49 protein-coding genes and 1 tRNA gene (1 of these 50 running past the window's edge) are annotated in these 56,627 nt (G+C 68.2%); 15 read left to right on the top strand and 35 right to left on the bottom strand.

What is annotated here, in order from left to right; all coding sequences use genetic code 11:
- The 11 genes from ACVOMC_RS11940 to ACVOMC_RS11890 form a co-directional block, all read right to left on the bottom strand.
- A protein-coding gene (locus ACVOMC_RS11940) for a TonB-dependent receptor (RefSeq protein WP_481524120.1) crosses the window boundary here: on the bottom strand, window positions 1-518 show its start. 2,128 nt of this gene lie to the left of the window's left edge; the window shows 518 of its 2,646 coding nt (coding positions 1-518); it begins with the start codon at window positions 516-518; its stop codon lies off the left edge, out of view.
- Between the two features lie 62 nt (window positions 519-580).
- Window positions 581-2,155, bottom strand: coding sequence for an alkaline phosphatase D family protein (locus tag ACVOMC_RS11935; protein WP_481524119.1), 1,575 nt, complete (start codon window positions 2,153-2,155; stop codon window positions 581-583).
- A gap of 276 nt (window positions 2,156-2,431) precedes the next feature.
- Window positions 2,432-3,730 carry a DUF58 domain-containing protein gene (locus ACVOMC_RS11930; protein WP_481524118.1) on the bottom strand — a complete coding sequence of 433 codons (1,299 nt, stop codon included), beginning with the start codon at window positions 3,728-3,730 and terminating at the stop codon, window positions 2,432-2,434.
- Window positions 3,727-4,695, bottom strand: coding sequence for an AAA family ATPase (locus tag ACVOMC_RS11925; protein ID WP_481524205.1), 969 nt, complete (start codon window positions 4,693-4,695; stop codon window positions 3,727-3,729). Before ACVOMC_RS11925 ends, ACVOMC_RS11930 begins: the two co-directional genes overlap by 4 nt.
- Window positions 4,696-4,778: 83 nt before the next feature.
- Complete coding sequence (locus ACVOMC_RS11920; RefSeq protein ID WP_481524117.1) at window positions 4,779-5,924, bottom strand: DUF4350 domain-containing protein; 1,146 nt, start codon at window positions 5,922-5,924, stop codon at window positions 4,779-4,781.
- Window positions 5,921-7,489 (bottom strand): DUF4129 domain-containing protein, encoded by a 1,569-nt coding sequence (locus ACVOMC_RS11915; protein WP_481524116.1) that lies wholly within the window; start codon window positions 7,487-7,489, stop codon window positions 5,921-5,923. Before ACVOMC_RS11915 ends, ACVOMC_RS11920 begins: the two co-directional genes overlap by 4 nt.
- On the bottom strand, window positions 7,479-8,471 hold the full coding sequence (locus ACVOMC_RS11910; RefSeq protein ID WP_481524115.1) for a stage II sporulation protein M: 993 nt from the start codon (window positions 8,469-8,471) through the stop codon (window positions 7,479-7,481). Before ACVOMC_RS11910 ends, ACVOMC_RS11915 begins: the two co-directional genes overlap by 11 nt.
- Window positions 8,468-9,145 (bottom strand): RDD family protein, encoded by a 678-nt coding sequence (locus tag ACVOMC_RS11905; RefSeq protein ID WP_481524204.1) that lies wholly within the window; start codon window positions 9,143-9,145, stop codon window positions 8,468-8,470. Before ACVOMC_RS11905 ends, ACVOMC_RS11910 begins: the two co-directional genes overlap by 4 nt.
- Before the next feature lie 195 nt (window positions 9,146-9,340).
- Entirely contained in the window at window positions 9,341-9,880 is a 540-nt protein-coding gene (locus tag ACVOMC_RS11900; protein WP_057506316.1) for a gamma carbonic anhydrase family protein, read from the bottom strand.
- Between the two features lie 171 nt (window positions 9,881-10,051).
- The gene (mnmG, locus tag ACVOMC_RS11895; RefSeq protein ID WP_481524114.1) at window positions 10,052-11,941 is read right to left on the bottom strand and encodes a tRNA uridine-5-carboxymethylaminomethyl(34) synthesis enzyme MnmG; all 1,890 of its coding nucleotides are present in this window, start codon (window positions 11,939-11,941) and stop codon (window positions 10,052-10,054) included.
- A 490-nt stretch (window positions 11,942-12,431) separates the two neighbouring features.
- Window positions 12,432-12,983, bottom strand: a complete 552-nt coding sequence (locus tag ACVOMC_RS11890; protein WP_481524113.1) for a hypothetical protein — start codon at window positions 12,981-12,983, stop codon at window positions 12,432-12,434.
- Window positions 12,984-13,125: 142 nt separating this feature from the next.
- Here ACVOMC_RS11890 and ACVOMC_RS11885 point away from each other — a divergent pair, with 142 nt between their 5' ends.
- Window positions 13,126-14,082: a pyridoxal-phosphate dependent enzyme gene (locus ACVOMC_RS11885; RefSeq protein ID WP_481524112.1), complete on the top strand. Its 957-nt coding sequence runs from the start codon at window positions 13,126-13,128 to the stop codon at window positions 14,080-14,082.
- Window positions 14,079-14,687, top strand: coding sequence for a YdcF family protein (locus tag ACVOMC_RS11880; RefSeq protein ID WP_054660954.1), 609 nt, complete (start codon window positions 14,079-14,081; stop codon window positions 14,685-14,687). The genes ACVOMC_RS11885 and ACVOMC_RS11880 overlap by 4 nt, the downstream gene beginning before the upstream one ends.
- A gap of 165 nt (window positions 14,688-14,852) precedes the next feature.
- Here ACVOMC_RS11880 and bioC read toward each other — a convergent pair whose 3' ends face one another.
- From bioC to bioB, 4 genes are all read right to left on the bottom strand, one after another.
- Window positions 14,853-15,740, bottom strand: coding sequence for a malonyl-ACP O-methyltransferase BioC (gene bioC / locus ACVOMC_RS11875; RefSeq protein WP_481524111.1), 888 nt, complete (start codon window positions 15,738-15,740; stop codon window positions 14,853-14,855).
- A 128-nt stretch (window positions 15,741-15,868) separates the two neighbouring features.
- The gene (gene bioH, locus ACVOMC_RS11870; RefSeq protein ID WP_481524110.1) at window positions 15,869-16,636 is read right to left on the bottom strand and encodes a pimeloyl-ACP methyl ester esterase BioH; all 768 of its coding nucleotides are present in this window, start codon (window positions 16,634-16,636) and stop codon (window positions 15,869-15,871) included.
- 16 nt (window positions 16,637-16,652) lie between these two features.
- Entirely contained in the window at window positions 16,653-17,864 is a 1,212-nt protein-coding gene (gene bioF, locus ACVOMC_RS11865) for an 8-amino-7-oxononanoate synthase (RefSeq protein ID WP_057506310.1), read from the bottom strand.
- Window positions 17,865-17,954: 90 nt separating this feature from the next.
- Window positions 17,955-18,983 (bottom strand): biotin synthase BioB, encoded by a 1,029-nt coding sequence (gene bioB / locus ACVOMC_RS11860; protein WP_481524109.1) that lies wholly within the window; start codon window positions 18,981-18,983, stop codon window positions 17,955-17,957.
- 49 nt (window positions 18,984-19,032) lie between these two features.
- On the opposite strand from bioB, the gene ACVOMC_RS11855 reads away from it, so the two are divergent.
- Both ACVOMC_RS11855 and ACVOMC_RS11850 read left to right on the top strand, forming a co-directional pair.
- The gene (locus ACVOMC_RS11855; protein ID WP_481524108.1) at window positions 19,033-19,761 is read left to right on the top strand and encodes a double zinc ribbon domain-containing protein; all 729 of its coding nucleotides are present in this window, start codon (window positions 19,033-19,035) and stop codon (window positions 19,759-19,761) included.
- Between the two features lie 72 nt (window positions 19,762-19,833).
- A complete protein-coding gene (locus tag ACVOMC_RS11850; protein WP_481524107.1) occupies window positions 19,834-20,379 on the top strand; it encodes an HdeD family acid-resistance protein in 546 nt (181 codons plus the stop codon).
- A 78-nt stretch (window positions 20,380-20,457) separates the two neighbouring features.
- Here the strand turns inward: ACVOMC_RS11850 and ubiA are convergent, their stop codons facing one another.
- On the bottom strand, window positions 20,458-21,357 hold the full coding sequence (ubiA, locus tag ACVOMC_RS11845; protein ID WP_481524106.1) for a 4-hydroxybenzoate octaprenyltransferase: 900 nt from the start codon (window positions 21,355-21,357) through the stop codon (window positions 20,458-20,460).
- Between the two features lie 165 nt (window positions 21,358-21,522).
- On the opposite strand from ubiA, the gene ACVOMC_RS11840 reads away from it, so the two are divergent.
- Window positions 21,523-21,599: transfer RNA gene (locus ACVOMC_RS11840), tRNA-Arg, on the top strand.
- Between the two features lie 363 nt (window positions 21,600-21,962).
- The gene (locus tag ACVOMC_RS11835; RefSeq protein WP_054657784.1) at window positions 21,963-22,733 is read left to right on the top strand and encodes a bestrophin-like domain; all 771 of its coding nucleotides are present in this window, start codon (window positions 21,963-21,965) and stop codon (window positions 22,731-22,733) included.
- A gap of 30 nt (window positions 22,734-22,763) precedes the next feature.
- Here the strand turns inward: ACVOMC_RS11835 and ACVOMC_RS11830 are convergent, their stop codons facing one another.
- The 3 genes from ACVOMC_RS11830 to ubiK form a co-directional block, all read right to left on the bottom strand.
- Window positions 22,764-24,290, bottom strand: a complete 1,527-nt coding sequence (locus ACVOMC_RS11830) for an esterase/lipase family protein (protein WP_481524105.1) — start codon at window positions 24,288-24,290, stop codon at window positions 22,764-22,766.
- Between the two features lie 79 nt (window positions 24,291-24,369).
- Complete coding sequence (locus ACVOMC_RS11825) at window positions 24,370-25,878, bottom strand: YifB family Mg chelatase-like AAA ATPase (protein WP_481524104.1); 1,509 nt, start codon at window positions 25,876-25,878, stop codon at window positions 24,370-24,372.
- Between the two features lie 8 nt (window positions 25,879-25,886).
- Complete coding sequence (gene ubiK, locus ACVOMC_RS11820; protein WP_481524103.1) at window positions 25,887-26,141, bottom strand: ubiquinone biosynthesis accessory factor UbiK; 255 nt, start codon at window positions 26,139-26,141, stop codon at window positions 25,887-25,889.
- Between the two features lie 177 nt (window positions 26,142-26,318).
- Between ubiK and ACVOMC_RS11815 the strand changes: the two genes are divergently transcribed.
- Entirely contained in the window at window positions 26,319-26,657 is a 339-nt protein-coding gene (locus tag ACVOMC_RS11815; RefSeq protein WP_054659346.1) for a P-II family nitrogen regulator, read from the top strand.
- Window positions 26,658-26,674: 17 nt separating this feature from the next.
- Here ACVOMC_RS11815 and ACVOMC_RS11810 read toward each other — a convergent pair whose 3' ends face one another.
- Together ACVOMC_RS11810 and speE are read right to left on the bottom strand one after the other, a co-directional pair.
- A complete protein-coding gene (locus ACVOMC_RS11810; protein ID WP_481524102.1) occupies window positions 26,675-27,334 on the bottom strand; it encodes an RIO1 family regulatory kinase/ATPase domain-containing protein in 660 nt (219 codons plus the stop codon).
- 262 nt (window positions 27,335-27,596) lie between these two features.
- Complete coding sequence (gene speE / locus ACVOMC_RS11805) at window positions 27,597-28,454, bottom strand: polyamine aminopropyltransferase (protein ID WP_481524101.1); 858 nt, start codon at window positions 28,452-28,454, stop codon at window positions 27,597-27,599.
- A gap of 216 nt (window positions 28,455-28,670) precedes the next feature.
- On the opposite strand from speE, the gene speA reads away from it, so the two are divergent.
- Window positions 28,671-30,575 carry an arginine decarboxylase gene (gene speA, locus ACVOMC_RS11800; RefSeq protein ID WP_481524100.1) on the top strand — a complete coding sequence of 635 codons (1,905 nt, stop codon included), beginning with the start codon at window positions 28,671-28,673 and terminating at the stop codon, window positions 30,573-30,575.
- Between the two features lie 437 nt (window positions 30,576-31,012).
- Here the strand turns inward: speA and ACVOMC_RS11795 are convergent, their stop codons facing one another.
- From ACVOMC_RS11795 to radC, 4 genes are all read right to left on the bottom strand, one after another.
- The gene (locus ACVOMC_RS11795; RefSeq protein ID WP_481524099.1) at window positions 31,013-31,768 is read right to left on the bottom strand and encodes an SDR family NAD(P)-dependent oxidoreductase; all 756 of its coding nucleotides are present in this window, start codon (window positions 31,766-31,768) and stop codon (window positions 31,013-31,015) included.
- A gap of 444 nt (window positions 31,769-32,212) precedes the next feature.
- A complete protein-coding gene (locus tag ACVOMC_RS11790; RefSeq protein ID WP_481524098.1) occupies window positions 32,213-33,085 on the bottom strand; it encodes an SPOR domain-containing protein in 873 nt (290 codons plus the stop codon).
- A gap of 20 nt (window positions 33,086-33,105) precedes the next feature.
- Entirely contained in the window at window positions 33,106-34,794 is a 1,689-nt protein-coding gene (gene argS, locus ACVOMC_RS11785; RefSeq protein ID WP_481524097.1) for an arginine--tRNA ligase, read from the bottom strand.
- Window positions 34,795-34,907: 113 nt separating this feature from the next.
- Window positions 34,908-35,582, bottom strand: a complete 675-nt coding sequence (radC, locus tag ACVOMC_RS11780) for a RadC family protein (RefSeq protein ID WP_054660085.1) — start codon at window positions 35,580-35,582, stop codon at window positions 34,908-34,910.
- 95 nt (window positions 35,583-35,677) lie between these two features.
- Between radC and coaBC the strand changes: the two genes are divergently transcribed.
- From coaBC to ACVOMC_RS11765, 3 genes are read left to right on the top strand one after another with little or no spacing between them, the layout of a single operon-like run.
- Entirely contained in the window at window positions 35,678-36,931 is a 1,254-nt protein-coding gene (gene coaBC, locus ACVOMC_RS11775; RefSeq protein ID WP_096144940.1) for a bifunctional phosphopantothenoylcysteine decarboxylase/phosphopantothenate--cysteine ligase CoaBC, read from the top strand.
- On the top strand, window positions 36,928-37,401 hold the full coding sequence (gene dut, locus ACVOMC_RS11770) for a dUTP diphosphatase (protein WP_054660926.1): 474 nt from the start codon (window positions 36,928-36,930) through the stop codon (window positions 37,399-37,401). Before coaBC ends, dut begins: the two co-directional genes overlap by 4 nt.
- Before the next feature lie 16 nt (window positions 37,402-37,417).
- Window positions 37,418-39,778: a phosphomannomutase/phosphoglucomutase gene (locus ACVOMC_RS11765; RefSeq protein ID WP_481524096.1), complete on the top strand. Its 2,361-nt coding sequence runs from the start codon at window positions 37,418-37,420 to the stop codon at window positions 39,776-39,778.
- A gap of 54 nt (window positions 39,779-39,832) precedes the next feature.
- Here ACVOMC_RS11765 and ACVOMC_RS11760 read toward each other — a convergent pair whose 3' ends face one another.
- The 8 genes from ACVOMC_RS11760 to pyrE all read right to left on the bottom strand — a co-directional run bounded on the left by ACVOMC_RS11760 (window position 39,833) and on the right by pyrE (window position 49,405).
- Entirely contained in the window at window positions 39,833-40,540 is a 708-nt protein-coding gene (locus ACVOMC_RS11760) for a response regulator transcription factor (RefSeq protein WP_481524095.1), read from the bottom strand.
- Entirely contained in the window at window positions 40,533-43,193 is a 2,661-nt protein-coding gene (locus tag ACVOMC_RS11755; RefSeq protein ID WP_481524094.1) for an ATP-binding protein, read from the bottom strand. The genes ACVOMC_RS11760 and ACVOMC_RS11755 overlap by 8 nt, the downstream gene beginning before the upstream one ends.
- Before the next feature lie 36 nt (window positions 43,194-43,229).
- The gene (gene kdpC, locus ACVOMC_RS11750) at window positions 43,230-43,838 is read right to left on the bottom strand and encodes a potassium-transporting ATPase subunit KdpC (protein WP_481524093.1); all 609 of its coding nucleotides are present in this window, start codon (window positions 43,836-43,838) and stop codon (window positions 43,230-43,232) included.
- Complete coding sequence (gene kdpB, locus ACVOMC_RS11745; RefSeq protein WP_481524092.1) at window positions 43,835-45,898, bottom strand: potassium-transporting ATPase subunit KdpB; 2,064 nt, start codon at window positions 45,896-45,898, stop codon at window positions 43,835-43,837. The genes kdpC and kdpB overlap by 4 nt, the downstream gene beginning before the upstream one ends.
- Window positions 45,899-45,906: 8 nt before the next feature.
- A complete protein-coding gene (gene kdpA, locus ACVOMC_RS11740) occupies window positions 45,907-47,625 on the bottom strand; it encodes a potassium-transporting ATPase subunit KdpA (protein ID WP_481524091.1) in 1,719 nt (572 codons plus the stop codon).
- 11 nt (window positions 47,626-47,636) lie between these two features.
- Window positions 47,637-47,729: a potassium-transporting ATPase subunit F gene (locus ACVOMC_RS11735; RefSeq protein ID WP_481524090.1), complete on the bottom strand. Its 93-nt coding sequence runs from the start codon at window positions 47,727-47,729 to the stop codon at window positions 47,637-47,639.
- Between the two features lie 293 nt (window positions 47,730-48,022).
- A complete protein-coding gene (locus tag ACVOMC_RS11730) occupies window positions 48,023-48,730 on the bottom strand; it encodes a hypothetical protein (protein ID WP_481524089.1) in 708 nt (235 codons plus the stop codon).
- A gap of 15 nt (window positions 48,731-48,745) precedes the next feature.
- Window positions 48,746-49,405, bottom strand: coding sequence for an orotate phosphoribosyltransferase (gene pyrE / locus ACVOMC_RS11725; RefSeq protein WP_054660344.1), 660 nt, complete (start codon window positions 49,403-49,405; stop codon window positions 48,746-48,748).
- A 113-nt stretch (window positions 49,406-49,518) separates the two neighbouring features.
- On the opposite strand from pyrE, the gene ACVOMC_RS11720 reads away from it, so the two are divergent.
- The 3 genes from ACVOMC_RS11720 to ACVOMC_RS11710 all read left to right on the top strand — a co-directional run bounded on the left by ACVOMC_RS11720 (window position 49,519) and on the right by ACVOMC_RS11710 (window position 52,163).
- Window positions 49,519-50,319 (top strand): exodeoxyribonuclease III, encoded by an 801-nt coding sequence (locus tag ACVOMC_RS11720; protein WP_481524088.1) that lies wholly within the window; start codon window positions 49,519-49,521, stop codon window positions 50,317-50,319.
- On the top strand, window positions 50,316-51,845 hold the full coding sequence (locus ACVOMC_RS11715) for an AmpG family muropeptide MFS transporter (protein WP_481524087.1): 1,530 nt from the start codon (window positions 50,316-50,318) through the stop codon (window positions 51,843-51,845). The genes ACVOMC_RS11720 and ACVOMC_RS11715 overlap by 4 nt, the downstream gene beginning before the upstream one ends.
- Window positions 51,846-51,935: 90 nt before the next feature.
- A complete protein-coding gene (locus ACVOMC_RS11710) occupies window positions 51,936-52,163 on the top strand; it encodes a hypothetical protein (protein WP_054660813.1) in 228 nt (75 codons plus the stop codon).
- A 7-nt stretch (window positions 52,164-52,170) separates the two neighbouring features.
- Here ACVOMC_RS11710 and ACVOMC_RS11705 read toward each other — a convergent pair whose 3' ends face one another.
- Both ACVOMC_RS11705 and ACVOMC_RS11700 read right to left on the bottom strand, forming a co-directional pair.
- Window positions 52,171-53,295 (bottom strand): anhydro-N-acetylmuramic acid kinase, encoded by a 1,125-nt coding sequence (locus tag ACVOMC_RS11705; RefSeq protein ID WP_057506149.1) that lies wholly within the window; start codon window positions 53,293-53,295, stop codon window positions 52,171-52,173.
- Window positions 53,296-53,368: 73 nt separating this feature from the next.
- The gene (locus ACVOMC_RS11700) at window positions 53,369-54,829 is read right to left on the bottom strand and encodes a peptidoglycan DD-metalloendopeptidase family protein (protein ID WP_481524086.1); all 1,461 of its coding nucleotides are present in this window, start codon (window positions 54,827-54,829) and stop codon (window positions 53,369-53,371) included.
- A 166-nt stretch (window positions 54,830-54,995) separates the two neighbouring features.
- On the opposite strand from ACVOMC_RS11700, the gene tyrS reads away from it, so the two are divergent.
- Window positions 54,996-56,210, top strand: coding sequence for a tyrosine--tRNA ligase (gene tyrS, locus ACVOMC_RS11695; RefSeq protein WP_481524085.1), 1,215 nt, complete (start codon window positions 54,996-54,998; stop codon window positions 56,208-56,210).
- Window positions 56,211-56,627: the final 417 nt, after the last annotated feature.

The raw sequence follows: 56,627 nt of genomic DNA, 5'->3' as shown, positions 1-56,627 counted from the left end.
ACCAGGTTCACCACGCCACCGACCGAGCCCGATTCCAGGTCGGCGGTAAAGGTCTTGTAGATGTCGGTGCGGCGTGCCACCTGGCTGGGGATCATGCCCATGTCGACGCGGCGGGTGCCATCGCCCGAATCGCCCACCGAGATCATGGTGATGCCGTCGATCATGGTGTGGTTGAGATCCGGGGTGATGCCGCGAATGGTGATGAATTGGCCTTCGTCGTCACGGTACAGCGTGCCGACCCCGGGCACGCGGCGCAGCGCCTCGGTGATGTTCTGATCGGGCAGATCGCCGGTATCGTCCTGCACCAGGCTGTCGACGATGCCGTCGGTGTTGCGGCGGATCTCGATCTGTTCCTGGCCTTGCTGGATGGAGCCGGCCACCACCTGCACGGCATCGAGCTGGGTGGCGTCGGGGGCGGCTTGTGGTAGGGCGGCGAAGGCCGGGGCGGACAGGACAAGCGCCAGCGAGATGCTGGCGGGCAGCAGCGCGGTGCGCTGCAGGCGCGGAGATACGGTCATGGGCGTGGCTTTCCAATCGGGGAGAAAACGGCGAGGGTGCACGGCGCGCGCCGGCAATTCGGTCAGATGCGTTCGGGCTGCGGCCGGTCGGGGCTGAGCTGGAAGCGGGCGACGGTGGACAGCTGTCCGCCCGGGCGTTCGACGCGGTCCACTACCTTCAGCTCGGTGCTCCAGCGGTCGGCGCGGATATCGAAGATCTGGTAACCGCGCTGCGCGTTGTTGAAGCTGATGTGCGGGTTTTGTGCCAGGTAGTGTTCCTGGCCTTTGCGCAGTAGGCCGCCATCGCCGTTGGAGCTGATCGAGGTGCAGACGAACTCGCTGGCAACCGCGGCGCTGGCCAAGTCCTGCGGATTGGAGGGCAGGTGGCCGACGTAGTGCTGGTGCACATCGCCGGTGGCGATCACCACGTTGCGCAGGCCGCGCTGCTGGATGGTCTGGATCAGGCGCGCGCGCGAACGCGGGTAGCCGTCCCAGCCATCGTCGCTGAGTGCGGGCTCGGTGGCATCCGGGCGACGGCGGTCCAGCGGCATGCACACCACCTGCTGGGCGATCAGGTTCCAGCGTGCGTCGTTGTCCAGACCCTGCTGCAGCCACTGCTGCTGTGCATCGCCGAGCATGCTGTCCTCACCATCCACATCGGTGCGGCAATGCGGCTCCTCGGGCTTGCCACAGAACTGGTCGCTGCGATGGCTGCGCGTATCCAGCACGTGCATGCGCAGCAATTGTCCGTAGTCGAGCCGACGGTGCATGCTCAGGCCATGCGGGCGCGCCAGCTGTGCGCGGCGTACCGGCATGTTTTCGTACCAGGCCTGCAGTGCCGCAGCGCGGCGCAGCAGGAAAGCTTCGGGCGGCGTACCGTCCTGATCGAACTCGCCGGCCCAGTTGTTGTCTACCTCGTGGTCGTCGAACGAGGGGATGAAAGCGACCGCCGCGTGTGCGGCCTGCAGATCGGTGTCGCTCTTGTACTGGGCGTAGCGGCGACGGTAGTCGGCCAGATCGTAGATTTCCTCCCCCAGGTGCTCGCGCACCATGATCTTGCGACCGTCCAGGGTCACGCCTTTGCCGGCTTTTCCTTCATAGATGTAGTCGCCGTAGTGGAACAGTGCGTCCAGCTCGCCATCATTGGCCAGGTACTGATAGGCGGAGAAGTGGCCGGCTTCGTAATGCTGGCAACCGGCCACGGCGATGCGCAGTGCATCCGGCGTGCTGCCAGCGGCTGGTGCGGTGCGGACACGACCGATGCTGCTGCTGGCATCGTCCAGGTGGAAGCGGTACCAGTACGGTCGTTGTGCGGCCAGCCCCGCCACTTCGACATGCACGCTGTGGCCCAGCTCGGGGCGTGCGATATGCGCACCGCGCTGCACGACACGCGAGAAATGCTCATCCTCTGCAATTTCCCACTGCACCTGCATCGGGGTCATCGGCATGCCACCGTGTTGCTGCAGGGGCTCCGGCGCCAGGCGGGTCCAGATGACAAAGCCATCGGGCAATGGATCACCGGCGGCAACGCCCAAGGTGAAAGGGTTCGCGTTGAGTCTGGGAGCTGCAAGCAGGCTGCGCGGCGCCATGCCGGCCAGCAGGGCAAGACCACCTGCGCCGAGCAGTAGCTGGCGGCGGGTGACGAGACGAGCGTTCATCGAGCAGAGAATTTCCGTACAGCGGTAGGCGGGGCGGATTCTCTTGTCCGAGCATTACATGGTGGTTACCACGGTGTGTCGGTGATCATGTGGGTATGCATGCGGTGATGCAGGGCGTCTTGCGCTGCAACGACATCGCAGCGGAAACATGCAAAATCCTGCGATAGAAGATGCGTGCGCAATGGAGTGCGATGGCCGCTTTGGCGCAGGCCATGCTCCGCTCAGGCAATGCCTGGCTTGGCCCGGCACTACAGCTTTCGCTGTCTACATCGCTGCTTACAGCAGGCCGTCGCGCTTCACGGCCAGGTAGCGTTCCACCAGCGCCGCCGGCAACTCCTCGGCGGTGACATCCAGCACCATCACCCGGTGGCTGCGCAGCGCTTCGTGCGCATCGCTGCGTTTTTGCAGGTAGCGGGCGATCGCGCCGGCCTGCACCGCGTCGGCCAGGGTGTCGACTTCGCGGGTCAGTGCCTCATCCAGCGCCCGTTCGCGCAGGCTGGCCACGCACACCAGGTGACGCTTCTGCAGCAGCCGCACCGCGGCCAGCAGATCCTCGATGTCCTCGTCGCGCACATTGGTGACCAGCATCACCAGGGCACGGCGCGACTGGCGCAGCGACAGTTCGGTGGCGGCGGCCAGATAGTCGGTGGCCACCGGCTGCGGCTGCAGGTCGTAGCTGGCGCGCAGCAGCGCATCGATCCCCCCCATGCCACGTTGCGGTGCCACCCAGCGGGTCTGCCCGCCGCTGGCGAACAGGCCCACGCCATCGCCTTGGCGCAGGGCCAGATACGACACCACCAGCGCGGCATTGAGCACATGATCGAAGTGCGACAGCCCGCCGTCGTCGGCCATCATGCGGCGGCCGGTATCGATCAGCATCAGCAGCTGCTGGTTCTTCTCGTCCTGGTACTCGCGCGAGATCAGCTTGCGTGCGCGTGCGGTGGCCTTCCAGTCGATCTGGCGCAGGCTGTCGCCGACCCGGTATTCGCGCATCTGGTGGAAATCGGTGCCTTCGCCACGGCGGCGCTTGAGGTGGGCGCCGACCAGGCGCGAGGCCATTTCCGCGCTGAGCAGCGCAAAGCGGGTGAGCGGGGCGAAGTTGGGATACACGCGCACGGTCTGCGGCGTGCCGGCCAGGCGTAGCTGGCGCCACAACCGCAAGGGCGAATGCAGCCGCAGGTGCACGCCATCGAACACGAAGGTGCCGCGGCTGGCCGGGGTGAAGCGGTAGCTGAAACGGGTTTCACTGGCGCGCGCCAGCGTCAGCCGGCGCGGCAGGCCCTGGCTGTTCCAGCCATCGGGCAGAAGGTCGAACACGTCCACGCGCTGGCGGCCGAAGGCATCCAGCTGCAGCCAGGTTTCGCGTTCCACGCCCAGCGCCAGTGAATCGGGCAGCTCGCGTCGCACCTGCGGGGTGGGCCGGCGCCACAGCAGCAGTCCATCCAGCAGCGCAAGCAGGGCGATCACGCCCGCCACCGCCTGCCACAGTGGCAACGGCAGGTAATGCAGCGCCGCCGGCACGCCCAGCAGTCCCCACAGCACCAGCAGCGCGAGCAGCAGCGGGGCGGGCCTCACTTGCGCGGTGCCTCCACCTTGGCCAGCAGCGCGGTGAGCACATCGTCGGTGGACTGGCCTTCGATCTGCAGTTCCGGTGCCAGGGTGATGCGATGGCGCAGCACCGGCCGGGCGATCTCGCGCACGTCATCCGGGGTGACGAAATCCCGCCCGGCCAGCACCGCCTGCGCGCGTGCGGCGCGCACCAGACCGATGCTGCCGCGTGGACCGGCGCCCAGCGCGATGCCCGGCCACTTGCGCGTGGCGGCCACGATGCGCACCGCGTAGTCCACCACCTGCGGATCGACGGTGATCGCGGCCACCGCCTTCTGCAGCGCCACCACATCGGCGCCACTGAGCACGCGCGGCACCTGCGCCAGGTTGAAGTCGCTGGCGGTACGGCCGGTGGTGATGGCCTGCACCATCTGCTTCTCGTCCTCCAGCTGCGGGTAGTCGATCAGCACCTTGAGCAGGAAACGGTCCAGCTGCGCTTCGGGCAACGGGTAGGTGCCCTCCTGCTCGACCGGGTTCTGCGTGGCCAGGGTCAAAAACGGCGGGCTCAGCGCGAAGCCCCGGCCTTCGATCGTCACCTGGCCTTCCTGCATCACTTCCAGCAGCGCCGACTGGGTCTTGGCCGGGGCGCGGTTGATCTCGTCGGCCAGCAGCAGGTTGGTGAACACCGGGCCGCGGCGGATCTTGAAGCTTTCGGTCTTCGGGTCGTAGACCGCGTGGCCGCTGACGTCGCTGGGCATCAGGTCCGGGGTGAACTGCACGCGGGCGTAGTCCAGCTCCAGCGCCTGCGCCAGGGCGCGTACCAGCAGCGTCTTGCCCAGTCCCGGCACGCCTTCGATCAGCACATGGCCGCCGGCCAGCAGCGCGATCAGGATCTGGTCGAGCACATCGGCCTGGCCGATGAAGGCCTGCCCGACCGCCTCGCGGATGCGTTCGACGCGCTCGATCAGCCCGGCGTGGCCCGTCGCCGGCATGGCCGGGGCGGCAAGCGGTGCCAGCGGCGCGGGGGAGACGGCGGGCGCGTCACCGGGAAGGGCGGGGGGAGTCGGCAGATCGGTCATAGCTGGTTTCTCATCTGGATCAGCAGTCGGATGCGCTCGCGCAGGGCGGTGTCGTCCTGTGAAGCGGGCAGTTGCAGGGCACTCTGCACGCGGGCCAGCGGCCACTGCAGATGCTCGGCGATGGCGTGGGCCTGGGCATCGCCGGTCAAGGCCGCGGCCAGCGGCGCGCGCCGGCGCAGACGCGCCAGGAAGGCCTGACGCACGGCGTCGTACAGCAGCGGCGTCTTGCCGTAGCGGTGCAGGTGTTCGCCGCTGGCGCGGACATGTTCCAGCAGTGAGCGCCGTTCCTCGCGCGGCGAGGGCAGCAGCGCACCAAAGCGCTGACTGCGCGCCCACAGCCAGGCCAGCATCGCCAGCAGCAGTGGCAGCCATACCGGCCAGCCGCGCTGCAACACCATCTTCCACAGCGAGGGCGCCTGCACCGCGTAGACCAGGTGGACCGTGCCCTTGCCATAGTTCGGGGCCAGCAGCAGGCGGGCCAGATCGCGATGCGGGATATCGCGCAGGCCGCCCTTCGCGCCGTTGCCATTGCGCAGGAAGTCCATGTCGGCCAGTACGTCCACGCGGCCGATACCGTAGCGCAGGCGCGCATAGGCCAGGGTGTCGTCTAAGCCATCGCCCCAGTGCAGCTCGATACGTCGGCTGCCGGCGAGATTGAAGCGGGTGCCCGAACAGAACTCCTGATGCCGCTCCTGGGCGGCGACCTGCCAGGGCTGGCAGCGCGCCGGGACCTCGCTGGGGAGAATGCCCAGGCGGCTCAGCAGTGTGGCGGGGTTGTCGGGGCGGTCATCCCCGGCCGCAGGCACCTGCAGCAGCAGATGGCCGCCGCCCTGCACCCAGTCCAGCAGCGCGTCCACCTGCGGCCGCGTCAGCTGGCGCGGATCCTCCAGCATCAGCACGGTGTCGTGTGGCTGCAGCGCCATTGCCGGCAGGTCCAGCTGGCGCCGCGACTGCGCGCTCACGCCCTCCTTGCGCAGGGCCTCGCGCAGCGCGAACAGCGGGTTGTAGGTGGGTTCGCCATAGGCCGGCAGGGTGATCTGCTCGGGCACGCGTTCGAAGCTGCGCAGGAACCAGACCACCGCCGCGGCGCCCACGGCCAAGGCCAGCAGGAGCAGTGCCGCGTTGCGCCAGCGCGGACTCATGCGGGCCACCCGTAGTGGCGCTGCAGATCCTCAAGCAAGGCGTCGAACTCGTCGGCGCTGGGCAGGCGGCCGGCATAGGCGGCGTACTGCCAGGTGCGCACCATGCGCGCGAACAGCTGGCGGTCGGCGTCCACCGGCATGCGTCGCGACGCGCGCAGGCACTGGGCTTCGGTGGCACCGGGCGGCAGCACCACATCGGCGCGCTGGCCCAGCTCCTCCACCGCGGCGCGGTACAGCAAGGCCAGTGCATGACGCGGCTTGCCCTCGCGCCACAGCCGGCGCGCGCTGCCGGGGATATCCGGCGGCAGGCTGTCGGGCAGTTGCAGCGCTTCCTGGGTGACCGGGGACTGTACGGTGCGTTTGCGCCGGCCACTGCCACGCAGCCACGGCAGCCACCAGCGGGCGGTGAGCAGCAGCGCGATCAGCAATGCGCCAACCAGGATCCACAGAAAGCTCTCGCTGACCAGCGCCAGGAGGGTGCGGATGCCGTCCAGGTCCGGCGCCCACTTGTCGCCCGGGGTGTCCCGTTCCTGCTGCGTGGCATCTTGCGTGCGCTTCCAGCGGCTGACGTTGCGCTGGGCGCCCAGCTGCGGGTCTTCGTAGGCGCGTGCGGCCGCCTGGCGGAAGCTGGCGGTATCGGCGTGCGTGGGGCCGAACACGGTCGCTGGCGTTGCGCCGCTCGCCGCATGTGCCGCCAGGTGCTTGTGATTGGCGTGTTGCTTCTGCAGGTCTGCAGCGCCGTCCTGGGCCTGGGCGGAATCACCGGGCAGGGCGATGGCCAGCACCAGCAGCAGGAGCGGGGCCAGCCGCGCCAGGCGGTCGCGCATCCGGCGGAAGGCGATTTCCACATCCCAGGCCTCCAGCTGGGTGCGGCGGTTGAGGTACAGGCCGAAGCCGGCCCCGCTGTAGAACGGGCCGACCAGTGTCAGTGCCGCCCACGCCAGCAGGTTGAAGCCGATCCACGCCCACGCCGGGGTGTCCTCGCCGATCAGCGACCACGCCGCGCGCAGCGATTCGGACAGCAGCTCCAGCGGCACGAACATGAACACCAGCGCGATCCCGGCCAGCTGCAACACCCACTCGAAATGCCAGCACACCAATGTCAGCAGGCTGGCATGGCCATAGCTGGCACCGCCCAGCACCCGCCGCCGTTGCCGGCGCTGCGCCGCGTCGCCGCCTTCGAGCAGATCCACCGGCATCATCAGCGACCGCGCTGGACTGAGCCGCCGCCACAGCAGATACGGCCACAGACCGCGCCAGCCCCAGCTGCGCTGCGCGCGCAGCGTCTCGCCGGTGCCCGGGGTGGCACCGAAGGCGCCGCGCGAGATCACGTACAGCGGGATGCGCTCGAACACCGGCTTGAGCCACCACAGCGCGAACGCCGCCAGCCAGAAATTGTCCAGCCACCAGCCGGCCAGGTTCAGCAGCGCGAACAGCGGCAGTGTCAGCAGCAGCCACGGCTTCCAGATCGCGCCGGCGTGGCGGCGCACCAGCGCGGTGCCCAGTTCCATCGCCTCCCACGGCGAGCGCGCGCGCAGCACCACGTCGAGCTGGTCAATCCGCATCCGCCGCTCCCCGCCCGCCGCGCCACAGCCAGAAGGCCACCAGCGCCCACAGCACCCCGGAGACGCTGAACTTGCCCCACGCCGGCACAGCCGCGGTGGAGGACCAGAACGCCTCGATGAAGGCGGCCACCAGCAGCATGAAGGCCACGCCCAGGCACAGCCGCGCGCCGATCACGCCGCCTTCGACCAGCGCGTCGATCCGGCGCTTGCGTCCGGGCGCCAGCAGCCTCAGTCCGAGCTGCAGGCCGGCGCCGCCGGCGATGACGATGGCGGTCAGCTCGAACGGCGCATGGCCGACCACGAAACGCCAGAACGGATCGCCGAAGCCGACCTGCTGCAGGTGCCCGGCCACCGCGCCGATGGTGATGCCGTTGAACAGCAGCACCAGCACCGTGCCGATCCCGGCCAGTAGGCCGCTGGCGAACGTGCGCAGGCCGATGCTGATGTTGTTCATGATGTAGTGGCCGAACATCGCCCAGTCGGTGCCGCTGTCGCGGCCCAGGCGGTCGGCGGCCGGGTCGTACATCTTTTCCATCTGCGCGATCTGGCGCGGGTCCAGCAGCAGGTGGATCAGCTCGGGCTGGTATTGCAGCAGCACGAAGATGCCGACCAGTGGCAGCACGAACAGTGCGCACGCCACCGCCATCGCGGCGGCCTGGCTGCGCACCAGCTGCGGGAAATCGGCAACGAGGAATTCCACCGCGCGCTGCCAGCGCGGGGCCGGGGTGCGGTACAGCAGGCTGTGGCCACGCTGCATCAGCTGCTGCAGGCGCTCGACCAGCTGCGGGCTGTACCCGCGGCGGCGCGCCAGTGCCAGTTGCTGGCACAGTCGCCGGTAACGTTCCGGGATGGTTTCATCGCCGGGCAGGTCCGGGTCCCGCGTGCCGCGCGCCTTGCGCGGGTTCTGGCCACGGCGTTGCAGCCAGTGCTCGAACTGCTGCCATTCGTGCTGGTAGCGGGCGACGAACTGTTCCTGTCTCATCGCCGCCCCAGCAGCCAGTTGGCCATCGCATACAGGCGCAGCACGCCGGCCTGGCCACGCGCCTCGCTCAGTACCGAGGCGATATCGCCCAGCTCCTGCTGCCGCGCCGGAGATAGCGCCGGGGCACGTTCGGCGAAGGCCATCACCGCCCTCTGTTCACCGGGCTGCAGTGGCAGCGGCGGGGCCAGTGCCGCGTCGGTGCGGGCCGGCACCGACACAGTACGCGGCGGCAGATGCACCACCAGCGTGCCGGCGACCAGATCGCCCAGGCGGCGGCCGTACGGGTCGTACAGGCAGCAGATCAATCCCAGTGCGTAGCCGAACGGGAGCATGTCCACGGTGCGCAGCAGGTTGCGCACGATCGCCGCCATCCAGCCCAGCGGCGCGCCGTCGCGGGCGATCACGCGCAGTCCCACGGCCTTCTTGCCCAGGGTCTGTCCCAGCCAGACCTCGAGGATGATCGGATAGGCCCAGAACATCAGGAACATCAGTCCCAGATACAGGCCCTGGCCCAGCCCGCCGAGCAGCGCCAGCAGCGGGCTCATCAGCGTCAGCACGCCAACGCGAACCATCAGATCGATCAGCCAGGCCAGCGCCCGCGGCACTGGTCCGGCGGCGGGCAGCTGCAGGGGCACGCCCTCAGGCGTGATCACTTCGCGGTAGGTGTCCAGCATCGCTGGCGCCGGTGTCACGGCACCACCGCGGCGATGTTGAGGTAGGCCCGGCAGCGCGGGAAAGTCCGGTTTCCAGCCCGGACAGGTGCCAGGGGCATGCGGGTCTCGATGGCGTCCTTGATCAGCGGCGACTTTAACCGCGGTCCTGTGGAAAGCCCAGCCCACCGTCGCCTGCGCCTGCAGCCACCGCCGGGATCAGCCGGGCATCGAGCGGTACTGGTCCTTGACCTTGACGTAGTGGTCGGCCGAATAGCGCAGGCCTTCGATGTCCTTGTCGCTGAGCTGGCGCATCAGCCGCGCCGGGTTGCCGGCCCACAGCTCGCCGCTGCGCACCACCTTGCCCGGGCCGACCACCGCACCGGCGGCGATGAAGGCGTTGGCCTCGATCACCGCGCCATCGAGGATGCACGCGCCCATGCCGATCAGGCAGTAGTCGCCAATTGTGCAGGCGTGGAGGATGCAGCCGTGGCCGACGGTGACGCCCTCGCCGATCAGGGTCGGAAAACCGCCCTTGTTGTACGGACTGTCGTGGCTGACGTGGATGATGGTGCCGTCCTGCACATTGCTGCGCGCGCCGATGCGGATGTGGTTCACATCGCCACGGATCACCGTGCCCGGCCAGATCGAGGCGTCATCGCCGATCCGCACATCACCGATGATCGTGCACGCCGGGTCCACGTACACGCGTTCGCCCACAACGGGCATCTTGTCCAGGAAGGGGCGCAGCGAAGTCATGGCGGAATTCATCGGTGGGATTGCAGTCACGATGATACGCAGTGGCGCCACCGCGTCCCAGCGCGCTGCGGCGCTGGCGCGGCATGCAATGCCTGCACCGGCCCGACGCACAGGGAGCAGCAAGCTTCCACGCCATGGCGGTTACTCGCCGCAGCGATGCCGCGTGCTACTTCAGGCCACCTTGCCGCGGCGCGCGCGCTCCAGATGCACCAGCAGCAGCGAGATCGCCGCCGGGGTCATGCCCGGAATGCGCTGGGCCTGGCCGATGGTCTGCGGGCGCACCCGCTCGAACTTCTGCAGCGCCTCGGCCGAGAGGCCATGCACGGCGGCAAAGTCGAAGCCCTCGGCGATCACGGTGTTCTCGTGGCGCTGCTGGCGTTCGATCTCCACCCGCTGGCGATCCAGGTAGCCGGCGTACTTGACGCTGATCTCCACCTGTTCGGCCACGCGCGGATCGTCCACCCCCGGGCCCAGCGACGGCACCTGCATCAATTTGGCGTAGTCCAGCTCCGGGCGCTTGATCAGGTCCAGCACACTGGTCTCGCGGGTCACCGCCACGCTGGTGGCCTCGGCCACTTCGCGGCCCAGCGCGTTGGCCGGGGTAGCCCAGAGGCCGCGCAGACGCGCGCTTTCGTTGGCCACCGCCGCCTGCTTGGTTTCGAACGCGGCCCACCGCCGGTCATCGACCAGGCCCAGCTCGCGCCCGGTCGGCGTCAGCCGCGTATCGGCGTTGTCCTCGCGCAGCTGCAGCCGGTACTCGGCGCGGCTGGTGAACATGCGGTACGGCTCGCTGGTGCCGTGTGTGATCAGGTCATCGACCAGCACACCGATATAGGCCTCGTCGCGGCGCGGGCTCCAGCCGTCCTTGCCCTGCACGAACAGCGCAGCGTTGATGCCGGCCAGCAGGCCCTGCGCGCCGGCTTCCTCGTAACCGGTGGTGCCGTTGATCTGCCCGGCGAAGAACAGCCCGCACACCTGGCGGGTCTCCAGCGTGTTCTTCAGTCCGCGCGGATCGAAGAAGTCGTATTCGATGGCGTAGCCGGGACGAGTGATGTGCGCGTTTTCCATGCCGCGGATCGAACGCACCAGTTCCAGCTGCACGTCGAACGGCAGCGAGGTGGAGATGCCGTTGGGGTAGACCTCCACCACGTCCAGGCCTTCGGGCTCGACAAAAATCTGGTGGCTGGCCTTCTCGGCAAAGCGCACCACCTTGTCCTCGATGGACGGGCAGTAACGCGGGCCGATGCCTTCGATCTGGCCGCTGTACAGCGGCGAACGGTGCAGCGCGCCGCGGATGATGTCGTGGGTGCGCTCGCTGGTGTGGGTGATCCAGCAGCTCACCTGCCGCGGGTGCTCGGCCACATTGCCCAGGTAGGACATCACCGGCAGCGGATCGTCGCCGGGCTGTTCGTCCATCACGCGGTAGTCCAGCGAGCGGCCGTCGATGCGCGGCGGGGTGCCGGTCTTGAGCCGGTCGATCACGAACGGCCGCTCGCGCAAACGCGCGGCCAACGTGGTCGCCGGCGGGTCGCCCATGCGCCCGGCGGTGTACTGGGTTTCACCGATATGGATCTTGCCGGCCAGGAATGTGCCGGCGGTCAGCACCACGGCCGGTGCATGGAAGGTCAGTCCGGTCTGGGTGATGGCGCCACGCACGGCGTCGCCCTCGATCACCAGATCGTCCACCGCCGCCTGGAACACGGTCAGGTTGGGCTGCGACTCGACGATGCGGCGGATCGCCATGCGGTACAGGTTGCGGTCGGCCTGGCAGCGGGTGGCGCGTACCGCCGGGCCCTTGGAGGCGTTGAGCGTGCGCCACTGGATGCCGGCCAGGTCGGCGGCGTGCGCCATCGCGCCGCCGAGGGCGTCGATCTCCTTGACCAGATGCCCCTTGCCGATGCCGCCGATGGCCGGGTTGCAGCTCATCGCGCCGACGGTTTCGACGTTGTGGGTCAGCAGCAGCGTGCGCGCGCCACCACGGGCGGCCGCAAGGGCGGCCTCGGTGCCGGCATGGCCGCCGCCGATGACGATGACGTCGTAGTGGGAGAAGGAGTCGCTCATGGCGTGGGATCGGAGTCGGAAGTGTGAGGTCTGTCGGCAAGACTGAATGGGCGCGCCAGCCGACGGGGTGTCGATTTTACCGCCAATGGTCGCGCGGCTGCGCCGGACCTAAAGTTGGCATGCAACCTGCTGTTACCCCTTGCACCCAGCGTGGCATGCGACACAGGCGCAGCAAGGTCGGAATTGGAACAGGGGCCGACCGGAGCGCACGCTGGGGTAGCACAGGGGCCGGTAGTCGGGGGACTGCCGGCCCCGTTCTTTATCCAGGCGGTACCGCGGTAAAAGCAGGAAAAACAAAGCCCCGGGAGACCGGGGCTTTGTTCTTTATTAAGGCGCCGATGTCCGACAGGGCCGGAACAGGGGGGATCCAGAGTTCCTGACGGACATCGACATGGATAGGTCCGGATGAAGCCGGTTTGGGTCAGTTTGCGACGCAGCCGGTCACCACGTGCCGCCAAGATTGCCCAAGTCTTCGCCGATTGCAACCCTTTTAGCGTTCCTGGATGCGGGCTTCCTGCCGTTCACGGTTATGTGACGGCTGTCGGGCAGGTGCCGCCGGTCGCGGCTGCATCGCCGGACGCGGCGCAACCGCCTGGGGCCTGGGCATCGCGCGCTGCACCGGCTGGACCGCGGCCGATCGCGGTTGCTGCGGGCGCTGCAGCCGGTCCAGGTCCCGCCACGGTGACTTGCCACCGCCGCCGTTGACCGGCGGGGTCGGGCGCGGCGGCCGTGGACCATGACCGTTTCCATTGCCATTGCCCGGACGCGGGCCATGGCCCTGCTGCGGCGGGCGCGCTGGCGGACGGTGGTTGTGCGGTGGGCGATAGATCGGATAACGCCCGCCGTAACCGCCATACCCGTAGTAGCCGCTGCCGTAGCCGTAATAACCGTCATAGCGGCCATAGGGATAGCCATACGGGTAGCTGTACTGCACCGAGGGCGAGCCGTGGTAGTAGCCGCCTGCGCCGCCGCCGACATAGTCGTAGGTTGCGCAAGCGGACAGACCAAGCAGCAGCCCGGCGGCAATGATCAAGCGCTTCATGATGCGTGTCCCCCCGTGGGTGTGGTGCCAGCTTCGGCGGACCGCGTTGAATCGGTCCTTAACTCCGTCCGGCGGAACTGAATGATGGCCATCGCAACCACCGATATGGTCCGATGCTTGGGGCCTACGTTAACCTTTCTGCATGAAAGAACTTTCCCTGCCCGGAGTGGCCGATGTGCTGGCAGCGGCGGCACGCATCGCACCCCATGCCAGCGTGACCCCGGTGCTGCGCTCGCAGGTGCTGGATACGCTGAGCGGCGCGCGCCTGCACTTCAAGGCCGAGCATCTGCAGCGCAGCGGTGCGTTCAAGTTCCGTGGTGCCTGCAACGCGGTATGGGCGCTGACGCCGGAACAGGCCGCGCGCGGGGTGGTGACCCATTCCTCCGGCAACCATGGCGCGGCGCTGGCGCTGGCGGCCCAGTCGCGCCGCATCCCGTGCCATGTGGTGGTTCCCGAGGGCGCGGTGGCGGCCAAGCTGGCCAATATCGTCCGCCATGGCGCGGTGCTGTGGCGGTGTGCGTCCACCCAGGCCGCGCGGGAGGCCGAATGCGCGCGGGTGCAGGCCGAGACCGGCGCCATGCTGGTGCATCCCTATGCCGATGCGAAGGTGATCGCCGGGCAGGGCACCGCGGCGCTGGAGCTGCTGCAGCAGTGCGATACGCCGCTGGATGTCCTGATGGTGCCGGTGGGCGGTGGTGGCTTGGCCGCGGGCACGCTGCTGGCACTGCAGCAGGCGGCCACACGGTGCGAGCTGGTGCTGGCCGAACCGGCCGGCGCCGACGACACCTCGCGGTCGTTGGCCAGCGGCCAGCCCGATTTCGTTCCCGCCACCGTGTGCGATGGTCTGCGCGGCGCGCTGGGCGCGCCCAATTTCGCCCTGCTGCACGGCCGGGCCAGCGTGATCACCGTGGACGATGACGCTACCGTGGCGGCGATGCGCCGGCTGTGGCAGGTGCTCAAGCAGACCGTGGAGCCGTCCTCGGCGATCGCGCTGGCCGCCATTCTGGCCGACCCGGCACGGTTTGCCGGGCGCAACGTCGGGGTGATCCTGTCCGGCGGCAATGTCGATCTGGACGCCCTGCCGTGGAGTCGCCCATGAGTGCCCGGCAACGGTCGCCGGGCCTGCTCGGATGGCTGTGGCGCCTGGGAGTGCTGCTGCTGTTGTGGCTGCTGGGGGTGGCGGCCTGGATCATCTGGGTCGGCGATCGCGACCAGGCCGCGCCGGCCGACGCGATCATCGTGCTGGGGGCGGCGGCGTATGACGCCCGCCCCTCGCCGGTATTCGAGGAACGCATCCGCCATGGGCTGGACCTGTATCAGCAGGGCTACGCCCCGAAGCTGATTTTCACCGGCGGCTTTGGCGGCGCGCGTGCCCGCTTTTCCGAATCACAGGTGGCGCGGCGTTATGCGCTCAGGCAGAACGTGCCCGACCGCGACATCCTGATCGAGACCCGCTCGCGCACCACCCGCCAGAACCTGGTCGAGGCGCGGCAGCTGATGGCCGAGCACGGCATGCACAAGGTGATCGTGGTCAGCGATCCGCTGCACATGGCGCGCGCGCTGCGGCTCTCGCGCGAGCTGGGCATCGACGCGCTGGCCTCGTCCACACCCAGCACGCGTTTTCGCAGCTTCCACACCAGCTGGCGCTTCCTGGCGCAGGAAATCTATTTCTTCCACCGCGACCTGTTCGCCAACGGCGCCTGAGCGGCCATACCGTATCGATCAGGTCCGCGCCTGCTACGCCGGCCCCTACCGGAGCCGACGATGCTGCGCACGCCCTCAACGGGACGCACGCGAAACCGGGTGCGTGGCGGTGGTCATGGCCAGTGCCGCGGGTACCCGCGCCGCCGCCGTCGCGAATCTGCGGATTCAGGCTTGCGGTTTGCGCCGGATCGGAATGGCCGAGACCGGCACCGCGGCCACGTCATGGCCATGCTCGCGGATCGGTGCGCCCGGTTCCGGCGCCCAGGCGTGGGCGTAGATGACTTCCCAGCTGCTGGGCAGCTTGCCGTCGGTGCGGCGCAGCGGCTCGTAGGCGGCGCGCGCGGCGGCAAAACGGCCACGCCCGGTCAGCGTGTGGCGGCGGCTGTGCATCGCGTTGGTCGCGCCGATCGCCTTGAGTTCGCGCATCAGCGCCGGCAGCTCGTCGTAGGTCAGGGTGAACAGGTCGCGGTCCAGCACCGGGTCGCGGAAGCCGGCCATCATCAGCGCATCGCCGAACTGGGCGATCGGCGCGAAGTGGCTGACGTGGGCCGTGTCATCGGCCTGGGCGAAGGCCTCGCGCAGTTCAACCAGCGTGTCCGGACCGAAGGTCGAGCACACCAGCAGGCCGCCGGGCTTGAGCACGCGGCGGAAACCGGCGAACACCGCCGGCAGGTCTTCCACCCACTGCAGGCACAGGTTGCTGAAGATCACATCGACGCTGTTGTCGGCCAGCGGCAGGGCGCGCGCATCGGCGCATACCCGCGCGAACGGCCGCCACCAGCCGGCCTGCTTTTTGGCTTCGGCCAGCATCGGCAGGGCCAGATCCAGCGCGATCACCTGCGCCTTGGGCCAGCGCTTCTTCATCGCCGCGGTGGCGTGGGCCGGGCCGCTGCCCACATCCAGCACCACCTGCGGCTGCCGGTCTTCCAGATAGTCCAGCGATTCGAGCAGGCGTTTACCCACTTCCTGCTGCAGCACCGCGGCGGCGTGGTAGCTGGAGGCGGCACGCGAGAAGGCGCGGCGGACGTGTTTGGGATCGAACAGGGAGGACATGGCAGACATGCAGGCAGGAACGGGGATCGACAGGGACGGTGCGCCGGTGGGGCGGGCATCAGTTCAATCGTGGGGGGAAATACAGGGGCACATGATCGGCGATGGCGGGGCAATACGGGCCGAACCGCTCACGCGCAGTCCGCAACGAAGCGTTGCAGCAGTCCGGCCACCTGGTCGGCGTGGCCGAGGAACGGCGCATGGCCGCCGCCCTCGACCGTATGGGCCTGGTGTCGGCCGGCCGGTGCCAGAGCCGCCGCGCGGTGCAGCGCCGCCGCCGGCACCAGCCGGTCGCGCTGGCCACCGATCCACAGCCCGGGTTTGTGCAGGGCCGGCAAGGCGCCACGCAGATCGGCGCGCGCCAGCAGCGCCAATCCCTCGTGCAGGGCGCGGGGGGCCGGCTCGCCGCGCTCGACCAGCGCATCGCGCAGGGTGCGCAGTTCGCTGCGGGCGTGCTGCGAGCCCATCACGTCCAGGGCGAGGAAGCGTTCCAGGGTGCCGCGGTAGTCCTGCTGCAGATCCCGGCTGAACTGTTCAAACACGCTGGGTTCCACCGCATCGGGCCAGTCGGCATCGCGCACGAAGCGCGGCGTGGCGGCGAGCATGGCCAGCCCGCGCACCTGCGGCAGCGTGGCGGCAGCATGCAGCGCGACCAGCCCGCCCAGTGACCAGCCGCACCACATCGCCGGCGGCGTGGCGCTGGCGATGGCGCTGACCAGATACGGCAGTTTCAGCGGGGTGCTGTCCTCGCGGCTGAAACCGTGCCCGGGCAGATCGACCACGTGCAGCTGGAAGTGCGCTGACAGCCGCTCCACCAGCGGCGCAAAGATGCCGCCGTGCAGCGCCCAGCCGTGGATCAGGACCAGTGCCGGACCGCTGCCGGTGACGTGGATATGCATGGAACGGACAACCTGCTCAGACGCTGACGGGAGTAAGTGACTTCTGGTACAGCACCAGATCGCGCGCGGCGCCGATGGCCTCGACCAGTGCCTTCACCTGCCCGGCGCTGTGCAACGCCGACAGCGTGACCCGCAGCCGCGCCTTGCCTTCGGGCACGGTCGGCGGACGGATCGCACTGACCAGGAAGCCGGACTGCTCCAGCGCCGCCGACAGTGCCATCACCGTGGCCTCGTCGCCGCACAGCAGCGGCTGGATCGGGGTTTCCGAGGGCATCAGCTCCAGTCCGAGGCGGCGGGCGCCCTCGCGGAACAGGCCGATCAGCTCGGTGAGCTTCTCGCGGCGCCAGTGGTCGCGGCGCGCCAGCTTGACCGCGGCCAGCGAGGCGGCGATCTGCGCCGGCGGCAGCGCGGTGGTGTAGATGTAGGGACGCGCGGTTTCGGCCAGATGGCGGATCAGGGCTTCCTCGCCCAGCACCACCGCGCCGTGCCCGCCCAGCGCCTTGCCCAGCGTGGCCAGCTGCAGCGGTACTTCGTTCACGCCCAGCCCGGCCTCGGCCACGCAGCCGCGGCCGTCCGCGCCGACCACACCGACGCCATGGGCGTCATCGACGTAAAACAGCGCCTGCTGCATGCGCGCCACCAGCGACAGCGAGCGCAGCGGGGCGATATCGCCGTCCATGCTGAACACGCCATCGGTGACCAGCATCGCCGCGCCGTCGGGGGCGTGCTTGAGCTGGCGGATCGCGCCTTCGCTGTCCAGGTGCGGATAGCGCCGCAGGCGGCAGCCGGCCAGCCGTGTGGCATCGAGCAGGCTGGCATGGTTGAGCCGGTCCTGCACGCAGACATCGTTCTCCTCGCTCAACAGCGCCTGCTGCACGGCCAGGTTGGCCATGTAGCCGCTGTCGAACAGCAGCGCCCGCGGATAGCCGAGCCAGTCGGCCATCTCCTGTTCCAGCTGCGCATGCAGCGCATGGTGGCCGCAGACCAGGTGCGAGGCGGTGCTGCCGGCGCCGTCACGCGCGGCCGCGTCCTGCAGCGCGGCGACCACTTCAAACTGTTGCGACAGGCCGAGGTAGTCGTTGCTGCAGAAGCCGGTCAGCCACCGGCCATCGATTTCCAGGCGCACCCCGTCGCGGCGCGACACGGTGCGCCGGGTGCGGATCCGCCCCTGGGCTTCGCGCAGTTTGCGTTGATCCTGCAGGCGTTCGTGGAGATCGGGACGGGCCATGGCGCGTTTTCATGGACGGATGGCCAGCTAGCGTACCCGGTTGTCGTTGCCGACGTCCGGGCCACGCCGCGCGGCCGATCCGCTGCCGGATCAGGCCGGCTGCGCGCAGGCCGGGGCGATATCCAGATGCACCGTGCCGGGGTGATCGTGGTCATCGGCATCCACCGCGACCGGCATCGGGGTCAGGCCCAGACGTTCGAACAGCGCCAGATCACGCGCGGTGTCCGGGTTGCCGGTGGTCAGCAGCTTCTCACCGTAGAAGATGGAGTTGGCGCCGGCGGAAAAACACAACGCCTGCAGCTCGTCGCTCATGCTCTCGCGCCCGGCCGACAGCCGCACCATCGAACGCGGCATGACGATGCGGGCCACGGCGATCATGCGCACGAACTCGAACGGGTCCAGCTCCGCGCTTCCATGCAACGGGGTACCGGCGACCTGTACCAGCCGGTTGATCGGCACCGAATCCGGGTGCGCGGGCAGGTTGGCCAGTGCCAGCAGCAGGCCGGCGCGGTGTTCGCGGGTCTCGCCCATGCCGACGATGCCGCCGCAGCAGGTCTTCAGCCCGGCATTGCGCACGTGTTCGAGCGTATCGAGCCGGTCCTGGTACTGGCGGGTGTGGATGATCGAGTCGTAGTAATCCGGCGCGGTGTCCAGATTGTGGTTGTAGTAATCCAGCCCGGCGTCCTTCAGCGCTTGGGCCTGGTGGCCTTCGAGCATGCCCAGCGTGGCGCAGGTCTCCAGACCCAGGGCCTTCACCTCGGCGATCATCGCCGCGACCTTGGGGATGTCGCGGTCCTTGGGCGAGCGCCAGGCCGCGCCCATGCAGAAGCGCGAGGCGCCGGCCTGCTTGGCGGCCCGGGCGCGTGCGACCACGGCCTGGGTCTCCATCAGCTTCTGCGCGTCCACCCCGGTGTCGTAGCGCTGCGCCTGCGGGCAGTAGCCGCAGTCTTCCGGACAGCCGCCGGTCTTGACCGACAGCAGCGTCGAGACCTGCACCTGGGCCGGATCGAAGTGCTCGCGGTGCACGCTGGCGGCGCGGAACAGCAGCTCCGGGAAGGGCAGCTCAAACAGCGCCAGCAGCTCTTCGCGGCGCCAGTCGTGACGGATGACAGCAGACATCGGTATTTCCTGACAGATCGGATCCCAGAAGCGGGGCAGTCTGGTGAGCATGAAACCACCTGTCAACAAATCCATGATCAATCTGGTTTACGGCGCCGGCGCGCGGCTGACCGCGCTGCTGCTGCCGCCGCGCTGCCTGGTCTGTGGCGAGCCGGGCAGCGCCGGGCGGGATCTGTGTGCGGCCTGTGCGCTGACGCTGCCGTGGGCGCTTGATGCCTGCCACCGCTGCGCCCTGCCGCTGCCGGCAGGGACGGGCCTGCAGCTGCTGTGCGGCATGTGCCAGCAGGGGCCGAGTCCGCTGCAGCAGGTCCGAGCCACGTTCCTGTATGCCGCGCCGGTCGATGGCCTGCTGCGGCGCTTCAAGTTCCATCAGGATCTGGCCGCCGGCCGGCTGCTGTCGCAGCTGATGCTGGCGCGCCGGGATCCGCCGCCAGCCACGGCGGCGCTGGTGCCCGTGCCGCTGCACCGCTCGCGGCTGCGCCAGCGCGGCTATGACCAGGGACGGGAACTGGCGCGGCCGCTGGCCAGGGCCTTGCACCTGCCGCTGTGTGCGGCCCTGCACCGGACCCGTGCCACCGCCGCCCAGTCCGAGCTGGATGCCACCACGCGCCGCCGCAATGTCCGTGGCGCTTTCACCGTGACCGCCCCGCTGCCGGCCCACGTCACCCTGGTCGACGATGTGATGACCACCGGTGCAACCCTGCAGGCGGCGGCCAGCGCTCTGCGCCGGGCCGGGGTGGAACGGGTGGATGCCTGGGTTTGTGCGCGCGTGCCCTGATCGCGGTGATACTTGATCGGCCAGGTGATCGCCCGTATCCACTGGCAACGTCTTTCACACAGGAGCGGTGGGATGAACCTTCTTTCGCAGCAGGTGAAACGCGGTGGCTGGACCCTGGTGGTGTTTGGGGTGCTGGCGCTGGCCTTCGGCATCGGCACGTTGCTGTGGCCGGCGGTGTCGGTGCTGGCGATGGTGCTGACGTTCGGCGCGCTGTCGCTGGCCGATGGCGTGGTGAGCCTGATCAGTATTTTCCGCAAGAACGTGGCGCTGCCCAACTGGGTGTTGCTGCTGTACGCGCTGGTTTCCATCGGCTTCGGTGTGCTGGCGATCAGACAGCCGGCGCAGATGGCCGAAGCGATGCTGTGGCTGCTGGCGCTGTGGCTGGTGATCGCCGGCATCGCCCGTATCGTGTTCGCGGTGCAGGTGCGCAAGCTGGTCAATGGCGAGTGGATGCTGGCCCTGAGCGGCTTGCTGGCGGTGGCGCTGGGCGTGCTGTTCTTCGCCCGGCCGGGGATCGGCCTGGCCACGATCGCGATCTGGGTGGCGGTGGGCGCGCTGTTCTACGGCGTGTTGCAGCTGTGGGTCGGGATCAAGTTGCTGCGGCAGCGCACGCTGTGATTATCGAGTAGCACTGCAAGCCGCAACAAAAACGCCGCCTTTGTCAGGCGGCGTTTTTGTTGTCACAGGTGAGGGCGCTCAGCGGCCAGCCGGCCAGGTCAGGGCCGCGACGAGACCGGCAAACAGCACCGCACCGACCCAGTTGTTGTGCAGGAACGCCTTGAAGCATGCCTCGCGCTGGCGCGTGCGGCACAGCCGGAACTCGTAGACCACCAGCAGCATGGCCACGCCGATGCCTGCCCAGTAGGCCAGTCCCAGCTGCGCGCGCTGCCCGACCAGCGCCATCGCCGCGAAGAACAGCGTGTACAGGATGCCCTGGATGACCAGGTCCAGGTCGCCGAACAGGATCGCGGTGGAGTGCGAGCCGACCTTCAGGTCGTCGTCGCGGTCGACCATCGCATACCAGGTGTCGTAGGCGGTGGACCACAGGATGTTGGCCGCGTACAGCAGCCAGCCCAGCGCCGGCACCTCGCCCTGCACCGCGGCGAAGGCCATCGGGATGCCCCAGCCGAAGGCCATGCCCAGATAGACCTGCGGCAGATGCGTGTAGCGTTTCAGGTACGGATAGCTGGCCGCCAGGAACACGCCGATGAAGCTCAGGCCGATGGTCAGCGCGTTCATCGTCAGCACCAGCGCGAAGGCGACCAGCATCAAGCCGGCGAACAGCATCAGCGCGGCCCGGCCGGAGATGGCCCCGGTGGCCAGTGGCCGGTCCCTGGTACGTTTGACATGCGGGTCCAGCCAGCGGTCGGCGTAATCGTTGATCACGCAGCCGGCCGAACGGGTCAGCCAGACCCCGGCGCTGAACACGAACAGCGTCCACAGCGGCGGCATCCCGCCGGCGGCCAGCCACAGCGCCCACCAGGTGGGCCACAGCAGCAGCAGGGTGCCGATCGGGCGGTCGGCGCGCATCAGTTTCCAGTAGTGGCCCAACCGCGAAGGCGTCGCGGCGGGCGGTTCGTAGCGTTCGTAACTCATTGGCAAAGGTTAGCAGTTGCGCCGGATTCCGCCGTTGCCGGCACTGGCGTTCGCACAGGGGAAGACCTGCGACGGCATTTGCCGTTAGAATGCGCGTCCGCCCGGTCACCCGGACGGCAAAGGAACGGCCATCGCGGCTGTTCCTGCAAGTCAGCGGTCAAAAACGCGCCTGTAGCTCAGCCGGATAGAGTAGTGGCTTCCGAAGCCATTGGTCGGGGGTTCGAATCCCTCCAGGCGCGCCAATCCCCCAGCGTGATCAATTGCCGCCGCCGGCTTGATGCCGGCGCGCAGGGGACAGTGGGTTTGCCCCTGCGGGCCCCATCTGTCCGCCTCGATGACTCCCGTTTTCCTCCGGGCCCGTGCCAGGGGCGCTGTTTGCGTGGCCCACTCCCCACGCACCTGCGTGGCGTGCCGTGCCGCATGACGGCCAGATTGCGGCTGCTCACGCCCGGCCGCGGCCGCTGTGCGTATTGTCTGCAGGCAGGTGCGGGGAGCATCGTGATCCGGTCGGGGGGACCGGCAAGCGGTGTGCCGCTGACGCCGGGCAACATGTCCGGCAGCCTGTCGAGGTATCGGAAACGCCAACCGACCGGAGCGTCTTGCCCATGGATTTCATTGCCCCGCCGTATCCCAATCTTCCGATGGTGCTGGTGTCGCTGCTGTTCTTCATCGTGCTGGTCATCGCGCGCGAGATCGGCGCGTGGTTGCGTCGCAAGGTCGAGCAGCGCAATCCGGACGTGGAGGAAAGCGATACCTTCGCGCTTTCGGCGGTACTCGGCTTGCTGGCGCTGCTGATCGGGTTCACCTTCTCGCTGGCGTTGCAGCGCTACGACGCCCGCCGTGAGCTGGTGATCGCCGAGGCCAATGCGATCGGCACCACCTGGTTGCGCGCCGATCTGCTCGAGGCCGGGCCGCGGCAGCAACTGCGGCAGGTGCTGCGCCGTTACGTGGACAACCGGGTCGCCTTCGGTGCGGCCAAAGATGCCGACGAGGAGCTGCGGATCTACCAGCAGACCACGGCGCTGCAGGGCGAACTGTGGGGCACGGTGGTCGCGGCCACCGGCGCGTTCCGCACCACGCCGCTGGCTTCGCTGCTGGTCTCCACCACCAATGATTCCATCGATCTGGCCGCCAGCCGCATCGCCACGCGGCAGGCGCATATCCCGGTGCGGATCATGCGCATCCTGGTCCTGTATGCGGTCATGGCTGCCGGCATGGTCGGCTACCAGCAGCGCCGGCAGCGGCAATCAAGCATGTTGATGTTTGTGCTGATCACACTGGCGGTGGCGCTGGTGATCGATCTGGACAATCCTGCCGCCGGCTGGATCAGCGTGCCGCAGACGCCGATGCTGGATCTGCAGCAAAGCCTGGACTGAACGCCGCGCGGCGCTGCCCGGCGCCGCCGCTCACTGCCAGGCCGCCAGCGAGATTTTCAGTTCGGCGGCAAAGCCCTTGTCCGAGCGCACCGGGATGGCGAACACCTCGGCGCCGTGCTGGCGGATACCGATGATGGGGCTACCGTCCGCCACCGGGGTGGCTGCCGTCTTGCTCCCGCCGGCCCAGTGCTCATCGCTCCACACGTAGCGCAGCTGCCAGTGGCCATCGCTGCCGGGTTTGGCGAACAGCACCAGGGTGTTGCGGAACAGGTATTCGGCGGGGATGTGGTGCTTGAGCAACAGGGCCCCGTCGATCTGGTAGCCGGCGTTGCACACGGCCAGGTCCACCGAAAAGGCGATCTCGCTGCCGGCCAGGATCTTGCCGCTGTCCAGGAACACCGAGAACAGCACCGGCGCGCGGGCATCGTCGCGCAGGCTGCCATCGGCATTGAACAGCTCGTCATAGCCGCGCCGGATCGCGCACTGGTTGGCTTGGGTGCGCGCGGTCAGCTCGTAGGTGTAGGCGCCGCGCGGGGCGACCGTGGCCTCGATGTAGTACGCCGACTCCACGTTCTTGCCGCGTTTGCGCGCGGCCTCCACTTCCGGCGGAAACGCCAGCGCGGTGATTTCCAGCTGCGCGGTGGCGCAGGTGTCACCAAACAGGAAGCGCACCATGTTCTGGTAGCCCTCCTCGGAGTTGACGATGCCAAAATAGCCGCTGTGGCTGCGGTTGACGAACGCCCGCGGCGCGCCTTCCACATAGGCGTTGGCGATGCGTACCAGGCCATCGCTCAGCGAGCCGACTGCGAACGAGGACAGGCCGTGCGCGGCGGCGTAGTCGCGGCTGTTGGTGCCGATCAGGCAGAACAGCCGCTCCGGCGGGAAGCCCGAGTCGCCCAGCGTGTTGACCCTGTCCTTGGGCACCTTCAGGTACTTGCCCATGGTGCTGCGGTTGAAGTTGTCCATGTCGTTGATCGACAGCAGCTGCGGCACATTGATGCCGGCCACGTCGATGCCGTTGTGCGGGGTGGCGTAGGTGAACACCTTGTCCACCAGAGCGCGGACTTCGGCGCTGGCCACTTCCGGGTTCTGCAGCAGGCAGCGGCAGATCAGCCCGCCCATCGAATGGGCCACCAGGTAGACGCGGAATTCCTGGCGCGCTTGGGCGTTGCTGCCGCAGACGCTGTCGCGCAGCTCGAGGATGCGTCTGCCTAGGCTGCGCGCGGCATCGGCGATGGACGGCGCCTTGCCATCACCGAAGGCCGGATCGGCTGGGTCGTAGTAGCGGTGGATGACGATGCAGCGCGGCGAGAGGCGGTCGCGGCGTTCGGCACCGGACTCGTAGACGTCGCGGTAGTCGTAGTCCTTCATCAGCCGTACCAGCGGCGACTCGAACACGAACTTCACGATGGAGCCGTCCTGGGCCTGGCGCATCTTGGTCGAGCCGGCCTCGAAGCCCATGAACGGCGTGGAGGTGGTCTCGACGATCTCGCCGCGGGTCATCGCATAGCCGCGCACGTAGATGATCGGAAAGAACGGGCGGTGCAGGCGTTCCATGGCGCGGCTCCCCGGGGCGGTTGCGGCGATCTTCGCGGGGCTGGCCATGGCTTGCCTGAACAGGCAGGCCACGCGACGCTCAGGCGGTCGCCGGAACCCGGTCGAGCTGGCGGTAACCGATCGCCTCGGACAGGTGCGGACGCTGGATGTCGTGCGCTCCGGCCAGGTCGGCGATGCTGCGCGCCACGCGCAGGATACGGTGCATCGAGCGCGCCGACAGCTGCAGACGATCCATGGCCTGTTCCAGCAGCGACTGGTCGGCCGATGCGAGTGCGCAGTCGCGCAGGGTTTCGGCCTGATCCAGATGGGCGTTGAGTTTGCCGGCGCGCTGCAGCTGCCGCGCACGGGCCTGTTCCACGCGTGCGCGCACCCGGGCGCTGGACTCACCGGCGGCGGCATCACCGCGCAGTTCGCTGGCCGGCAGCCGTGCCATCTGCAGGTGCAGGTCGATCCGGTCCAGCAGCGGTCCGGAAATGCGCGCGCGATAGCGGCGGATGCTCTCCCCCGAACAACGGCAGCGGCCGCTGCTGTCGCCGGCCCAGCCGCACGGGCAGGGATTCATCGCCGCGATCAGCTGGAAGCGGGCCGGGAATTCGACGCTGCGGGCGGCCCGGGCAACGGTGACGCAGCCGGACTCCAGCGGTTCGCGCAGCACTTCCAGCGCATGCCGGTTCCATTCCGGCAATTCGTCCAGGAACAGCACGCCATTGTGGGCCAGGGAAATCTCGCCGGGACGCGGATGCGAACCGCCGCCGACCAGCGAGACCGCGCTGGCGGTGTGATGGGGGGATCTGTATGGGCGCTGGCGCCAGCGGGTGGGGTCCACGCCACGGCCACTGACCGAGGTGATGGTCGCCGTTTCCAGCGCTTCGGCTTCACTGGCCGCCGGAAGAATACCGGGCAGGCGCGAGGCCAGCAGGGTCTTGCCACAGCCGGGGGAGCCCAGCAACAGCAGGTGATGCGACCCGGCAGCGGCGATCTCCAGCGCCCGCCGTGCGTGCAGTTGACCGCGCACATCGGCCAGATCCGGCAACGCTGCGGCCGATGCGGCCGGTGCCACCGCATCGGGCAGCTCCTTGGTCCCCGACAGCGCCGCGCAGACTTCCAGCAGGGTGCGCGCGACTTTGACCGGTGCGGCCTGCGCCAGCGCGGCCTCGGCGGCATTGCCGGGCGGAACGATCAAGGTGCGGTGTTCTCGGGCGCAGGCGATGGCGGCCGGTAGCGCGCCGTCGACCGCGCGCAGCTCCCCGGTCAGCGCCAGTTCGCCGATGAACTCGTACTGCGCCAAGGCGTCGCGGTCGATCTGGCCGCTGGCGGCCAGGATACCCAGGGCGATCGGCAGATCGAAGCGGCCGCCCTCCTTGGGCAGGTCGGCCGGCGCCAGGTTGATGGTGATACGGCGTGCGGGAAATTCGAACTGCGCGCACAGCAGGGCCGCGCGGACGCGGTCACGCGATTCGCGCACCGCCGCCTCGGGCAGGCCGACGATCTGGGTGGACGGCAGTCCCCCGGACAGGTGGACTTCCACCCGGACCGGGGGCGCAAGCACCCCCGCGCGGGCACGGCTGTGCACCAGCGCCAGGCTCATGGCCCGGATCAGGCGTTGGGGGCGGAGCGGTTTTCCAGTGCTGCGACCGCCTGTTCCAGCGCGTCGAGCTTTTCACGGGTACGCAGCAGCACCGCGCGCTGCACTTCGAATTCCTCGCGGGTGACCAGGTCCAGCTTGGACAGGCCGGTCTGCAGGGCGCTCTTGAAGGTGGCCTGCAGTTCCTCGCGCGATTCGCGCAGGCCCGGCGGGACCAGGTCGCTCAGCCGGCGGGCGAGCTCGTCAATGTGGTTCAGGTCGATCATGGCAGGTCTCCGCAGGAAGGGCTCGAGCCTAGGACGGTTCCAGCCGGTGCGGCCATCAGAGTCGGTTGCGACGGGCTGTAAGGATAATCCGGAATGTCGAGGCCGGCACGCCGGCCGCTCATGCGCGGGCGCGGCAGGCTATCCTTCGCAGGCACACCAAGAGAGGGGATCGAGTCGATGAAAATGATCATGGCCATCGTCAAGCCGTTCAAGCTCGATGACGTGCGCGAGGCGCTGTCCGAACGCGGCGTGGCCGGTATCACCGTGACCGAGGTCAAGGGCTTCGGCCGGCAGAAGGGCCACACCGAGCTGTACCGCGGCGCCGAGTACGTGGTCGATTTCCTGCCCAAGGTGAAGATCGAAGTGGCCGTCACCGATGCCCAGGCCGATGAGGTGGTGGAAGCCATCGTCAAGGCCGCCGGCACCGGCAAGATCGGCGATGGCAAGGTGTTCGTGTACGACCTGGGCAGCGTGGTGCGCATCCGCACCGGCGAGCTCGACGGCGACGCGCTGTAAGCGATGCCGGTCAGGCCTCAGGCCTGGCCTTTGAGGTGTCGGTACAGGCGCTTCCAGGTGCCGCGCAGGACCTGCACCCAGCCGGGTTCGGCCAGCAGCGCGGCCTGTTCGGCGCTGGGGCGCTGGCCGGTCAGGCGCTGGCGCATCTTCACCAGGTTCTTCATGTCGCTGCGCCGCAGCTGGCGCGAGATCGGGCCGTTGCGCAGCCAGCGCGGCGAACGCCAGGCCGAGGTGAAGTCCAGCAGCACCGGTACCCCGGCACTGACCACCACATTGGTGCCATGCAGATCGTTGTGGGTGATGCCGGCCGCATGCAGGCGGCTGAGCGCCAGCTGCAGCTGGTCGAACACCTCGTGGCTGGCGCCCTGCACGCGGCTGAGCGTTTCACCGGGCACGAACTCCATGCCCAGCGCCAGTCCGCCGACGGTGCCCAGCAGCGCCGGTGCGTGTTTCCAGCCTTTCAGGCGGCGCAGCACGCGGGCTTCGCGGCGCACCAGCAGGCGTGCGACCGGCGACAGCGGCGTACCACGGTAGCGGCGGTAGTCCTTGACCACGGCCGGACGGCCGCCCAGCTCGGTGCGGTAGACATCCGGCTCGAGCAGGCGTTCGCCGCGTTTGAGCAGTTGGGCGGTGGAAACAGCAGGCCGGTGGCCGTCGTAAGCAGGCAGTGTGTTCATGAAAACCTTCCTGACGCGGCGGGGGCGCAGAAAGCGTCTTGCAATGCCGGTCTTGCGTGCCCGGAGCGGGCGGGGCGCAATTATAGAACTGGGCAGTCCATGAACTCTGAATGTAAAAAAAATGTAGGAACTTTGTTACGGAAAGGAGTGTTGCGCCGGGTGGGTTGCCTGCCGTGGGCGGGTATGCGCCGGCGTCACAGCATGAAAAACCCCGCGCTGGCAGGTAGCGCGGGGTCGGGTCCACGAGCCGGGGCGGTGCGGCTTACTCGCCCAACGCCTTGGCCACGAACGGCGGGCTGACCAGCACGCCGGTGTGCAGCGGGGCGGTGTAGTACAGGGTGTCGAACGGCTTGGCCGCCGCATCGGCCTGACGGAAGCCGAAACCGAAGCCGGCCTGCTTGCTGGCCACGGTCACCGACCACCAGCCGGTCGGGTAGCACGGCTGCGGGAACGGCAGGGTCTTGAACGACTGGAAGCCGGCCTTGCCCATTTCCGAACGCATGTCACGGATCAGGTCCAGCAGCGCCAGCGGCGACTCGCTCTGCTGCACCAGCAGGCCGTCATCCTTCAGCGCGCGGAAGCAGCTTTCGAAGAAGGCCTTGTTGAACAGGCCCTCGGCCGGGCCGACCGGGTCGGTGGAATCCACGATCACCACGTCCACGCTGCCCGGCGCGCAGTTGGCCATATAGGCCACGCCGTCGTCGAACAGCAGCTCGGCGCGCGCGTCACCGTTGGATTCGCACAGTTCCGGGAAATACTTCTCGGCCATGCGCGTGACCTGCTCGTCGATATCGCACTGGGTGGCGCTCTCCACGCCCGGGTGCTTGAGCACCTCGCGCAGGGTGCCGCAGTCGCCGCCGCCGATGATCACCACGCGCTTGGGGTTCGGGTGGGTGAACAGCACCGGGTGGCTGATCATCTCGTGGTAGAAGAAGTTGTCCTTGCTGGTCAGCATCATCGCGCCATCGATGACCATCAGCTTGCCCCAGTCGGTGCTGTCGTAGATCTCGATCTTCTGGAACGGCGACTGCACCTCTTCGAGTTTCTCGGTGATGCGGAAACCGATGGCCGAGCCGGTCGGCTGGAAGTGTTCGATGAACCAGTTGTCGTTGCTGCTCATGGGCGTGGAGGATCCTCTGCTCAGATGGGAAGCCGGGCTGGCGGCCGGGGCCGCGTGGCGAGTGCCACATCCGGAAAAGGCGCCCCCGGGGGACGCGGGCGCGGATTGTAACGGACCGGTGGCCGGCTAGCGTTAGAATGCGCGTCCGCGCCGCAACGGGGTTCCCGCCACGGCAATGAAGAACGCGTCGCCACGCGCCAGAAATAGCGAACAGCCATGACTTCCAGCAGTACTTGGTCCCTGGACCAGGCCCGCAAGACCTATTCGATTCCGCACTGGTCCGATGGGTATTTCGACGTCGATGCCGCCGGTCACGTCGTGGTCCGCCCCGCCGGCAGCGAAGGCGTGACCGTTTCCCTGCCGCAGATTGTCGATTCGGCCCGTGCCGCCGGCGCCAAACTGCCGCTGCTGGTGCGTTTCCCGGACATCCTGGGGCAGCGCCTGGGCAAGCTGCAGGCGGCCTTCGCCCAGGCCCAGGCCGACTGGGACTACCCGGGCGGCTATACCGCGGTCTACCCGATCAAGGTGAACCAGCACCGTGGCGTGGCCGGCACCCTGGCCAGCCACCACGGCGAGGGCTTCGGCCTGGAAGCCGGCTCCAAGCCGGAGCTGATGGCGGTGCTGGCGCTGAGCCGGCCGGGCGGGCTGATCGTCTGCAACGGCTACAAGGACCGCGAGTACATCCGCCTGGCGCTGATCGGCCGCAAGCTCGGCCTGCAGACCTATATCGTCATCGAAAAGCCCTCCGAGCTGAAGCTGGTGCTGGAGGAATCCAGGGCGCTGGACGTGAAGCCGGGCCTGGGCGTGCGCATGCGTCTGGCCTCGCTGGGCGCCGGCAAGTGGCAGAACAGCGGTGGCGACAAGGCCAAGTTCGGCCTGTCCCCGCGCCAGCTGCTGGACCTGTGGAAGGCGCTGCGCGACACCGAGTACGCCGACTGCCTGAACCTGCTGCATTTCCACATGGGCAGCCAGATCTCCAACGTGCGCGACATCGCCAACGGCATGCGCGAGGCGACCCGCTACTTCGTCGAGCTCTCGCGGCTGGGCGCGAAGATCAGCCATGTCGACGTCGGCGGTGGCCTGGGCATCGATTACGAAGGCACCCGCTCACGCAGCTTCTGCTCGATCAACTACGGGCTGGAGTCCTACGCCAGCAACATCGTGCAGCCGCTGGCCGAGGCCTGCGAGGCGCACGGCCTGACCCCGCCGCGCATCGTCACCGAGTGCGGCCGCGCGATGACCGCCCACCACGCGGTGCTGATCGCCAACGTGTCCGAAGTGGAGCAGGCCGCCGAAGGGCGTATCCCCGAGGCGCATGACGACGAGCCGGCTGCGATCCGCCACCTGCGTGAGATCCATGACGAGCTGGACCAGCGTCCGGCAGTGGAGCTGTTCCAGGAGGCGCAGCACTTCCACGCCGAAGGGCTGGCGGCCTACGCGCTGGGCCAGATCGATCTCACCGCAAGGGCGCGCATCGACGACCTGTTCTACGCCATCGCCCACGGCGTGCGTGCGCGCCTGAGCTATGACGAGAAGAGCCACCGCCCGGCGCTGGACGAATTGAACGAGCGCCTGGTCGACAAGTATTTCGTCAACTTCAGCGTGTTCGAATCGATTCCCGATGCGTGGGCGATCGACCAGGTGTTCCCGATCATGCCGATCGAGCGGCTGGACGAGCGCCCGGCGCGGCGCGGCATCATCGCCGACATGACCTGCGACTCGGATGGCATGGTCAAGACCTATGTCGAGAACGAAAGCCTGGACAGCTCGCTGCCGCTGCACGCAGTGCGCAATGGCGAGAGCTACCGGATCGGCTTCTTCCTGGTCGGCGCGTATCAGGAAATCCTCGGTGACATCCACAACCTGTTCGGCGACACCGACGCGGTGGAAGTGGTGGCCGACGCCGACGGATATGTGATCACCCAGCAGCGTCGCGGCGACACCACCGACGTGATGCTGGACTACGTCGGCTACAGGCTCGACGACCTGCGCGCCGCCTACAAGGCGCGCGTGGCCGCAGCCAACCTGCCGGCCGAACGCGCCGCCGAACTGGACGCGGCGCTGGAAGCGGGCCTGACCGGTTACACCTACCTGTCGGACGAACCGCTGACGCACCTGTGAGTGGCTTGCGCTGATCTCTGACCGGGGTTGGCGCAGCGCGGTGGGGTCCAGCTGCTACGCAGGTAGCGGGCCCGCCGTTCACCATGTAGCCGCGCTGGTCCAGCAGCCCGGCCCGCTGGGGAGGGTCCGGTCGCTATCTTCGGCCCGTTGGGGGTGTGCGGCGAGGCTGATGGCCCCGCCACACCGGCCGCCATCGCGGCTGGGGCTGGCGGCATGCGGCAGGTGCCAAGGTCGGCCCCGGCCGACCCCCGGCTGTTCGTGGCAGGCAGCATTCGACAGGCATTGATGACTTCTTCCCTGCGCACCGCCGACGGCAGCCACGGCGGCATTCGCGCAAGCCCGCCGAGCGTGCGTGCAATCCATCCACAGGCAAAGTCTGTGGTGGGTGGTTTCCCCTCGCTGCCTAGGGGCCACCGGTAGCGGCCTGCGGAGTGCCTTCAGGAAGGATCGCGGGCGACCTGGAAACCGGCGAACGACTGGCTGGTGGGCATGATCTCCAGCCGGTTGATGTTCAGGTGGGCCGGCAGCGTGGCCACGTAGAAGATCGACTCGGCGATATCCTCGGCGGTCATCGGGTGGGCGCCGCTGTAGAGTTTGTCCGAAGCGCTCTGGTCGCCGTGGGTGCGCACCAGGGTGAACTCGGTTTCGGCCATGCCCGGTTCGATCGTGGTCACGCGCACGCCGGTGCCGTGCAGGTCCGAGCGCAGGCCCAGCGAGAACTGGCTGACGAAGGCCTTGGTGCCGCCATAGGCGTTGCCGCCCGGGTACGGATACACGCCGGCCACCGAGCTGATGTTGATGATCGCGCCGCGGCGGGCGATCAGCTGCGGCAGCAGGCGGTGGGTGAGGGTGACCAGCGCGGTGATGTTGGTGTCGATCATCGTGCGCCAGTCTTCCAGCGCCGCCCCCTGCGCCGGTGCGGTGCCCTGGGCCAGGCCGGCGTTGTTGACCAGCAGGTCGATGTCGCGGAAACCGGCCGGCAGCGCGGCCAGCGCCGCGTCCATCGCGGCGTGGTCGCGGATGTCGAAGGCGGCGGCATGCACCACGTCCGCACCGAATTCGGCCACCAGTGGCTGCAGGCGCTCGCCGCGACGGCCGGTGGCGATCACCTTCCAGCCGGCGGCGGCGAAACGGCGGACGGCGGCGGCACCAAAGCCGGAAGTGGCGCCGGTGATCAGGGCGATTTTGGACATTGCGGAATCCTTGGGGCAGGGAGCGGGGATTTTCGCACTGTGGGTGCAGTGGCGGGAGGGATGAGCGGGTGCAGCGTTAAAAGCCAAAGCCAAAGCCAAAGCCAAAGCCAAAGCCAAAGCCAAAGCCAAAGCCTCCCCTGAGCGACGCCAAAGGGAGGGGGGCTCTTTGCAGGGAAATCAACGTTGCAAGAAAACGCGTTCGAGCAGGTTGGGCAAGCAAAGCCCCCGGCTGCGCTTACCCCGGCTACAAAGGCACAGACAAAAAGCCCCGACATCAACCGATATCGGGGCGTGAATGCTCCAGATGCTTCACCAACGAACCAATAGTCGCAACAGCCCTCTTTAGTAAGGGGGCGCGCCGACAGGCGCGGGGATAGGGAGAAAACGGGCACGGTGCCCATAGTTTGCCAAGCAAACTATGGGGTAACACCGCCTCCAGCGGTGTTACTGCGCCTTGATCGCCATCGCCTGCAGGCCGCTGCCGTTGAGCTTGGCCTTGGCTTCGGCCAGTTCGCTGGCGGTGCCGTACGGGCCCATGCGTACGCGGTAGACGGTGTTGCCGTTGATCTGCGCCGATTCCACGCGCGCCGCCAAGCCCATCATTGCCAGCTTGGCCTTGGTGGCTTCCGCATCGCCGGATGCCCCGAAGGCGCCGGCCTGCAGGATGTAGCGCACGTTCTCCGCCGGGGCCGTTGTGGTCGCCGTCGGTGCGGGCGCAGCCGCGGCCGGTTTGGGCGCCGGTTGAGCGCTGGCGACCTGTGCCGGGGAGCTCGCTGCAGGACGGGCCGGGGTGCTTTCGGCCACCGGTCCGGGCTGACGCGGGGTTTCGGCGACCGGCGCCGGCAACGGTGCCGGCAACGGTGCCGGAACCGGACGGCCTTCCAGCGCCGCCTGCGCGCGCTGGGCTTCGGTCGCCGGTGCAGCGGCCGCCGCGGCGCGGGCGGCGGCTTCGCGGCGCTGTTCCTCGGCCTTGGCACTGGCCGCCAGTTCAGCATCGGACATCTGCACTTCCGTGCCTGGCAGCAACGTGTAGAAGTCGTACTGGGTGGCCGGCTTGTCCTCGGCCTTGGCCGCTGGCGTCGGCCGGGCCGGCGTCACGCCGGCGTCCAGATCCGCATCGGCCACGGGGGCCGGCTGCGCATCGGGGTTGGGTTGCGGGCCGACCCGCAGGAAGCCGTCGCCGTCCTTCTTGAACAGGTCCGGCGCCGCCAGGAACACCACGGCGGCGATCGCCGCACCGGCAACCAGCCACACCCAGCCGGGCGTGCCGTTGTTGCTGTTGCGTCGCGCCTGACTCTTGCCGCGTCGTGCTGCCATGTCTACTGCGTCTCCTTGACTTACATCTTTTCCGGGGCGCTGACGCCCAGGATGCCCAGGCCGTTGGCCAGCGTCTGCCGCACCGCGCAGGCCAGTGTCAGCTTGGCGTTGCGCTCGGCAGCCTCATCCACCAGCACCGGCGTGCCGTGATACCACGTGTGGAAAGCGTGCGCCAATTCACGCAGGTACTGTGCGACCTGGTGCGGTTCCAGCGCGATGCCGGCGCTTTCCACCACTTCCGGATAACGCGAGATCTCGTTCATCAGCTCCAGCGACAGCGCGTCGCCCAGCACCGCCAGCGCGGCCAGATTGTCGGCCTGGGTGTAGTCCAGGCCCTTCTCCTGCGCCTGGCGCAGCAGCGAGCAGACCCGGGCATGGGCGTACTGCACGTAGAACACCGGGTTGTCGCTGCTCTGCTGGCGGGCCAGGTCGATGTCGAAGGTCAGCTGCGAATCGGGCTTGCGCGCGATCAGGAACCAGCGCACCGCATCGGCGCCGACTTCCTCGATCAGGTCGCGCAGGGTCAGGTAGCTGCCGGCGCGCTTGGACAGCTTCACTTCCTCGCCACCGCGCATCACCGTGACCATCTGGTGCAGCACGTATTCGGGCCAGCCCTGGGGAATGCCTACATCCAGCGCCTGCAGGCCGGCGCGCACGCGTGCCAGCGAACCGTGGTGGTCGGCGCCCAGCTCGGTGATCGCGCGCTCGTAGCCGCGCTGCCACTTGCTCAGGTGGTAGGCCACGTCCGGCAGAAAGTAGGTGTAGGTGCCGTCGGACTTGCGCATCACGCGGTCCTTGTCGTCACCGAAATCGGTGGAGCGCAGCCACAGCGCGCCGCCTTCCTCGTAGGTGTGGCCGGAGGCGTTGAGCTGGGCCACGGTCTCTTCGACCTTGCCGTCCTTGTACAGCGAGCTTTCCAGGAAGTAGATGTCGAAATCAACGCCGAATGCAGCCAGATCCTGGTTCTGCTCGTTGCGCAGGTAGGCCACGGCAAAGCGGCGGATGGCCTCGATGTCCTCGGCATCCTTGGCACCGACCACCTGGCTGCCTTCCAGTTCCACGGTCTGGCCGGTCAGGTAGGCGGTGGCCACATCGCCGATGTACTCGCCGTTGTAGGCCTCGCTGGGCCACTGCGCGTCGCCCGGCTTGAAACCGCGCGCACGGGCCTGCACCGACTTGGCCAGATTCTCGATCTGCACGCCGGCGTCGTTGTAGTAGAACTCGCGCTTGGCGTTCCAGCCGTTGGCTTCCAGCACGCGGGCGATGCAGTCGCCGATCGCGCCGGCGCGGCCGTGGCCGACGTGCAGCGGGCCGGTCGGGTTGGCCGAGACGTATTCAACGCCCACGGTGCGGCCGTTGCCGGTCAGGTTGCGACCGTAGTCCTGGCCCTCTTTGAGTACGCTGACCACTTCGCGCTGGTAGGCCACCGGCGCGAACTTGAAGTTGATGAAGCCCGGGCCGGCGATCTCGACACTGGCGATGTCGTCGCTGGCTGGCAGTGCCGCCACCAGTGCCTGGGCGATGGCGCGCGGATTGCTGCGCGCGGCCTTGGCCAGCAGCATCGCGGCATTGGTGGCGAAGTCGCCGTGTTCGCGGGTCTTGGGTCGTTCGACCACGAAATCCGGCGGCAGGGTGTCGGCAGGCAGGGTGCCGTTGGCGCGCAAGGCTTCGATGCCTTGGCCGATGAGGGCGCGGAGTTGGGCTTTCACGTGACTATCTGCTTGAAGCGCGGAACTGCCCATTTTACCTGAGCGATGGCCCGGCCGCCTTGCCGGGGCGCGTGCCTGGCGGTCAGGAATGTCAAAGAATCCGCGGTTTTGGTTCAGATCCAGCCGCGTGCGGCCAGCGAGACTGGGGCGCCATCACCGATCACGAAGTGGTCCAGCAGGCGGATATCGACCAGCGCCAGCGCCTGTTGCAGGCGGGTGGTGATGGCCCGGTCGGCGGCGGAGGGCTCCGGATTTCCCGACGGGTGGTTGTGCCCGATCATCACCGCCGCCGCATTGTGGGCCAAGGCGCGACGCACCACTTCGCGAGGATGCACCTCGGCGCCGTCGATGGTGCCGGCGAACAGCTCCTCGAAGGCCAGCGCCCGGTGCCGGGTATCCAGAAACAGCGCGGCGAACACCTCATGCGGCCGCGCGCGCAGGCGCTGGGCGAAATAGCGGCCGGCAGAGGTGGGATCGCTCAGGGCGATACCGCGTTCCAGCTCGGCGGCCAGATGGCGCTGGCCCAGTTCCAGCGCGGCGCTGAGCTTGCAGGCGCGGGCCGGCCCCAGGCCCGGCAGCTGCGCCAGTTCATCGGCGTTGCGATCCAGCAGTTGCCGCAGCGGACCATGGGCCAGCAGCAGGTCGCGTGCGGTCTGCACCGCGTCGCGGCCGCGTAGGCCCGAACCGAGGAAAATCGCCAGCAGCTCGGCATCGGAGAGGATGCCCGCGCCCCGGGCCAGCAGCTTCTCGCGGGGACGCTCGGCAGTGGGCCAGTCGCGGATATGCATGCCCACAGACTGGGCGCCAGTGGCCAGAAACGGGATCAGGCGATGCCGACCCTTCGGGTAAGCTAAACGTTCTTGTGCAGGTAGGAATTTTCCTCGTGACCGGCTTTCCCCAGAGTCCACAGACGCCATCGCGATCGTTGGAAGGACAGAAACTGTTGTTGTGCGTGGGCGGCGGCATTGCCGCCTACAAGGCGCTGGAGCTGGTGCGCCGGCTGCGCGATGCCGGCGCGCAGGTGCAGGTGGCGATGACCGCAGGGGCGCAGCAGTTCGTCACGCCGCTGAGCTTCCAGGCCTTGTCGGGCCAGCCGACCCGCACCACGCTGTGGGACAGCGCCGCCGAACAGGCGATGGGACATATCGAACTGGCGCGCTGGGCCGACCGCATTGTCGTGGCCCCGGCCACGGCCGATCTGCTGGCGCGGCTGGCCCATGGCAACGCCGATGACCTGGTGACCACCCTGTGCCTGGCCACCACCGCGCCGCTGACCGTGTGCCCGGCGATGAACCATCGCATGTGGTTGCACCCGGCCACGCAGGCCAATATCGCGCTGCTGCGCGAGCGCGGCGCACAGGTGATCGGGCCTGAAGACGGTCCGCTGGCCGAGGGCGAATCCGGCCCCGGCCGCCTGAGCGAGCCGTTGGCGATTGTCGCGGCGTTGGCAGGTCATGCGGGTCCGGCCGCGGCTACTGTGCCGGGCCGGCTGCACGGCCTGCGGGTGCTGATCAGTGCCGGCCCGACCTACGAGGATCTGGATCCGGTGCGTTATGTCGGCAACCGCTCCAGCGGCAAGATGGGCTATGCGCTGGCCGCCGCCGCCGCCGCCCGGGGCGCGCAGGTGACCCTGGTCAGCGGGCCGGTGCAGTTGCCGACGCCGGCCGGGGTCACCCGGATCGACGTGCGCTCGGCCGCGCAGATGCGCGAGGCGGTGCTGGGCGCGCTGCCGGCGGACATCTATATCGGCGCGGCCGCAGTGGCCGATTACACCCCGCGCCAGGTCTCGTCGCAGAAGCTGAAGAAGACCGCCGACAGCCAGACCCTGACGCTGGAGCTGGTGCGCACCCCGGATATCCTGGCCGAAGTGGCCGCGCAGACCCAGGCGCTGAAGCTGGTGGTCGGCTTTGCCGCCGAGACCCACGAGGTGGAGAAATACGCGCGCGGCAAACTGGTGGCCAAGCATCTGGACCTGATCATCGCCAACCAAGTCGGCATCGCCGGCAACGGCTTTGAGAGCGACCAGAACGCGGCGGTGGCCTACTGGGATGGCGGCCAGCGCGAGTTCCCGGGCACCGCCAAGACCCGGCTGGCCGAACAGCTGCTGGACCTGATCGCCGAGAGGTTGGATGCATGAATGAGGCAAGTGCGCTGCAGCCGTTGCAGGTGAAATTGCTGGATCCCCGCTTCGGCGATGCCTGGCCGCTGCCGGGCTACGCCACCGAAGCCAGCGCCGGCATGGACCTGCGCGCGGCGATCGAAGCGCCGATGACGCTGCCGCCGGGCGATGCGGCGCTGCTGCCCAGCGGGATCGCCATCCATATCGCCGACCCCAACCTGTGTGCGGTGGTGCTGCCACGCTCCGGGCTGGGCCATCGCCATGGCATCGTGCTGGGCAACGGCACCGGCCTGATCGATGCCGACTACCAGGGGCCGCTGCTGATCAGCGTCTGGAACCGGGGCCGTGACGCCTTCACCATCGAACCCGGCGACCGCATCGCGCAGCTGGTGGTGATGCCCATCGCCCGCGTCACGTTGCAGGTAGTGGATACTTTCATCGACAGTGCACGTGGAACGGGTGGGTTTGGCCACACCGGGGTGCGCTGACAGGGGGAAACGCACGATGAGCCAAGGTAAGGAAAGCCAACGCCCGCGCGTGGCGCTGGGCCGTTCAACGCCGCTGCTGGCGGTACTGCTGTTGCTGCTGGCGGGCTGGTTCGGCTGGAGCGCGTTCAACCAGTGGCTGCAGGCCGATACCGGCACCGTGCTGGAACATGCGCGCGATCGCGCCGTGAGCGACGTGCAGCAGGCGGTCAGCGCGCAGCTGGTGCAGTTCGGCAAGCAGCTGGAGCGGGCGCCGGTACAGGCCGCGCTGGCCACCGGTGATGCCACCGCCACCGCGCTGGCGGTGCGGGAGCAGTGGACCGGTGTGGAGGACGCGCAGGTGCTCGACGCCACGCTGTCCAGCGCCTATGCCGATCCGGCCGCCTTCGGCTATTCGCGTCTGGCGCTGCTGGAGCTGGCGCTGGCCGAGGGCAAGCCGGTCGCGCGGGTGGTGCGCGATGCCAATGGCCCGCGTCTGGGCCTGGCAGCGCCGGTGCAGTTGCACGGGCAGGCGGCGGTGGTCTACATCCGTCAGCCGTTGACCCGGCTGACCTCGGTATTCGATCCGATCCAGTCGCCGGACCGGGCGTTTCTGGGCCTGCGCCAGGGGGGCTTCACCATCCTGCAGAAGGGCAATGCCGGCCTGGGCGGCAGTGCCGATGCGCTGGCCCGTCCGGTCGGCGACACCGGCCTGCGCGTGGTGGCCGAATTGCCGGATGTCGACGCAGGCCCGCTGGGTCTGGGGGCGATTCCTTGCGCGGTGGTGGCGTTGCTGCTGCTGGTGACGGCGCTGCTGTTGCTGTTCGGGCGCAAGCGCCTGGCCAGCCTGCCGGCGCTGCGCAGGAAGGGCGAGGTCGAAGAAGACAGCGGCATCACCCTGCATGAAGCCCTGCAGCAGGACCCGCTGCCGCCCGCGCCCGGCGCCGCGCGGGCCGATGGCGAGCCGACCGTACAGGCCGAACCCGGTGCCGAGGCGGTGCCGCCGGGCATTTTCCGCGCCTACGATATCCGCGGCGTGCTGGGCAGCGAACTCAATGCCACGGTCGCCACACTCATCGGCCAGGCCATCGGCAGTGCGATGCAGGCGCAGGGCCTGCGTGATGTGGTGGTCGGCCGCGATGGCCGGCTGTCCGGGCCGGAACTGGCCGACAGCCTGATCCAGGGCCTGCGCCTTGCCGGCTGCGATGTTATCGACATCGGCCTGGCGCCGACGCCGGTGGTGTATTTCGCCAGCTACCACCTGCGCGCCGGCAGCTGCGTGGCGGTGACCGGCAGCCACAATCCGCCGGATTACAACGGTTTCAAGATCGTGATCGGTGGTGAAACGCTGTCCGGTGCCGCCATCACCGACCTGTACACGCGTATCCAGGAAGGCCGTCTGCAACGTGCCGATACGCTTGGCGGGCTGCAGCAGCGCGAGGTGATCGACGAGTACATCCTGCGCATCGCCGACGACGTGCAGCTGGACCGTCCGCTCAAGGTGGTGGCCGATGCCGGCAACGGGGTGGCCGGGGCGGTGGCGCCGCAGCTGCTGGAAGCCATCGGTGCCGATGTCATTCCGCTGTACTGCGATGTCGATGGCAGCTTCCCCAACCACCACCCGGATCCGAGCGAACCGGACAATCTGGAAGACCTGATCCAGACGGTGAAGCGCTTCGACGCCGATATCGGCGTGGCCTTCGATGGCGATGGCGACCGCCTGGGCGTGGTGACCAGGGATGGCAAGGTGATCTACGCCGACCGTCTGCTGATGCTGTTCGCCGCCGATGTGCTGATGCGCAATCCCGGCGCGATGGTGATCTACGACGTGAAGTGCACCGGCAAGCTGTCGGACTACATCCTGCGCCATGGCGGCAGCCCGATGATGTGGAAGACCGGGCATTCGCTGGTCAAGGCCAAGATGCGCGAGACCGATGCCGAACTGGCCGGCGAGATGAGCGGCCACTTCTTCTTCAAGGAACGCTGGTACGGCTTTGACGATGGGCTGTACGCGATGGCGCGGCTGCTGGAAATCCTCGCCCAGCGTGAAGAGGACCCGGCCGAGGTGTTGAATGCGCTGCCCGATGCGGTCTCCACGCCGGAGCTGAAAGTGGCGGTGGAGGCGGGCACCCAGCACGCGCAGGTGGCATTGATCGCCGCCGCGGTGCAGGCCCAGGCGCAGGTCGAAGGCTCGCCCTTCGCCGGTGCGCGCCTGGCCACCATCGACGGCCTGCGGGTGGATTTCAACGACGGCTGGGGCCTGGTGCGCGCCTCCAACACCACGCCGGTGCTGGTGCTGCGCTTTGAGGCCAACGACGAGGCCGGATTGAAACGCATCCAGGAGCTGTTCCGCGAGCAGTTGCTGCAGGTGTTGCCGGCGGGCATCGACCTGCCGTTCTGAGCGCCGTCCCCGGCTGAAAACCGGGGCCGTCCGCGGACACCCCGGGCGGCCTCGTCAGTTGCCGGCAAAGCGCAGGCCGACACCGGGCTCGGTGAACACATAGCGGGACTGCAGGGCCGAGTCGCCCAGTTTGTGCCGCAGCCGTCCCACCAGGATGCGCAGGTAATGGGTGTCATGCCGATGCGTCGGCCCCCAGATCTCCTGCAGGATCTGCGGTTGCGTCACCACCCGTCCGCCGTTGCGCAGCAGCAGGGCGAGCAGGGCGTACTCCTTGCGGGTCAGGGCGATCCCCTCACCGTCCACACGCACCTCGCGCCGGGCCAGGTCGATATGCAGGTGGCCATCGTCGAACACCGGCACCTGGCCTTCGCTGTCGGTGCTGCGGCTGCGCAGCAGCGCCCGCACCCGTGCCATCAGCTCCCGGGTGCCGAACGGTTTGGTCACGTAGTCATTGGCGCCGTTGTCCAGGGCGCGCACTTTCTCGGCTTCGCCGGCGCGCACGCTGAGCATGATCACCGGCACCTGGCTCCATTGCCGCAGCTCGGCTAGCACCTCGTGGCCTTCCATGTCGGGCAGGCCGATATCCAGCACGACCAGGTCGGCGCCGTCCTCGGCCAGCTGCCGCAGGCCATCGGCAGCGGTGGCGGCCTGGGCCACCGCATAGCCCTGCGTACGCAGGGAAATGTCGAGGAAGCGGCGGATCTGCACTTCATCGTCGATCACCAGCACCCGCGCTGGTGGAATGGCCGGGGCGCTATTCATCTTCGTGCGGGCCGGACGGTGCCGGCTGGAGCTGGGGTAGAGTCATGCGGATCAGCGTACCGCGTCCACCCGGACCGGCCAGTGCCTCCACGCGGCCGCCGTGGGCGCCGATCATGCCCTGGCAGATGGTCAGGCCCAGGCCGGTGCCCTGGCGGCCACGGTCACCCCGCTCCACGCTGTAGAACATGTCGAAGATGCGCGCGCGCTCGGCATCAGGAATACCGGGGCCTTCGTCGATCACCTCGATGCACAGTTCGCCATCGCGCTGGCGGGCACGCACTTCCACCGGAACGCCCGGCGGCGAGAACCTGGCCGCGTTCTCCATCACGTTGAACACCGCCTGTTCGACCAGCGCCGGGTGCACCCAGATCGGCGCCAGCGCGGCCGGAATGTCCAGCTGCAGGCGCACCTCGGGTTGATAGCGCTGCAGGCGCCGCGCGGCCGAGCCGATCAGTTCGTCCACGCCGATCCAGTCGCGGTTGAGCTTGAGCCCGTCGTGGCCGAGCCGGGTCATGTCGAGCAGGTTCTGGATGTAGCGGTCCAGCCGTTCGCCCTCGACCACGATGGTGTCGAGCAGGGTGCGGCGGTCGCCGGCATCCATCGCATCGGCGTAGTTGGACAGGCTGTCGGCCGAGCCGATCATCGCCGCCAATGGCGAGCGCAGGTCATGCGACACCGAGGACAGCAGGGCCGAGCGCAGGCGTTCGGTTTCGTTGTGCAGATGCGCTGTTTCCAGGTCGGCGACCAGCCGCGTGCGCAGGGCGGCCTGGGCGATGTCGTCGGCCATCGCCTGCACCAGCTGGCGTTGCTCGGGGGCAAGCCGTGAGTGCAGATGATCAAAGCGTAGGCCGGCCACGCCTATCGCCCGCGCCTCGCCGTCGAGCAAGGGCAGGAACCACCAGCCGGCGCCGGCCAACGTGTCGGTGAAGCGGCCGGCGGGCTGGCCATGACGCAGTGCCCAGTCGGCCGCTGCCAGATCGGTGTCGCCGGGCGCGGCACTGCCGCTGGTACTGGTGTCGGCACCCAGCCGTACCCAGGCCGGTGCATCCAATGCCTGTTCCAGTGCTACCCGGCCGGCGTGCGCGACCTGGGCATTGTCGGTGGCACCGACCAGTTGCCGCCCCAGCGTCTGCCGCACATTGGCATGGCGATTGGCCGCACGCAGCGCCACCACCTGCATGCGCAGGCGCGATGCCAAGCGGCCGGCAACCAGTGCGGCGGCGAGGAACAGGAAGACGGTGATCACGCCTTGCCGCGCGCTGATCGCAAAGGTGAAGCGTGGTGCGATGAAGAAGAAGTTGTAGGCGAGGAAGCACAGCGTCGCCGCCAGCACCGCCGCGCTCATGCGGGTGCGCGCGGCCACCAGCACCACCGCGACGATGAACACCATCGCCAGATCACTCAGGCCTATCCAGTGTTCGCCCAGCCATGCGGCGAAGCAGGCGCCGGCGGTGGCCAGCACCGCCGTCATCGCATCCTTGCCCCAGCTGTCCGGGGTAAGCGACAGCCCGAAGCGACGCGCATTGGCGCGTGCCTGCGGTGTGCTGATGATGGTGATCTCGTAGTGCGCGCCGCGCTGGATCAGCTGCTGGGTCAGGGTCTGGTTGAGCATCCGTGCGAAAGGGCGTTCGCGGGTACGACCCAGCACCAGTGAGGACACCGCGTTGTGCGCGGCGTAATCCAGCAGCGCATCGGCGATGCCCGGCCCATGCAGCAGCTCGGCGTCGCCACCGAGCCGGCGGGCGAGCGCAAAGGCGGCGTCGATCTCGCGGCGGGTGGCCTCATCGGGGCGCCGGTGCTGCACGGTCACCACCGTCCACGGTGCGTCGCGGCGTTCGGCGATGCGCCGCGCCACCCGCACCAGGTACTCGCTCTGGCCGCTGCCATCGATGGCGACCACAACCCGCCGCCGCAGCGGCAGATTGCCTTCGCCGCGTGCGGCGCGGGTCTCGCGCAGGCTGCTGTCGACGCGGTCGGCCGCTTCCTGCATCGCCAGTTCGCGCAGCGCGGTGAGGTTGGCCGGCGAGAAGAAGGCCTGCAGCGCCTGCGCCGCCTGTTCGGGAACGTAGACTTTGCCCTGCTGCAGGCGTTCGATCAGCTCGCGTGGTGGCAGGTCGACCAGCACGATGTCATGCAGACGATCGAACACCACGTCGGGCACGGTCTCGCCCACGCGCACGCCGGTGATGCGCATCACCACATCGTTGAGGCTTTCCAGATGCTGGATGTTGATCGTGGTCCACACGTCGATGCCGGCATCGAGCAGCTCCATCACATCCTGCCAGCGACGTTCGTGACGACTACCGGGAGCGTTGCGATGGGCCAGCTCGTCGACCAGCACCAGTGCCGGCTTGCGCGCCAGCACCGCGTCCAGATCCAGCTCCTGCAGCTGATGGCCGTGGTAGTCCAGCGTACGCAGGGCGATGCGCGGCAGACCGTCGAGCAGGGCGGCGGTATCGCTGCGGCCATGGGTTTCCACCACGGCCGCCACCACGTCCACCCCGCGCCGCAGCTGTTCCTGGGCGCGGGTGAGCATGCGGAAGGTCTTGCCCACGCCCGGCGCGGCGCCGAGGAAGACGGTGAGCTTGCCACCGGCGTCACGTTGCAGGGCCTCGGCCAGGGCATCGGCCTGGCGGCTGCGGGAGTCGTTCATGGCCGCGATTGTGCGCTGTTGCAAGCGCGGCCCGCATCAGGGCGCATACGCGGCCTGATCCAGCGCCCGGTTGAGGGCGACGATGTTGATACGCGGCTGGCCGAACACGCCCCATTGGCGGTTCTGTGTGTGTACAGCCACCAGCGTCTGCACGCGCGCTTCAGGCCAGCCGCGCGCGCGGGCCACGCGCGCGACCTGCACCTGCACCGCAGCGGGCGACAGTTCCGGATCCAGCCCGCTGGCCGACTGCGTGACCAGGTCAGCCGGCACCGTGGCCGGGTCGATCTTCTCGCGCATGGCAACGGCGGCGGTGGCCGTGTCCACGCGCTTGTTCAAGTCCGGGTTGCTGCGCGCCATATTGCTGCCGGCCGCCGCCATCGGGTCGTAGTTGGCCGCCGAAGGACGGGTCTGGAAATAGCCATCGCCGACGAATGGCTGCGCCAGATACAGCGAGCCACGCACCTGGCCGTCGGCATCGCGGATCAGGCTGCCATCGGCCTGCGCAGGAAACAGTGAGCCGGAGATGCCGGTCGCCAGCGCCGCATAGACCAGGCCGGTGCCGAGCAGGCCGAACAGGGACAGACCAATGGCCGGCCGCCACAGCGGGTTGCCGGTACGACGGGAAGAAGTGTTGGAGGTGTTCATGCGCCAAATACCAGAGCAAGCAGAAGGTCGATGGCCTTGATGGCCGCAAACGGCAGCAGCACGCCGCCCAGTCCGTACACCAGCATGTTCCGCCGCAGCAGCGCGGTGGCGGTGGCCGGGCGGAAGCGCACACCGCGCAGGGCCAGCGGGATCAGTGCCGGGATCACCAATGCGTTGAAGATCAGCGCCGCCAGTACCGCATTGCGCGGGCTCGACAGCTGCATCACGTTCAAGGCCGCCATCGACGGGATGCTGGCGGCGAACAATGCCGGCAGGATGGCGAAGTACTTGGAAACGTCATTGGCCAGCGAGAAGGTGGTCAGCGCGCCGCGGGTGATCAGCTGCTGCTTGCCCACTTCCACCACCGCCAGCAGCTTGGCCGGGTCCGAATCCAGATCGACCATGTTGCAGGCCTCCTTGGCCGCCTGCGTGCCGGAGTTCATCGCCAGGCCGATGTCGGCCTGGGCCAGCGCCGGCGCGTCGTTGGTGCCATCGCCGACCATCGCCACCAGCCGGCCGCCGGCCTGCTCGGCACGGATGCGCGCCAGCTTGTCCTCTGGCCTGGCTTGGGCGATGTAGTCATCGACGCCGGCTTCGGCGGCGATGGCGGCGGCCGTGAGCGGGTTGTCGCCGGTGATCATCACCGTGCGGATGCCCATTGCCCGCAGCTGGGCGAACTTCTCGCGCATGCCGTGCTTGACCACGTCAGCCAGCTCCACCACGCCGAGCACATGCCGGCCTTCGCTGACCACCAGCGGCGTGGCGCCGCCACGGGCAACCTGGTCCACCCGCGCCTGCAGCTCGTTCGGCACCGTGCCACCCAGTGCCAGCACATGCGCGGTGATGGCATCGGCAGCGCCCTTGCGGATGCTGCGGCCGTTGTCGAGGTCGACACCGGACATGCGGGTTTGCGCGGTGAAGGACAAATACTCCGCTTTTTCCGGCTCGGCGGTGGTGCAGGCCTGCTCGCGCGCCAGACGCACGATGGATTTGCCTTCCGGCGTCGGGTCGGCCAGGGACGACAGCAGCGATGCCTCACGCAGCTGCGCGGCGTCGATGCCGGCCAGCGGATGGAAGTGCGTGGCCTGACGGTCGCCGTAGGTGATGGTGCCGGTCTTGTCGAGCAGCAGCACGTCCACGTCGCCGGCCACTTCCACCGCCTTGCCGGATTTGGCCAGCACATTGGCCTGCAGCGCACGGTTCATGCCGGCGATGCCGATGGCCGGCAGCAGGCCGCTGATGGTGGTCGGTATCAGGCACACCAGCAAGGCGATCAGCAGCAGCGGATCGACCTTGACGCCGACAAAGCCCGCAATCGCCGGCAGCGTCGCCACCACCATCAGGAAGGTCAGCGACATCGCCGCCAGCAGCAGGGTCAACGCGATCTCGTTTGGCGTCTTCTGCCGGTTTGCGCCTTCCACCAGCGCGATCATGCGATCGAGGAAGCTGTGGCCCGGTTCGGCGCTGATGCGCACCACGATCTCGTCGGACAGCACCTTGGTGCCGCCGATCACGCCGGAGCGGTCGGTGTCGGCTTCGCGCAGTACCGGAGCCGATTCGCCGGTGACCGCGGCCTCGTTGATGGTGGCCAGGCCGCGCACGATCTCGCCGTCGGCCGGCACGAACTCGCCGGCACTGACGATCACGTGGTCGCCCGGACGCAGCTCGGCGGCGGGCACACGGTTCTCGGCAGCACCCTGCAGCGGCGTGGTGATGCGCCGTGCGATCAGGTCCTGGCGGGCACGCCGCAGCGACGCGGCCTGGCCGCGGCCACGCGCTTCGGCCACGGCTTCGGCGAAATTGCCGAACAGCACCGTCACCAGCAGGATCGCGGTGACCGTCAGGCCGAAGCCCAGCGGCGCCGTGCCACTGAGGGTGACGACCAGTGCCAGCACGGTGCCGGCCATCACCACCGCCATCACCGGGTTGTGCAGCAGGTACAGCGGAGACAGCTTGCGGACCGAGTCGAACAGCGCACGGCGCAGGTCGGCTGCATCGAGCAGAGCGGGGCGGCGCGATGCCGTAGGAGAAGATGCCGCAGGAGAGGCGGAGCGGTTCATGGGGGCGTTCACGGTGAGGGGGCTCCCTGCAGGGCCAGCAGGCTCAGGTGTTCGGCCACCGGGCCAAGCACCAGCGCTGGCAGGAACTGCAGCACGGTAAGGACGATGACCAGGCAGATAAGCGTCAATGCGAAGGTCGGGGTTTCAATCTGCAGGCTGCCGGCGCTTTGCGGCACCTGCCGTTTGGCGGCCAGCTGGGTGGCGATGACCAGCGGGATGATCAGGATCGGGAAGCGGCCCAGTGCCAACACCAGCGCACAACTGAGGTTCCACCACACGCTGTTGTCGGCCAGCCCTTCAAAGCCCGAGCCGTTGTTGGCATAGGCCGAGGTGAACTCGTAGAACACCTGGCTGATGCCATGGAATCCGGGGTTGGAGGTGCCGGCCAGGCCGGGGATGGCCAGGGTCAGTGCGGTCAGGCCAAGCAGGGTGATCGGTTGCAGCAGCACCAGCACCGCCAGCAGGCGCACCTGCGGCGTTTCCAGCTTGCGACCCAGCAGTTCAGGCGTGCGCCCGGTCATCAGGCCGGCGAGGAACACCGCCATCATCAGGTAGACCAGGAACTGCTGGATGCCGCAGCCGATGCCGCCCCAGATCGCGCTGACCAGCATGTTGACGATGGGCATCATGCCGCCGAGCGGGCTCAGCGAGTCGTGCATGCCATTGACCGAACCGTTCTGCACCTGGGTGGTAATGGACGACCACAGCGCCGTGCCATCGGCGCCGAAGCGTGCTTCCTTGCCTTCCATCAGCAAGGCGCTGGCGGCGCTGGCGCTGTGCCCTTCCAACCACAGGCTGGCGCTGGTGGACAGCACCGACATGGTCAGCATGCAGCCGAACACCAGCGCGCCAAAGCGCCGCCGGCCGGTGAAACTGCCGAGCATGCAGATGATAGCCATCGGGATCAGCAGGATGCCGATCAGCTCCAGCGCATTGGATAGCGGGGTCGGGTTTTCCAGCGGGAAGCTGCTGTTCGGGCCGTACCAGCCACCACCGTTGGCGCCGAGCTGTTTGGCCGCGACCATCGCCGCCACCGGGCCGAGCGGGATCTTCTGCGTTGCCATGCCGGCGGCGGCATCGATCGGCGTGGCCTGCGGGCCGGCGGCCAGCGTGGAAGGCACGCCCTGCCAGTTCAGCAGCAGCGTCCACACCAGGCACAGCGGCAGCAGGAAGCGCAGGCACAGGCGCACCACGTCGGCGTAGTAGTTGCCGACGGTGATGCCCGGTGCGGCATGGCCGCTGTCGTTGCCGGCCGGTTTCATGAACAGGGCTCGCAGCGTTGCCACTGCCAGTGCCAACCCCATCATTGGGGTGATCACCTGCAGGCCGGTGATGCCGGTCATCTGCGCGAAGTAGGACAACTGCGCCTGGCCGCTGTAATGCTGCTGGTTGGTGTTGGTCAGGAACGACACCATGGTGTGCAGCGCGGTGTCCCAGCGCAGGTTGGGGATGTTGTCCGGGTTCAACGGCAACCAGGCCTGGGTCATGAACACGGTCATGGTCAGCACCGCCAGCACCAGGTTGCTGATCAGGAACGCGACCACATAGCCGCGCCAGGACATGGAATGTTTCGGGTCCACGCCGAGCACGCGGTACAGCGGCTTTTCGATCCAGTGGAAGAGGACGTCGATACGCATCGGCGTACCACGCATCAGCCGGGCCAAGTACAGGCCCAGCGGCCAGGCCAGCGCCAGGCTGGCCAGAAGGATGAGGAGGGGCTCGATCACGGCAGCGCTCCTCACAACGACTCGGGTCGAAGGACCGCGTACAACAGGTAGGCAGCGGCAATCAGCACCACTACGCCGCACAACAGGGCAAGCCAGCCGGGCATGGAAACCTCGAAGTCAGGACGCGCTCTCGCCGGTCGCAAGGGCGCGTGGATGGAAGGCGGGGAGCAGCCAGCAATGAGCCTGATCCCCGGTCAGCTAAGACATCGTCCTTCGGCAGGCCATAAACGCGCGACGGCGCGGACCGGATGCTGGCGTAAAAACGGCATAAAAATGCGTGTGCCAGGTGGCGCCATGAACGTCGCCCGTCGCCAAGCGCGGCGGCGGGTGTGTTGCCAGACCCATGAAAAAAGCGACCCGGAGGTCGCTTCGTTCTCTTGCCTGCGGCGCTGCCCGCTCAGCCCTGGATTGGCGCGGGTGCGGGCGCTGCGTCGGGCGCGGTCCCCGCATCGGCGGGGGCCGCAATTCCCTTCAGCTCGCGGTAGCGGGCCAGGCTTTCGGCGATCTCCACTTCCATGGCCTGGCGCTGCTGCTCGAACGCGGTCTGCAGCCGCAGCTGGGCCAACAGCTCGTGGTGGCGCTGGCGGATCTCGCCGGCCTGCTTGTCGCTCACCTTCTGCCCGGCCAGCTCGCGGTTGCCGGCCGACAGCAGCTGCGCGGCCAGCGCTTCGCGCAGGCTGGCGACGTTGTAGAGGGCGGTGTTGATGTTGTTGTCCACGATCGCGGTGCGCTCGGCGAACACCCGACGCAGCGCGTCCTCGCTGCCATAGGTGGCCAGCATCGCCTGCTCGGTCCGCCTGCGGGTGTCGGCCGCGGCCGCATCGATCTTCTGCTGGGCCTCGGCCAGGGCGGCGTCGGCGCGCTCCTCGGCGGTGAGCGCGCGCTGGATTTCGGCACTGCGGGTACCGCTGCGGGCGTTGAACTCCTGGCGCGCGCTGTTCACCGCTTCCGGTGGCAGCGTGTCCGAACAGATACGGCGGCTGCCCTCATCCCAGCAATACAGTTTCTTGCCGGAATCGCCCTTGTTCTGCGCCAGCGCCGGTGCCGCCAGCGTGGCCAGCAGCATCAGCAACGTCGCCCCTGTGTTGTACCGGTCCAGCGCCATGGCAGCCCCCTGCTGTCAGCCTGTTGGATTGCTGCCGTAGCGGCCACGGTAGGCCAGCAGCGGTTCGCGATAGCCGACAAGTTCCGGGTTCCCGGAGGCGAATGCAAGCAGGTCGGCCAGGTTGGCCACGGCGATCACCGGGATGCCGGTCTCGGCGGCCACGGCCTGCGCGGCCGAACGCGCGTCTGTTTCCGAGGCGATCTCCTGGCGGTCCAGCGCAACGACAATACCGGCCGGAATGCCGTTGGCTTCGCGGATGATCGCCAGCGCCTCGCGGATCGCGGTGCCGGCGGTGATCACGTCATCGACGATCAGCACGCGCTTGCCGGCCATGTCCGCGCCGATCAGGGTGCCGCCCTCGCCGTGGTCCTTGGCTTCCTTGCGGTTGAAGGTCAGCGGCAGGTTGCGGCCGCGGTGCGAGAACTCGCAGGCGATCGCGGTGGCCAGCGGGATGCCCTTGTAGGCCGGGCCGAACAGCTGGTCATAAGCAATCCCGGCAGCGTCGATGGCGTCGGCATAGCAGTTGCCCAGCTGGGCCAGTGCCAGGCCGGTGTCGAAACGGCCGGCGTTGAAGAAATACGGGCTCACGCGGCCGGACTTGAGGGTGAACTGGCCAAAACGCAGCGCGTCGGCGTTCAGCGCCAGCTGCAGGAAACGGGAACGGTGGTCACTCATGTAAATGCGTTTTCTTGTCGTCTATTGAAGGCGCCTAGGGTAAAGCATGGCTTCGGCGATTGCTGGGGTGGACGGTATGCTGTACCGGTCCCAGGTCCAGCCAGCGGTATTCCATGCGCATCATCAGTTTCAACGCCAACGGCATCCGTTCGGCCACCACCAAGGGTTTTGGCGACTGGTTCGCCCAGCAGCAGGCCGATGTGCTGTGTATTCAGGAAACCAAGGCGCAGGAGGCGCAGCTGACCGACGCGCTGTTCCGCCCGGACGGCCACCACTGCTTCTACCGCGACGCGATCACCAAGAAGGGTTACAGCGGGGTGGCGATCTGGAGCCGGCGCGAGCCCGACGAGGTGCGCACGTCGCTGGGCTGGGCGCCGTTCGATGATGAAGGCCGTTACATCGAGGCGCGCTTTGGCAACCTGAGCGTGGTCTCGTTCTATATCCCCTCCGGCTCCTCCGGCGAGCTGCGCCAGGGCTTCAAGTTCGAGGTCATGCAGTGGCTGCGGCCGATCCTGGACGAGTGGCTGGCCAGCGGTCGCGACTATGTGCTGTGCGGTGACTGGAACATCGTGCGCAGCGCGCTGGACATCAAGAACTGGAAGTCCAACCAGAAAAACTCCGGCTGTCTGCCGGAAGAGCGCGACTGGCTCAACGGGCTGTGCGCCGACCGGGCCGAACTGGCCGATGCGGCCACGGGCCGTGGCTGGGTGGACGCCTACCGCGCCCTGCACCCGGACGGGCAGGACTACACGTGGTGGAGCAACCGCGGCGCGGCGCGTGCCAACAACGTCGGCTGGCGCATCGACTACCAGTTGCTCACCCCTGGCCTGCGTGAGCGTCTGCGCGGCTGCTCGATCTACACCGGTGAGCGCTTCTCCGACCACGCCCCGTTCACCGTGGACTACGACCTGTGACCGAAGCGGTGGTGGAGGCCCCCCCGGCCGGGCTGCAGCGCCTGCGCCGGCTGTTCGTGATCCTGCTGCTGGGCTTCGCCTCCGGGCTGCCGCTGGCGCTGACCGGCGGGGCGATGCAGGCGTGGCTGACGGTGGACGGGCTGGACCTGGTGACGCTGGGCTTCCTGTCGCTGATCGGCATTCCCTACACCTTCAAGTTCCTGTGGGCGCCGTTGATCGACCGCTTCGACCTGCCGCTGCTGGGGCGCCGGCGCGGCTGGATCGTGCTGCTGCTTCTGCTACTTGCCGCGGCGCTGCTGGCGATGAGCACGCTGTCGCCGTCGCGCAATCTGGCGCTGTTCGCTTCGGCGGCCGTGCTGGTGGCGTGCCTGTCGGCGACGCTGGATGTGGTGATCGATGCCTACCGGACCGACCTGCTGGCACCGGCCGAACGCGGCCTGGGCGGTTCGCTGACGGTGCTCGGCTACCGGCTGGCGATGGTGCTGTCCGGCGGCATCACCCTGATCTGGGCCGAACAGTGGCAGAGCTGGCCGCAGGTGTACCGGGTGATGGCCGCCCTGGCCGCGACGGTGGGCGTGCTGGCGCTGGCGCTGATGCCGCCGCTGCCGGAACGCTTCAAGGCGCCGGTATCCCGGGCCGGTAGCGAGTTGCGCGGCTTCCTGGCGCTGGTGGCCGGCGTCGCACTGGGCGCGTGGCTGGCGCACCAGGCATTGGTGCTGCTGGGACTGGATCCGGCCAGCAAGGACCGCTGGATACGGCTGGTGTTCGTCGTCACCCAGATCGCCGCGGCGATGCTGATGGGCTTGGGCGCCACCCGCCGGGTACCGTTCGAGACCCTCAACGCCTCGTTGCGCAGCTACTTCGGCATGCGCGGGGCCGGCGCGTTCCTGGCGCTGGTGGTGCTGTACAAGGTCGGCGATGCCTTCGCGCTGAGCCTGTCCACGCCGTTCCTGCTCAAGGGCATGGGTTTCAGCCAGGCCGAGGTGGGGCTGGCGAACAAGACCATCGGCCTGCTGATGACGATCGTGGGCGCCATCGTCGGTGGCTTCTTCCTGCTGCGGGTACGCCTGTCCAACGCGGTGATCGCCTTCGGCGTGCTGCAGCTGGTGTCCAATCTGGGCTTCTATCTGCTGGCCCGGGAAGGGGCCGGCGCCTGGGGTACGGTGCAGGTGCCGGCGTTCAACCTGCTGATCGTGCACCTGGACCAGCCCACGCCGATGGATGGCCTGCTGCTGTTCGCGCTGAGCCTGGACAACTTCGCCGGGGGTATGGGCACGGCGGCGTTCGTGGCGTTGCTCAGTGGCCTGTGTGGCACGCGTTTTTCGGCCACCCACTACGCGTTGCTGTCGGCGTTCGCCACGCTGGGACGGGTGTTCGTCGGCCCATTCGCCGGCGTGCTGGCCGATGCCTACGGCTGGCAGGTGTTCTTCCTGGTGTCGGTGGTGGTCGGTGTGCCGGGGCTGCTGATGGCCTGGTGGCTGCGCCGCGAAGTGGATGCGACCACGCAGCTGGCGCGCCCTGCCTGACGCGGGAAGCTGCGGCAAGCGTTGAATCGCGCGGTGGTCTGTCTGATCATGCCCGCGGGGGGATCCACCGGTAGCCAACAGGTGGTGGGTATGGCCGATGTGACGTTGCGGGATGTCGATCCGCACCTGCTTGAGCGGATCCGCCGGCTGGCGGTGGCCCGCGGCTGGACGCATGAACAGACCTGTCTGGCGCTGCTGGAGCAGGGCCTGTTCGCCGGCGAGCAGGAAGTGCGCGGCGGGTTCGAGAATCCGGAGGTCGATGCGCTGTCCGAAGCGATTCTGGCGTTGAAGGCGTTGCCGGCCGGCGGCGGGTTCTAGTGGTGTTTCAGGCCGGGTGGATCGCGCCGAGGATGCGCGGTCCGCGCGCGCCACTGACACTGGGCAGGTTGCCCGGGCGTCCTGCCAGCGTCTGCTGCGCCAGCCATGCAAAGCCCATCGCTTCCATGTAATCCGGGTCCAGGCCGTGCCCGGCGCTGGAGCCGACCCGCACGTCCGGCAGCCGGGCCTGCAGGCGCTGCAGCAAGCGCGGATTGCGTACGCCACCGCCGCAGACCAGGACCTGACGCACGTCGGGCAGATGCGCGAGCAGCGCATCGGCCACCGTGGCGGCGGTCAGCTCCAGCAAGGTGGCCTGCACATCCGCCGGCACCGGCGGGGTGTCGGCGAAATGCGCTTCCACCCATTGAAGGTGGAACTGTTCGCGGCCGGTGCTCTTGGGCGGCGGCAGCGCGAACCACGGCTCGGCGCGCAGCTTCGCCAGCAGGACCTCGTCGACCCGGCCGCGGGCGGCAAACGCGCCGTCGGCGTCGTAAGGACAATCCAGGTGGCGCTGGCACCAGCCATCGAGCAGGGCGTTGGCCGGGCCGGTATCGAAGCCGCGGATGCTGCCGTCACGCGCGATCAGGCTCAGGTTGGCGATGCCGCCCAGGTTGAGCACCGCACGGTCCTCACCGGTGCTGCCGAGCATGGCCAGATGGAACGCCGGCATCAGCGGTGCGCCGTGACCCCCGGCGGCGACATCCCGTCGGCGGAAGTCGGCCACCGTGGTGATGCCGGTCAGTTCGGCGATGCGGCTGGCATCGCCGATCTGCCAGGTGAAAGCCGGGTCGGCCAGCGGCCGGTGGCGGATGGTCTGGCCGTGCGAGCCGATCGCACGCACGCGGGTGCGGTCCAACCCGGCCTCCGCCAGCAGCTGGTTGGCTGCCGCGGCGAAGGCAAGGCCCACCGCCGCGTCCAGTTGCCCCAGCGCGTCCAGCGAGGCCGGCTCGCCGCCCTGGCCCAGCGCGATCAGCAGCTCGCGGGTCGGGCGCTCCCACGGATGGGTATGGCCATGGATGAAGCGGCAGCCGCCGTCCTCGGGAAACTGCACCAGCGCCGCATCGATGCCATCGGCGCTGGTGCCGGACATCAGGCCAACAAACAGCGGCAGGTGCGGATCGACAGGCGTCATTGCGGGAACCGGAAAGCAGACGGGCAGGAAGCTTCCAGCTCCCTGCCCGTGGCGTCAACGTGGAACGCGGAGGTCAGCCGCGCTTGCCGGCCGGTGCGGGTGTGGTCGCGGCACTGGCGGTGCGGGTGGCGGCCGGCTTGCGGTTACCGGCGTCGGCGTAGATCAGTTCCTCCATGCCCTGGATCCGTGCCATCGCCGGCGCGGTCTGGGCGCGGAAGGCGACCAGTTCGGCGCCCTTGAGCGGTTCCGGCGGCGGCATCGTCACCGACAGCGGATTGCGGTGCACGCCGTTGACGCGGAACTCATAGTGCAGGTGCGGCCCGGTCGACATGCCGGTGGAGCCCACATAGCCGATCACCTGGCCCTGTGCCACGCGCTGGCCGGTGCGGTAGGGGCCCAGCCGCGACATATGCCCGTACAGCGTGGTGTGGCCGCGGCCATGATCCAAGATCACCACATTGCCGTAGCCGCGCTGGGTGCCGGCGAACTGCACACGGGCATCGCCGGCGGCCATGATCGGGGTGCCGGTGCGTGCGGCGTAATCCACGCCCTTGTGCATGCGCATGGTGCCCAGGATCGGATGCCGGCGAGAGCCGAAGTTCGAGCTCAGGCGGGCGAACTGGATCGGCGAGCGGATGAAGCTCTTCTTCAGCGGGCGGCCGCTGATATCGAAGTACTCGGACTTGCCGTTGCGCTCGAAACGGAAGCCGGTGTGGGTTTTGCCGCCGGTCTGGAAGGTGGCCGCCAGGATCTTGCCGGTGTCGATGCGCTCGCCTTCGCGCCAGGTTTCATCCAGGACCACGCTGAAGCGGTCACCCGGCTGCAGGTCCTTGGAGAAGTCGATGTCGTACTTGAAGATCTCGTCGGTCATCGTGGCGATGGCCGAGGGCGACAGGCCGGCCCGGCGGGCGGCGGTGTACAGGGAGCTGGTGATCTCGCCACTGGCGACCACGGTGCGGGTGGTGGTGGCGCGTTGCATCACCTTCTCGCGGATCTGGTCGCCCTGCAGCGACAGCTCGACGCGGTGGTTGGCATCGCGGTCGAAGCGGATGCTGCGCAGGGTGCCGTTGACCGGCAGGTCGAAGGCGATCTCGGTGCCGGGCTTGAGCCGGGTCAGCACCTCGCGGGTGCCGGGGTGGTCCAGTACCCGCTGCATGGTGGTTGCCGGTACCCCGGCCGCAGCGAACAGATCGCTCAGGGTCTGCCCGCGTTCCACCCGCTGGATCTGCCAGCTGTCACCCGGGGTCTCGCCGCGGCGGGCCAGTGACAGCGGCGGCAAGGGCAGGGCGAGCGTGGAGTGGGACGTGGGGACCGGCAGATCGATGGCATTGGAGAAGCCGGGCACGATCGTGGCCGCCAACGCGCCGATGGTGGCGAACAGGCTGGCGTGGATCCAATGCCGTCGGGTCCAGCGTTCGTTGAATGCGGCCGGCAGGTGGTGTTTCAGCTTTCGATGCAGGGCGGTGTCGTGCAGGACGCTGAGGCGTTCTTTGAAGCGTTGTTTGCGCGCGGGGCCATGATCGGGTTGGGACATCACTCAGTTCTCTGGCCGGCCCGGATCGCGGGCCTAAACGCGGGTAACATAGACAGGTATCAATACCGCGTCAAACCATTGAGCCACATGGCTTTTCGATCTTGCGGCGCGGTTAACTTGCACTTAACACCATTCATGTTTTTAACGGCGAAGCCGGGAGTTTTGCGTGTCCTCGATTGATGAAGCCCTTGCCCTGATCGGCCGTGGTGCCGACGAAATCCTCAAAGTGGAGGAGTTGCGCCAGCGGCTGGAAAGCGGCCGTCCGCTGCGTGTGAAGGCCGGTTTCGACCCCACTGCTCCCGATCTGCACCTGGGCCACACGGTGCTGCTGAACAAGCTGCGCCAGTTCCAGGATCTCGGTCACCAGGTCATCTTCCTGATCGGCGACTTCACCGGCATGATCGGCGATCCGTCCGGCAAGAGCCTGACCCGCAAGCCGCTCAGCCGCGAGGATGTGCTGGCCAACGCACGCACCTACGAGGAGCAGGTGTTCAAGGTGCTGGACCGGGACAGGACCGAGGTGCGCTTCAACTCGGAGTGGTTCGGCAAGATGAGCGCGGCCGACATGATCCGTCTGGCCGGCCAGCACACCGTGGCGCGCATGCTCGAGCGCGACGATTTCGCCAAGCGCTACGCCGCCCAGCAATCCATCGCTATCCATGAATTCCTGTATCCGCTGGTGCAGGGCTACGACTCGGTGGCGCTGGAATGCGACGTCGAACTGGGCGGTACCGACCAGAAGTTCAACCTGCTGATGGGGCGTGGCCTGCAGGAACACCACGGGCAGAAGCCGCAGATCGTGCTGACCATGCCGCTGCTGGAAGGCCTGGACGGCGTCAACAAGATGTCCAAGTCGCTGGGCAACTACATCGGCATCAGCGAGCCGGCGATCGACATCGTCACCAAGACCATGAAGGTGGACGACACCTTGATGTGGCGCTGGATCGATCTGCTCAGCTTCGATATCTCCATTGACGAGGCCAGGCAGCTGCGTGCCGACGTCGAGGCCGGCACCCTCAATCCGCGCGAGATCAAGCTGCGCCTGGCGCGTGAGTTGACCACCCGCTTCCACGATGCCGCCGCCGCCGAGCAGGCCATCGCCGGCTGGAATGCCGCGGTGACCGGGCAGGGCGATATCACCCAGCTGCCGCTGCAGGAAGTGACCGTGCCGGCTGAAGGACTGCGTATCGGTGCGTTGCTGACGGCGGCAGGGCTCACCCCGAGCAACTCCGAGGCCTCGCGCAAGCTCAAGGAGCGCGCGGTAAAGGTGGATGGCGAAGTCGTCGAAGACGCCCAGACCGTATTGCAGCCTGGTTTCGAGGGGCTGCTGCAGGTTGGCAAACGCACCTTCGCCCGCGTCCTGCTGGTAGTGGCGGGCTGACGGCGCAGGTGAGCAAGGCCGCTTCCCCCGGGGAGCGGCCAAAGCCCTCTCCTGCCGGGAGAGGGTAGGGCGACGCCCCTTTGCCTCATCACCCCGTAAGCCTTGATCAGCATCATCTGGATGCGTAACTGCTGTGTACACCTATAAGTGCAAGCAAAGCATTACGGGCCGTTCCAGGGCGCAATGAACGATTGCTCGAAAAAACTTTCCACAACCCCTTCACAAAGCCCGTAAAGAGGCACATACTTCACCTCCCCCGACGCAGGGACCTCGCAAGAGGCGCAAGCGAAAGGAAAGCTTGAAGTCACCGCCTCGAAAAAAGGTGTTGACGAAGCAGAAAAGCCGGCTATAATGGGCGGCTCGCTACGACGGAAACGTCGCAGCTTACGAAGATGGCGCTGAGGCCTGATTCGAAGT

Source organism: Stenotrophomonas sp. STEN014 (assembly GCF_056760315.1).
The sequence above is the reverse complement of the archived record's forward strand: the minus strand, read 5'-3'. Positions and strand labels throughout refer to the sequence as shown.

Bases quoted from the DNA above. Each gene is read 5' to 3' on its own strand.
- ACVOMC_RS11735 (WP_481524090.1), bottom strand. From the start codon at position 47,729: ATGCCCGGCTGGCTTGCCCTGTTGTGCGGCGTAGTGGTGCTGATTGCC.
- ACVOMC_RS11835 (WP_054657784.1), top strand. From the start codon at position 21,963: ATGGATTTCATTGCCCCGCCGTATCCCAATCTTCCGATGGTGCTGGTG.
- ACVOMC_RS11765 (WP_481524096.1), top strand. From the start codon at position 37,418: ATGAGCCAAGGTAAGGAAAGCCAACGCCCGCGCGTGGCGCTGGGCCGT.
- ACVOMC_RS11795 (WP_481524099.1), bottom strand. From the start codon at position 31,768: ATGTCCAAAATCGCCCTGATCACCGGCGCCACTTCCGGCTTTGGTGCC.
- ubiA (WP_481524106.1), bottom strand. From the start codon at position 21,357: ATGAGTTACGAACGCTACGAACCGCCCGCCGCGACGCCTTCGCGGTTG.
- ubiK (WP_481524103.1), bottom strand. From the start codon at position 26,141: ATGATCGACCTGAACCACATTGACGAGCTCGCCCGCCGGCTGAGCGAC.
- ACVOMC_RS11910 (WP_481524115.1), bottom strand. From the start codon at position 8,471: ATGAGACAGGAACAGTTCGTCGCCCGCTACCAGCACGAATGGCAGCAG.
- kdpB (WP_481524092.1), bottom strand. From the start codon at position 45,898: ATGAACCGCTCCGCCTCTCCTGCGGCATCTTCTCCTACGGCATCGCGC.
- ACVOMC_RS11830 (WP_481524105.1), bottom strand. From the start codon at position 24,290: ATGGAACGCCTGCACCGCCCGTTCTTTCCGATCATCTACGTGCGCGGC.
- ACVOMC_RS11760 (WP_481524095.1), bottom strand. From the start codon at position 40,540: ATGAATAGCGCCCCGGCCATTCCACCAGCGCGGGTGCTGGTGATCGAC.
- bioH (WP_481524110.1), bottom strand. From the start codon at position 16,636: ATGCATATCCACGTCACCGGCAGCGGTCCGGCACTGGTCCTGATCCAC.
- ACVOMC_RS11790 (WP_481524098.1), bottom strand. From the start codon at position 33,085: ATGGCAGCACGACGCGGCAAGAGTCAGGCGCGACGCAACAGCAACAAC.
- ACVOMC_RS11890 (WP_481524113.1), bottom strand. From the start codon at position 12,983: ATGAAGCGCTTGATCATTGCCGCCGGGCTGCTGCTTGGTCTGTCCGCT.
- ACVOMC_RS11720 (WP_481524088.1), top strand. From the start codon at position 49,519: ATGCGCATCATCAGTTTCAACGCCAACGGCATCCGTTCGGCCACCACC.
- ACVOMC_RS11905 (WP_481524204.1), bottom strand. From the start codon at position 9,145: ATGCTGGACACCTACCGCGAAGTGATCACGCCTGAGGGCGTGCCCCTG.
- ACVOMC_RS11880 (WP_054660954.1), top strand. From the start codon at position 14,079: ATGAGTGCCCGGCAACGGTCGCCGGGCCTGCTCGGATGGCTGTGGCGC.
- ACVOMC_RS11925 (WP_481524205.1), bottom strand. From the start codon at position 4,695: ATGCCGGCGACGGGCCACGCCGGGCTGATCGAGCGCGTCGAACGCATC.
- ACVOMC_RS11855 (WP_481524108.1), top strand. From the start codon at position 19,033: ATGAAACCACCTGTCAACAAATCCATGATCAATCTGGTTTACGGCGCC.
- speA (WP_481524100.1), top strand. From the start codon at position 28,671: ATGACTTCCAGCAGTACTTGGTCCCTGGACCAGGCCCGCAAGACCTAT.
- ACVOMC_RS11915 (WP_481524116.1), bottom strand. From the start codon at position 7,489: ATGCGGATTGACCAGCTCGACGTGGTGCTGCGCGCGCGCTCGCCGTGG.
- dut (WP_054660926.1), top strand. From the start codon at position 36,928: ATGAATGAGGCAAGTGCGCTGCAGCCGTTGCAGGTGAAATTGCTGGAT.
- ACVOMC_RS11815 (WP_054659346.1), top strand. From the start codon at position 26,319: ATGAAAATGATCATGGCCATCGTCAAGCCGTTCAAGCTCGATGACGTG.
- ACVOMC_RS11920 (WP_481524117.1), bottom strand. From the start codon at position 5,924: ATGAGTCCGCGCTGGCGCAACGCGGCACTGCTCCTGCTGGCCTTGGCC.
- ACVOMC_RS11810 (WP_481524102.1), bottom strand. From the start codon at position 27,334: ATGAACACACTGCCTGCTTACGACGGCCACCGGCCTGCTGTTTCCACC.
- ACVOMC_RS11700 (WP_481524086.1), bottom strand. From the start codon at position 54,829: ATGTCCCAACCCGATCATGGCCCCGCGCGCAAACAACGCTTCAAAGAA.
- pyrE (WP_054660344.1), bottom strand. From the start codon at position 49,405: ATGAGTGACCACCGTTCCCGTTTCCTGCAGCTGGCGCTGAACGCCGAC.
- bioF (WP_057506310.1), bottom strand. From the start codon at position 17,864: ATGGCCCGTCCCGATCTCCACGAACGCCTGCAGGATCAACGCAAACTG.
- speE (WP_481524101.1), bottom strand. From the start codon at position 28,454: ATGAGCAGCAACGACAACTGGTTCATCGAACACTTCCAGCCGACCGGC.
- kdpC (WP_481524093.1), bottom strand. From the start codon at position 43,838: ATGAACACCTCCAACACTTCTTCCCGTCGTACCGGCAACCCGCTGTGG.
- ACVOMC_RS11705 (WP_057506149.1), bottom strand. From the start codon at position 53,295: ATGACGCCTGTCGATCCGCACCTGCCGCTGTTTGTTGGCCTGATGTCC.
- mnmG (WP_481524114.1), bottom strand. From the start codon at position 11,941: ATGAGCGACTCCTTCTCCCACTACGACGTCATCGTCATCGGCGGCGGC.
- ACVOMC_RS11755 (WP_481524094.1), bottom strand. From the start codon at position 43,193: ATGAACGACTCCCGCAGCCGCCAGGCCGATGCCCTGGCCGAGGCCCTG.
- ACVOMC_RS11710 (WP_054660813.1), top strand. From the start codon at position 51,936: ATGGCCGATGTGACGTTGCGGGATGTCGATCCGCACCTGCTTGAGCGG.
- bioB (WP_481524109.1), bottom strand. From the start codon at position 18,983: ATGTCTGCTGTCATCCGTCACGACTGGCGCCGCGAAGAGCTGCTGGCG.
- radC (WP_054660085.1), bottom strand. From the start codon at position 35,582: ATGCATATCCGCGACTGGCCCACTGCCGAGCGTCCCCGCGAGAAGCTG.
- ACVOMC_RS11850 (WP_481524107.1), top strand. From the start codon at position 19,834: ATGAACCTTCTTTCGCAGCAGGTGAAACGCGGTGGCTGGACCCTGGTG.
- ACVOMC_RS11935 (WP_481524119.1), bottom strand. From the start codon at position 2,155: ATGAACGCTCGTCTCGTCACCCGCCGCCAGCTACTGCTCGGCGCAGGT.
- ACVOMC_RS11730 (WP_481524089.1), bottom strand. From the start codon at position 48,730: ATGGCGCTGGACCGGTACAACACAGGGGCGACGTTGCTGATGCTGCTG.
- ACVOMC_RS11900 (WP_057506316.1), bottom strand. From the start codon at position 9,880: ATGACTTCGCTGCGCCCCTTCCTGGACAAGATGCCCGTTGTGGGCGAA.
- ACVOMC_RS11825 (WP_481524104.1), bottom strand. From the start codon at position 25,878: ATGAGCCTGGCGCTGGTGCACAGCCGTGCCCGCGCGGGGGTGCTTGCG.
- ACVOMC_RS11885 (WP_481524112.1), top strand. From the start codon at position 13,126: ATGAAAGAACTTTCCCTGCCCGGAGTGGCCGATGTGCTGGCAGCGGCG.
- bioC (WP_481524111.1), bottom strand. From the start codon at position 15,740: ATGTCCTCCCTGTTCGATCCCAAACACGTCCGCCGCGCCTTCTCGCGT.